Here is a 57671-nt window from a genome sequence, read left to right as displayed (position 1 = left end):
TTGTAGATACCTTGCACAATCGGCCTTTCTTTCTGTATTACGCGCCTTATGCTGTGCATACGCCAATTCATCCGGTAAAGGAGTTAAAGCCTAAATACGACGCAAAAGCTCCCTGGAACGGGCAGCAAAACAGTGCTTATGCCACCTTGGTTGAAAATCTGGATACCCAGATCGGAAGGTTGTTGCAAAAGCTCGCTGAGAAAGGTAGTCTTGAAAACACGTTTATTCTGTTTACTTCGGATAACGGAGGTGTTTTCAGAATAACCAAACAGTGGCCGCTCAGAGCCGGAAAAGGATCTTATTACGAGGGAGGAATACGCGTTCCGATGTTTGCCAGTTGGAAAGGAAAGATTGATGCAGGATCATCTGAAGTACCGGTTTCCAATCTTGATTTTTACCCCACCATTCTTGAAGTTGCCGGAATTGAAAAACCGGCAGATAAAATACTGGATGGTACAAGCTTGCTTCCTGTAATTTTTCATGGTACAGATCTCCAAAGAGAACTATTTTGGCATTTTCCGATTTACCTGGAAGGAGGGAATGACGAAACACAGGATCCGCTTTTCCGAACGCGACCCGGATCAGCGATCAGGGATGGCAAATGGAAACTGATCCAGTATTTCGAAAACAACGATCTGGAACTTTATAACCTGGAAAATGATATTCAGGAAAAGAACAACATGGCCGAAACCAACAAGGCAAAAGCTGAAGAATTATTACAGAAGCTAAATAGCTGGAGAGAGGCCGTTCAGGCACCCGTTCCTGATCAGTTAAATCCCAAATACCGTGAAAGGTGACTCGAACGAATTGTCGTCCGAGCCTGCATGTGGGATTTTAAGACGAGTATGGTCTAATTGACACCTTCCACAGTTACTAAATAGCGCCTGAAGCAACAAAACTGGCCGCTTATAGAACTACAAATCTTCACCGAAGTATAGATTATACGGTTGAGGAACAGGCTCAGCAGTTGGAGAGTCTTCTGAAATGTCACTGGAAAAAAGAATTACAAATATATCTGTTCCCGGTTTAGAAAATTCGAAAGTAACTATTTGGAAGTTTGGGAGCTGGTACTGGAATGATCGATTAACTTTCGCAAGCCGGTGATAATCCGGAATACATGGCTCACGATACCATTGTTGACGCTGATAAAGACGGGACAGATGACGCCAGGAAAGCTGGTAAAGGGTAGTATCCCACTAATCGGGATGACGGAAATTTAACGGGTAATAGCAGTCGCAAAAAATCATCAGGAATTCTTCCAAAAGATCATTAAGCAATGGTTCAAAATTTAATCCGACATATTACAAGTACTGTCTGATAGTCAGGTTGTATTTTGAAATTTGAAGGTAAAATATTCAAAATTTTTATCGGGGCTTTGTGTTAAAATCAGACAATTTAATCGATGTCATATAGGTAAAAAAAGGACAATAAAATAGCAAAAAGATACCAGTTGTGGTTTGTTTTAATCACGATTGTTTAATTTTGCATGTACTACTAAAAAAGGTTGTTTTTTTGTGATTTTGTTGTTGGAAATTTGTGTCAAAATATCTATGTGTTTTAATAAATTATTTCTTCTAATTCTTTGATAGTTCAGAACATTTTTATTCCTTTGTACCATCGTGCGTTCAGCACGATGTGTGTTTGGGGGTTAACATTAGTAAAAGGGCAGTTGTTGAACTGCCCTTTCTTCATTTATACAATTTCAATAATCAGCAGATAATTACTACCTTTTAAACCGAATTCACCTCTTGATCTGCAATATGAATTTTGTAACAATTAGCACCCTTCCCAAAAAAATAATATTTCCGGTATTATGCTGCCTTTTGCTTTTTTGTTCGTTTTCGGTAATTGCACAGTCAAGTAATTACTGGTCGCGCAACTTTAACGAAGAGTCGTCACTGCTTTCGGGTGCTGTTGTTGGCGGAGGTGCCGGGCCGGCGGCAATTTATTATAACCCTGCCGGTATTGGCGAAATCGACGAATCGAAATTAACCATTAATGCCAGTTTGTTCTCGCTCGAGCTTTTTAATGCTTCAAATGTATGGGGAGATGGCAAAGACCTGAATACGATGCGGATTATTGTGGTTCCCAGATTTATTTCTTACATGCTTCAACCTCAGCAAAACAAGAAATGGAATTTGGAAGTAGCCTTTTTAAGTAACGAAAATTTTAAAGTTGAAGATATCAACAATGTGGACGACTTAAAAGACGTGTTGGAAAATATTCCCGGAAAAGAACGTTACAATGCCAATTACCGGTACGACAATGATTTTAGCGACTACTGGGTTGGTGCAGGTGGTTCATACAAGATCAATCCCAATCTGATTCTCGGTACTAGTATGTTTGTTACAACACGCACATTAAGGTACTCATACATGGTGGACATTGAAGCCGGAACGCCTGTAAAGAATTTAAATTCGGACCCGAATTTTAAAACAGCCAAATTTACCAATATTGAATATCTGAAATTCAACAATTACAGGCTTTTGTGGAAATTCGGACTGCTCTACAAAACGGACAAAATGAGCTATGGTCTGAATATCACCACACCATCATTTAATGCTTATGCCGATGGAAAGCGTGTGATGCGTAAAAGGAGCCAGAGCAACATCACTAATCCTGAAACCGGAGAACCGGTAACCGATTACCTTATTTCTGATTTTGCTGAGGTAAAAGACATGCATGTAAACTATAAAAATCCGCTTTCGATAGCTGCAGGACTTAGCTGGCAAAACAACAACGACAAATCGCTGTTTTTAACTCTGGAGTATTTTTTCGGATTGGATCCCTATAAAATGGTAGAAGGGAATGAGAAATACGAAATAGCAAATGATAATCCGCTGCTGAAAGAAGCTTACAAAGAATGGCTGACCTATGTTTGGGGAGCAAAACCTGTTATTAACGGAGCCATCGGTTATCGGTGGATTGCAAAAGAAAATCTAACGGTAATGACCGGTTTCCGCACCGATTTCAATTACCGGAAAAATCTGAACTATTCGCCATACATTGAATCGAAAACCGTTAAGGGATTTACAATCGACCGGTACCACTTCACCGGTGGACTAACAGCACACGTGCTTGGTCAGGATCTGATGGCGGGTTTACAATATTCGTTCGGGATAGAAAAAAATCAGCAACAATTTATCAATCTAACTGATTATGTTGAGTTTGATCCCGAGACTGGCAGAGCTTTGCAGGGAAATCCAAAAAATAATGTCACATCATTGTCCAATTCTTTGAGTATTTATTTTGGCGCAACCTTTAATTTTGGAAAAAGTGAATGATTAATGCTTTCGGCAAAACAGTTTAACCTCATTCATTTGGTATTTTTGTTTGTATTAAATTTCAATAACTTATGAGAAAAAGTAGCATTCTTTATTTTATCATTTTTCTTTTAATTCCTGTATTTGGACTGGGAAATAACCTTAAAAAAGAGAAGCCGGATTCAATTAAGCGCTATAACGAAATTGGATTGGTCATTACCGATCTGGTTGACGCGAGTTATCAGTTTCGTTATGAGCGCAAGTTGAGTTCCCATTTTTCGGTAGGATTGGGTTCAGCTTTCAAGAGCGACCAGGGACTGGTTAAAATATCCGGTATCGATAAAGAACGACTAAAAACAGGCGACATCACCTATTCAGGGCTTAAGCTTATTCCTGATGTACGATACTACCTGAATAAAACCCAGCAGTTTGAACTGGACGGCTTTTATTTTGGTGCCTATATGAAATACTTTAATTTTCGTTCTGATCTCACCGGAACCTATATTACCAGAGAAGGTAAGGAATACGACCTTGATTTTGATGCACGGATAAATATTGTTTCAACTGGATTAATGCTTGGATACAAACTGGCAGTCAGTAAAAGGTTTAATATCGATTTTATGATACTTGGACCCGGAACAAGTAATCAGAGCTACAAACTTAAAAACAACAAACCCGTACCAGATGAATTTTACGACGACTTGAATGAGGCTCTCAAAAATTTCAGTTTGTACGATTTAGTAAACAGTGATTTTAAGTTTCGTGTGAGAGATGCCAAAACCAGTTTTACTACACTTTCTTTTCGTTACGGTCTCACAGTTGGATATACCTTTTAAGTCATTTTTTATTTCCTCTAAAATTCATAACTTATATCAGTTAAACTTAATGTGCTGTGTATAGTAAAAAATAGGCATTAAGAGATCACATTCAAAAGGCCGGTAGAAGTACCGGCCTGGTTTTTATAAGAATATGTGGTAATTGATGCAGTTTTAAGCTGGCACAAATTATGTATCTTTAAAAAGAGAACTCAATATTGGGAGATTATGATTTCCAACCTTCACTATTTCAGTAACAACTTCACTCAAACAACTACGTTATGAAACTTTCAATTCTTTCCATTTTATTACTTTTTTGTACAACGTTTCTTCATGCCAAAACCGATAATAAACTGGTTTGGCCACGCGAAATAAAATCGGGCAAATATGTGATCACTTTATACCAGCCACAGCTCGAAAGTCTCGATCAGAACATGCTGTCGGGAAGGATGGCACTGTCGGTAAAAGGGCAAAAAGAAGAACTGATTTTCGGAGCACTGTGGTTCGATGCCAAGTTACTGACTGACCTGGATAAGCGCACTGCCACACTCATCGATCTGCAAATTCCAATGGTTAAATTCCCCGATGTGGAAGATGAATCGAAACTGGAAGATCTGAAAAAGCTAATTATCAACGATCTCACTTCCGTTGAATACGTGCTGTCGCTCGATCACATTATTGCCGATCTTGAGGATGCGGAAAGTGCACAAGTACTTAGTGATGACCTGAATAACGATCCTCCAAAAATTTATTACCGCTCGTCGCCAACCGTACTGGTATTTATTGATGGTGAACCGGTCTTAAAAAAGGTTGAAAATTCGAACATGCAATATGTGCAAAATACGCCTTATCTGATTATTAAAAACAGTGGGACCTACTACATAAAGGGCGGTAATTACTGGTATACCAACAAACAATTGGTCGAAGACAACTGGAAAACCGCTATTTCGGTTCCAAAAGATGTGGAGAAGCTGGCCAGGCAAATGATTGAGGAAAGTGACGAGCCGGAAGTTGGTGAAAAGGACGAAACCATTCCGGATATTATTGTTTCCATGGTTCCGTCGGAGATCATTACTTCGGATGGCGAATTGCAGTACGACGCAATTAAAGGGACATCGCTCCTGTATGTCAAGAATTCGGAGAACGACATCATCATGGACATTAACTCGCAAAAACATTTTGTGTTGTTAAACGGTCGCTGGTTCAGTTCGAAAACACTTGCCGATGGCGATTGGGTTTTTGTTGCTCCTGAAGCTATTCCTGAAGATTTCGGTAAAATTCCTGAAGATGCCAGTATATCGTCGGTGTTAGTGAGTGTACCGGGCACCGAGGAAGCCAAAGAAGCCAAATACGAACAGCAGATGCCGCAAACGGCGGTAGTCGATCGTAAAACAGCAACGGCCAAAGTGGAATACGATGGCGATCCGCAATTTAAGTCGATTAGCGGAACCGGGGTTGAATATGCGATAAACACGGCGAGTACGGTTCTTCGTATAAAAGGAACATATTATTGTGTTGACGACGGAATCTGGTTCGAATCGAAAAGTGCGAAAGGCCCCTGGGCGGTTAGCGACAGCCGGCCTGAAGAAGTGAACGACATTCCGCCAAGCGAACCCGTTTACAACGTGAAATACGTTTACATCTACGATTCTACACCCGATGTAGTTTATGTAGGTTATACGCCCGGATATTGCCACTCGTACTGGTACCATGGAGTGCCTTATTACGGTACCGGTTATTACTACCGGCCATGGTACGGTTATTACTATTATCCGCGTCCCTGTACTTTTGGATTTGGCGTTCACTACAACCCATACACCGGTTGGGGATTTTCGGTAGGAGTGAGCTATGGTTGGTTTACTGCTTCGTTTTACGGACCCGGTTATGGTTACTGGGGGCCTGCGGGCTACCGACATGGCTATCGTCACGGTTACCATCATGGCTATCACCACGGCTACCGAAATGGTTATATGTCGGGCTATGGTGCCGGTTATGCACACGGAAGACACGATTCGCGAAATGTATACAACCGCCGTTCAACCGGAGTTCGTTCTACCAGCTCGGTACGTCGCGATGTACCTTCAACGGGCAACAGAAAGGTTTCTGCACGGCCATCGAACAGGCCAAACAACGTGTATACCGACCGCGATGGAAACATTCACCGAAGAGACAATAATGGTAACTGGACACAGGAAAATAAAAGGCCAAGTACACGGCCCGATCTGCCAAATAAATCGGCACAACCGTCAACCCGACCAGCTCAGCGACCATCTACGCAGCAGCCAACTACAAGGCCTACCCAACGTCCTTCTACGCAGCAACCTTCAGCGCGACCAACGCAAAGGCCATCAACTCAACCGGCACAACGTCCGTCAACTCGCCCGCAAGGATTGGAAAATCAGTACAATAATCGAAACAAAGGGACTACCAGGTACAACAATTATCAACGTAATTCAGCTCGACCGCCAATGAACAGAAGCCGTCCGACAGGCAGAACCAGGCGATAAATTTATTGACCTGGATGTTGGGATTTTACTAAGGCTCAATAATTTTTTTAGTGATAAGCTGGCGGGCAATCAGGTCGGCCAGTTTTTTTGCCTCTTCATCGATGGATTTGACATTCACGGATTTTGATTGAGCACGCCAAATAAGCTTTTCTGACTTTGCATCGTAAAGGTTGCACTCTAAATAGTAAGTAACCTCATCAACATAATGTCCATCGTTGTAAATGGTTCCCATCGAGTAATAATAATAATCGTAGTAAGTGCCGGCCATCGAATACGGAGTGCCGTAGTATGCCGGGCCGCCCATCATAAGAGACCGGTCGTTTACCCAACGTTCCTGTTGTGTTTTATCAAACATGGTGATGATCATAAAACCATCGAAATTTTGCTCGTTCACTTTATCCACAATAATCTTTCTAACCGCCTCCGGGGATTTATCCTTTGCAAACTCTTTGAATCTACCTGCAAATGGAAACACATCGTAGGTTGGCAGTGCATTAATATCGCGCTTTTTAAGCTGGTCAGTAACCGCCCGTTCAGTGATGTAGCGGTTCGATTGATCTTTAAAAAGCACCGCAACGCCAAGTCTGTCAAACTTTTGCGGGGTCATTTCTTTGTCCGACCAGGTTTTTGTGAGTTTTGTTGAACTGCACCCTGCAGCAACAATTATCGTAAGAAAAAGAAGTGTGGTTTTTAGAAATTTCATCTGTTTATAATTGTTTATTTTTTCGGTAACAGATGGAACTCGTCCCGAACACTCGGGACTCGTCTCATCCTATTATGTTTTACTTTTTGTGAGTTATTAAACACAATATTACAAAATTAATTTCCATAACAACCATTGCCCCGGGTTCTTAAGCGTTTTCATCGGATTTACGCTGTCATCGTATTAAAAAAGAAATACATCACGAGCTGGTAATACATAACTAGTGAAAAAATATTAAATTTATAGGTATGAGATGATTACATACGCGGAATTAAACAACTAACATTTTAAACTCATGAAGAAAGTCCTGTTTATTACATTGTGTTTATACTTTTTTGTCCCGGCTATCGCACAAATTTCCGATCCCGGTTATTTAATCGAACCGATAAACGAAACCATTGAGCAAACCAGTATATTCGATGATAACGAACCTTTTGATTTGACTCTTCAGTACGATATTACTTCATTCATTAAAAATAAATACAAGGGAGAATACCTCGATGCTGTACTTATTTTACATCTGAATGAAACCGATTCAATTGTAAAGAATATCAGGTTAAAGGCGCGAGGCAATTTCAGAAAGGGACACTGTTTCTTTCCGCCCATTTACCTGAATTTTAAAACCGATCCCATTCAAAACACCGATCTGGAAGGCATTAAAAAAATGAAGTTGGTCACGCATTGTTCCTCTTCAAAGGTTTATGAGTATTATATTTTGAAAGAGTACCTGGCTTACCGGGTTTATAACGAACTTTCGGAAAATAGTTTTCGGGTGAAACTGGTTAACATTAATTACGTCGATACGGGTAAAAAAGGCAGGAATTACCGGAAAGAAGGATTTTTGATCGAACCGCTGGAATTGCTGGTTAAACGAACGAACTCGGTGGAGGTGGATCCGAAGTTGGTAAGAGGTGGCGATGTGAAAGAACTGGATATGGACCGCGTAGCCATTTTTGAATATTTTATTGGTAACACGGACTGGCGGGTAAAAGGCGGCCATAATATGAAATACATAAAAAGTATGGAGGAGGTGACCAATAAGGTTATACCTGTACCGTACGATTTTGATTACTCAGGTTTTGTGAATGCGAGTTATGCCTTTCCCCAGGAATGGACCACGATAAAAAACGTTACCGAACGCGAATATTTGGGCTATTGCCGAAATAGTAACGAAAATCTCTTGCAGGTGATCGATGAGTTTGTGCAAAACAAAGAAGAAATTTATTCGCTTATCAACGGTTTTCAATTGCTGAGCGATAAAGAACGTAAGCAGTTGCAGCGTTTTACAAAGGGATTTTTCGATGAAGCTAAAAATCCAAAGGTATTGCTTGGAACCGTAAAAAATGAATGCAGAGGAATCGATTTTTAACACATAAATATTCAAAATGGATAGTTTAGTTATCTTACAAAATGCTACGTTTTCCGAATTCTGGCTCCGATTACTTGCCAACACAATTTCTTTATTCGTTATTATTCGTTTTATTTATTATCCCAACAATCACCGGGTGAAATACCTGTTTGTTTTTTCATTAATGGGAATGATGATCTTTCTGATTGCGTCCATTCTCGACCAGGTTAAAATTGAAATGGGATTCGCACTTGGGCTGTTTGCGGTATTTGCCATTATCCGCTTCCGTTCACCACAGATTGATTTAAAAGAATTGACTTACCTGTTTATCATCATCGGGTCGGCAATTATTAATGCACTTGTTGAATTTAATGTTGAAACCTGGTTTGGTTTGTTTGTAGCCAATTTCATCATTATCGGCTCTACACTGATCATGGAAGTATACAAACCCAAAAATTATGTGGTGAAGAAAATGCTTGTTTTCGCACCGTCAAACTACGCTGTGCTTAATAACAAAGATCTGTTGCGCGACGAGATTATCAGAGAAACCGGAATAAATGTGGTAAAAGTGGAGATTGAGAGAATCAATAAAGTGAAGGAAGAAGTCTCCGTATGGATCTTTTTTCATGAAATGGAGGAAGTGGATGAAAGCCTATTTGTAAGTGCTGAAGAAAATGAAAATATGACTGATCATTAAGAATTCGCAATTAACGACTTTTTAGTATGAATTATCAGTATATTAATTTGGTTGTCAGTTTTTTATAAAGTTTTGATTATTTTCGTTTCTTCGTTAATTTTACAACAGTTTAGTAGCTGAAAAATGAGTCGTCAAAAGCATAAAACAAATCTTCAGATCACCTATCGGTGTCTTTTTGAGTGCTGGCTCTTGTATGCCTAAACTGATTCTTTGTTATCCCCTCATTTATTTATCCGTATTACATATTAAAATCACTTAAATTTTGGTGCTATGTCGCTTACTGAAATTAAAACGAAAAGTAAACCCGAACGCCCTGCCGGTGCTGAAGGGAATTTTTATACACCTCACCCCAATGCTATTGGTCCCGGAATGAACGAGCGTATTCAGCGCTTACGTAAACTAAGTGTCGAAACACAGGAATCGCTGTCGATCGAACGGGCACTCATCTCTACCAAATTCTATAAAGAGAATTACGGGAAGTATTCAGAGCCGGTAATGCGGGCGCTGAATTTCCTCGAAATATGCAAACAGAAAGCCATTTATATTGGCGATGATGAACTGATTGTTGGTGAACGCGGACCGGCGCCGAAGTCGGTTCCCACCTTCCCTGAACTGACCTGCCACAGCGTGGAGGATTTTCATGTGTTGAATACGCGCGATCAGCAGCGATACACCATTTCGCAGGAAGATATTGATACCTACGAGCGCGAAGTTATTCCCTACTGGGAAGGCCGGACCATGCGCGAACGCATTTTCAGCCACGTGCCGAACGAGTGGAAAAGAGCCTACGAAGCCGGTGTTTTTACCGAATTTATGGAGCAGCGTGCTCCCGGTCACACAGCTCTCGACGGGACAATTTACCGAAAAGGAATGCTCGACTATAAAAAGGAAATTAGGGCGCACATCGATCGCCTCGATTTTCTGAACGATCCGGAAGCCACGGGAAAGCTGGAAGAACTAAAAGCGATGGATATTTCATGCGATGCCGTAATCGTTTTTGCTGAACGTCATGCAGATCTGGCCGATGAGATGGCAAAAACAGAAACCGATCCACAGCGCGTTGATGAGCTGAAACGCATTGCAGAAGTGTGTCGCTGGGTACCGGCCAATGCACCACGAAATGTGTGGGAAGCCATTCAAATGTACTGGTTTGTGCATCTTGGAACGGTTACCGAATTAAACGGCTGGGACGCGATGAATCCTGGGCATTTCGATCAGCACCTTACTCCGTTTTTCGAAAAAGAATTGGCAGAAGGAACCCTGACTCGGGAAACCGCAAAAGAATTGATTTCCTGTTTCTGGATAAAAGTAAACAACCACCCGGCGCCACCAAAAGTGGGAATTACTGCCCGCGAAAGCGGAACCTACAACGACTTTACCAACATCAACATTGGTGGGGTGAAACCCGATGGAAGCGATGGTGTTAGCGAAATGTCGTACATCATGCTCGAGGTGATTGAAGAGCTGCACATTCTGCAACCCGGTAACTCGGTGCACATTGCCAAGGTTACACCCGATAAATTTGTGAATGCCGCGGTACATCTCATCCGCCAGGGACACGGTTATCCTTCTGTTTTCAATCCCGACACCTACATACAGGAAATGGTTAACCAGGGAAAATCGCTGCAGGATGCCCGCGAAGGAGGCTGCAGTGGTTGTATCGAAGTGGGTGCTTTTGGTAAAGAAGCATACCTGCTGACCGGCTACCTCAATGTTCCTAAAATTCTCGAGATCACACTGAATAACGGAATCGATCCGCTGACCGGAAAAGTTGCCGGAATCGAAACCGGCGATCCGCGTACTTTCAATAGCTACGAAGAACTGTACGAAGCTTTTTTGAAGCAGTTGAACTTTGTGGTCGATCAGAAAATACGTGTCAGCAACTACATCGACCAGATGTTTGCCAAATATGCTCCTGCCCCCTTCCTGTCTGTAGTTATCGAAGATTGTATTTCGAAGGGAAAAGACTACTACAACGGCGGTCCACGTTACAACACCAATTACATTCAGTGTACCGGTTTGGGAACTGTTACCGACAGTCTTTCGGTGTTGAAGAAACATGTTTTCGAAGACAAAACTTTTAGCATGGAAACCTTGCTGGGAGCGATTGCCAAAAACTACGAAGGCGAAGAGGCCTTGCGTCAGCGCATCCTGAACCGTACCCCTTTCTTTGGAAACGACGATGAATATGCCGATTCGATTGCCGTGGGTGTTTACAACGATTTACTGGCTGCCATCGAAGGCAAACCCAATACAAAAGGCGAAGTCTTCCACCTGAATATGCTTTCAACCACCTGCCATGTGTATTTCGGGCTGGTACTGGGAGCCACACCCAACGGTCGTTTTTCAGGGAAATCAATTTCCGACGGAACGTCACCTTCGCATGGTTGCGATACACACGGGCCAACCAATGTGATCCGTTCGCTGGGTAAACTCGATCAAACCAAATCGGGCGGAACCTTGCTTAACCTGCGTTTTGTTCCCAGCCTGCTGAAACGCGAAAAAGACATGGAGAAACTCGGCCATCTTATCCGCAGTTATTTTACGCTGGGCGGCCACCATATCCAGTTCAATGTTGTAGATACCGCTACCTTGAAAGCAGCTCAAGCCTGTCCGGAAGATTACCGCGACCTGCTGGTGCGCATGGCCGGTTACAGCGATTATTTCAACGACATGAACGCCGACCTGCAGCAGGAAGTGATCGACAGAACTGAGAATGAAGTACTTTAAAATAGATTTGAGTACAAAGTATTGAGTAGTGAGAATCCTTTTTCAATTTCTCATTACTCAGTACTCAAAATCTCAATACTCAAAAATATGACTCCACTTATTTTCGATATAAAACGTTACGCCATCAGCGATGGCCCGGGAATTCGCATTGCCATTTATTTTAAAGGATGTCCGCTGCGTTGTGCCTGGTGCCACAATCCCGAAAGCCAGCTGCCACAGGTGCAAAAACTGTATACTGCCTCGAAATGTATTGGTGCAAAGGATTGTATCGAGGTTTGTCCCGAAGATGCGCTGGCCTTAACGCGCGACGGGATAGTAACCGATACCGATAAATGTACCCTATGTGGTTTGTGTGCCGATGCCTGCCCCACGAAAGCCATTGAAATGTCGGGTAAGTTATACGATGTGCCAGAAATAATGCAGATCATCGGGCGCGAACGGATTCATATCGATCTTTCGGGTGGTGGCGTTACCTTTTCGGGAGGCGAACCCTTGATGTTTCCCGGCTTTTTACTCGAGATGCTGAAAGCCTGCGGCGAAAAAGGCCTGCACCGTGCAGTGGATACCTGCGGCCATGCTTCATCCAAAACTTTGCTCGAAGTAGCCCAACACACCGACCTGTTTCTGTACGACCTGAAACTGATGGATCCCGCTCAGCATAAAAAATGGACCGGAAAAGACAACAGCCTGATTCTTGAAAACCTGCAGAAACTGGCAGAAACCGGTGCAGAGATCAATATCCGCATTCCCTTTATCGGCAACGTAAATACCTCGGAAGAAGAAGTTACAAAAATGGCAGAATTTATCGCTAGTTTGCCTTATAAACGACGCGATTTGGAAATCGCATCACCAGGGAAAACACCTCTGGTGAGTATTCTTCCTTACCACAATATTGCTGCTCATAAATACAACAAACTGGGTGCGGAATATGAAGAGTTTGAAATGGCCGAACCAACAGATGAGGAGATCGAATGGGCCATGCATATATTCCGTAATTACGGTATTGAAACGGAAGTGGGGGGATAGAATCACATGGAACAGTATTAAGCAAAAAGGGCACCCACGCTGGATGCCCTTTTTCGGAATAAGTATCACCTGTTTTATTCTACAACAGGATCAACCGGACTGTCCTCGTCCCCAGAGCTCGAACGCCCGGTGCGGGCGCTCAATGTATCGTCGTAATATTTTATGCGTTGGTTCAGTTCGCGGATAAATGTTTCGGTAACCGCTGTAGCCATTTCGAGGGTAACCTGTGCATTTATTCGTTTCACAATGTTTTGGTAAATGGGGTCGATTTCGTCGCGAGTGGCTTTAACGTCGCCGCTGTCTTTGGCGGCCAGTTCAACGTTGCGCGATTCAAGCAGCGCCTGAAAATCGATATTCTGTTGTTTCAATGCAGCCACCCAGGCGGTTATGCCCAGTGTAGCACAGTCGGCTGCATTTTTTGTTTTCTCCAGGTCCTCAATCAGGTTGGTAATGGCGGCACTTTCTTCGTTGTACGACATGTTCCGCACACTTCCGTATAAATCGAAAATACGCTTCACCGCCTTTGCTGCTTCAGCTTCTGCCTCTATCGGGCTCATCAACGATGCTTTTATACGTTCGTTCAGTGCGCTCCAGGTTCGGTCGCGTGTTACATCCAGAGCCGTAATCTGTTCGGTTTTTACGCTTCCCTGGTCAATCAGAAGCGTTGCATTCTCTTTAGCTAGCGCAGAGGTAAAAGCCGGGTAAACCGTGTCGAGTTGCAAAGCTGCCGAAGTAGCTTTTTTAATGCCGTTGTCAACATCAACCATAAACTGGTAATGTTCGTTGTTACGCATACGCGCGAGTGTAATGGGTCGGATAATCTCCATAATTCAAATGATTTAAAAGTTAATTTTACTAGAAGCAATTTCTGCGTTGGGTGTAGAAATATGCTTGTGGTTTTACATTAGTTTAAAATTAAAGAAACCACTAATCCATGTCAAGGTTAAAAAAAATGTTGCTGAACATAAGTTCGAGTTGCGCGCCCTGATGCTTTTGCATACACTCGATGTGCTGCCTTTTATCAGTGGCGGCTAAATGTTCAATTGCGAAACCCTGCCACCGATGCGCGGCAGAGCAATGTACCAGTTACAGACCATTGCCGCCGATGCACGGCAACCTTATGTTCACGTACGAAACCACCCCGCGGGTGCGTGGCAAGGCTTTGTAAGCCTTACAGACCTGTGCCGCCAGTGCGCGGCAATACTTTGCAAGTGTTACAAAGTGTTGCCTTTGGCCGGTGGCGGCCTCTCTTTATCAGTGAGTTAGGGTGTTTTTTGTTGTGGTGTTTTTTCTGAAATCCGCTGCTGGCGAGGAAACCGGGCTAAAGCCCCTGCACTATGTGGTATTCGCTAAGCCAAGGCTTAAGGCCGGGCTTAAGCATAGCATACTTAAGCGGGCTTTAGTCCTCAATACGATTTTGCCGATTTCTTTTCATTCAAGCAATATTGTTTTGTTTAACAGGAATACTATCTTTAAAACAGCAATAAAAACCAAAACCATTGAATACACACTTCAAAATAAAATATATACAATAAGTTGGGTTACCCACCCCAATTGGGCGTATAACCCAAATTGACAATAGCGAAATAACCCAAAGTTTTGGGTTCCACGTACGTTAACGCCAAGTTTGAATGACAGTATTTATGAAACATAAAATAAGATGATAAAACATTACACAAAATATTTCACTCAGATTTCCTTTTTGATAATTTACTCATTTTTGGTTCTGAGTTGCAATAATTCAAGCACATACAAAACCAATAAAATTGCTGACTATTCAAAACCGAACGAAAGTTTTGAAGTTTCACAAGGGCGTGTTGTTTTTGACACTTTGACCGCCAATATAAATACCCACAAAATTGTACAAGGTGACAAATATGTGTTTTCCTACGAAAGGACTGGACTAACAGTTAGTGACGGAGAAGATTGGGATTTAAAGTATAAAGAAACTCTTGTTTTTCAAGTAGACACAACATTGAAAAAATTCGACTTCTGTGATAGTGATTTAAAAAATATCGATTGTAAATATTATTGGATTTGCTATTCCAAAGAGATTAAAAAGGAAATTAGAAACATTAAAACAGGTTGTATTAGTGGACTTGTTTCAAATGATTCGATTCAAGTTGATATTGATGTAAATTCCGAATTTGGATTTGGAAGTTTCATGGAGAAAAATGATAAAAGAAAAATTAAAGATAGCTTCAAAATAGCTATGACCACAATTACTGATTAAATCTAAAAACCACATGGATTTTCCACTAAGAAAAGGAACGACATATATTTCAGTCATCTGTCAAAATTTAAGTTATCCACTTGATTTGTATTGTTCAAATATCAATTTAGTAGTAGGAAATGAGAAAATAATAGAAATGGATTTTAATTCAATTTTCAACGCTAAACAGCAAACAAATGAAAAAGACGACTTAAGTAAGTTGATTAATAATCTTGGAGAATCTTTTCAAATAAAATTCTCGGACAGGTTGATTACTGAAACAATGAAGAAAAGGGTTAAACAAAATGAGGAAATTTCAGTGAAACTAATAGCTGGGCAAACATTTGAGACAAAAATGAGAATTGTATATCAAAACAAAGAGGAATTTAACCTTGAAAAATAAAAACCAGGCGTTAACATAGTACAAATTGCAGGGCGGGGTTTGGTGGTACGCCAACTGCGGATTCTCGTTTCGCAGTTCCGTGTCCTTCGGACAGGAACGCTCTCCGAAATCCGCCCCGACAACATGTACCAACCGTTAGCAACCATGCTGAAAAAAAACCAAAATGACACTGAGTAAAAACTTTCTACATAAAGAACCCGATTTCATAAAATTATCAAGATTCAGGTTGATAGTTGGAGGAATCTTGGGACTTCTTTATTCAATTTCTTTTTACTCATTTCTTTACGTCATAAGAGAAACATTTAGAATTCTTTCTGTTACTGAAAAATATGATTTATGGGTTCTTACAGATAAAGAAGTAAATTTTTACAACCTATTCTTTGCATTCTTATCTGTTATCATTGGACAATCGGTTTGTTTTGTTTTTTGGTTTGACCAGCCTAAAAAAATATTTGGAATTCGAAATTTTAGAAAAACAGCAATCGTTCACGAGCAAAGATTTTTGAATTGGTATTTTTTAAGTTGGTTTTCAAAAATAGCAGTTGTATTCGGACTCTTTTTTGGATTTATATTTCATGGGAGTTGGCATGTATTCAGTCTTTTCCCTGACTACAATTTTGTGTTTATCCTTATTATCATCGTGTTGTTTTTTCAAACCTGGAATACTTTAAGGTTAACTTACATTCGCAAAAGTTTAAGATGGATTTTAATATCAATATTATTTGTTTCAACAATTTCATTTGGACTTTCAAAAATAAATCTAACAAATTATAATGCTATTAACGAAAGTATTCTCAGCAAGAATATTCAATACCATTACAAACTTGACCTTCCTATTTCTGATATTTTCGAAAGACCGGAAAAACTTTCCTTACTTGAAGATATTTATGTTGTTTGTTCAAAAGATGATGATTTAAACTCAAATCCAATAATTATAGCAGACAATAAAAAAATCTCGCTGGATAGTTTACCAAATAAAATCAATTATTGGCGGTCAGCGAGAGCCGAAATAGAAATTCCTTTTATGATTTATCGTTTATATATCAACGGTGGAATTAAAATGGATTTTATAAATAAGCTTAAAAAGGAATTGTCAAATTCTGGCGTTTCACGTATTTCTTATGCTGTTATCCCTTCAAATAGCAAATTTGACAACTGGTACTATCCTGAAGTTTCATTCCCTGCAAGAATTCCAGATTGGAATTCAGAAATTATTAAAGTCTCTGAGATAGAACAAGAAATAAATAAAATACCTAACATCATAGAAATAAAACAAAGCAGGAAGGGAATAATTTCAATTAATGATTTGTTGGTGGACAACGAAAATTTAAAAACAACTTTGAAACAATTAATTGCACACGACCCTAATTATTTAATCAAATATTATTTAAATGACAGTATAAATTTTTCAAGCTACTTTAAGGTATTATCAGAATCAACAAAGGCAGTTCACGAATTGAGAAATGAATATTCACAAAGAAGATTTTCTCAAAAATACAGTTGGCTTAATAGTCAAGACCAGAATGAGATAAGAGAAAAATTTCCTATCAGGATAATTGAATTTACAGAAGAAAATATGAGTAAAAATTTAAATAAATAAAAGCACAGGTTGCTAACAAAGGTACATATTGCAGGGCGGGGTTTGGTGGTACGCCAACTGCCCCCGAGCACTCGGGGTCGCATCGCAGTTCCGTGTCCTTCGGACAGGAACGCTCTCCGAAATCCGCCCCGACAACATGTACCAACCGTTGTGTAGCATTTAAACTGAGTGAGGCGATTGTACCTTAAAGCAGAATTATGAAAAGACTAGCATACTTGATTGTAATTTTTATTTTATCCTGTGGTTATCAAAAACCGTCAAACGGAGAAAAATATAGAGCACAGGACGGGATAGAAATAAATCCTAATATTATTTCTGAAATATCAAGATTAAGTACTAAAAAACCTGAAAAAAATTCAGTGATTAGATATAAACCATCAGAAACAATACCAGGCGCATTTGAAACATACGATTCAATCGTTGGCGGAACTAAATTCAAATATGTTTCTGAAAAATTGGCATATGAGATAATCGATAAATATTTTCAAAACGTAAAGGATTCAAAAAATTATTTGTACCTGACGAACCTTGATTTTGACGGCAACTATAATTCATATTACGACATTGTAATTGCGCCCGTAACTGACCAGTGGGAACTTATTAAATTCGTTGGCACAGAACCTGTTAATTATGATTTAACAACTAAAGATGTAATCAATTGGTTTAAAGAGCGACAAAAAGAATTTGATTTTGAAATAATTGTAGCTGATCTTGATAGAATTGAAGCAAAAATAGAAACAGAACCAAAGTCATATAAAAAATTGGGAAAAGAAATTTACAAATTCTGTCCTGACGTAATTGACCAAGGACACTCAGACATGGGAGAATTAATTGAGTTTCTTAAATCTTCAAAAAGAATGTGGTTTTGGTGGGATTAAAAATAAAAACGCTACACAACACAGTACATATTGCAGGTCGGGGTTCGGTGGTACGCCAACTGCGCCCCGAGGCTTCGGGGTCGTTTCGCAGTTCCGTGTCCGTCAGCTGACGGACAGGAACGCTCTCTCCCGAGTACTCGGGACCCCGACAACATGTACCAACCGTTAGCGGTTATTTTGAAAAAACATGAAACAATCAATTAGACATATCGACAATAATGGTTTTTGGAAAGGATTTTATACAGTTACTCTTTTCCTTGGATTGACATTATTGTACTTAGAGACTTTGCTTTATCGAAAGACTCTTATTGATATTAGCATTTTGGCAATTATTGTTGTAGTTGCTGGCATTGTAACCTTTACATTGACTAAAAAACATTATAAATCAACTTATAATTTGAGAGGAAATTTTCTCCCATTTATACAAAGCATTTTATCCATGGGATTTATTGTAAGTTATTTATTCTTGGCTGCAAACTATTATCTATCCGACAATGATATAACAGAACATAAATTGACAATTAAATCGAAAAGTTCGCTACCTGGTTATAGAATTACAAGTAAACGACAACCGACTGTAAAGATTGATTATGCCGATTTTGAAAAAGAACTTGTTTTTTACACTTCAGATAAGGAGCTTGTCGAAAATGCCAAAGGAATAATATTAGAAATACGAAAAGGAGCATTAGGATTTGATATAATTGATAATTACAAAATTATACGTGATAAGAATTAAAAAACAACCGCAAACACAGTACATATTGCAGGGCGGGGTTCGGTGGTACGCCAACTGCCCCCGAGCACTCGGGGTCGTTTCGCAGTTCCGTGTCCGTCAGCTGACGGACGGGATGTAATCGGGGTGCAATCTGCAAGAATTATAATATCGAATATCAGCCTGCAAAAAGTTACGCCAGCAAGTATAGAGTAATCACGGGCGGATAATCGTATCCAGTCATGATTTCTTCGATTTTTTTTGTTAAATTTAGACTACGTTTAAGTATCTCAAAATAAATTCTTTTGGCTCTCAATCTTTGCGGGTGCAAACACAGAAAATGATGACTTCAGGGATTGTTCGTTTTATGTTAGACTACTGCTCAAGGAAACCGGTATCAGGGTGGGACTCGACTTTGCTGTTGGGCACGACGATTGGGGCGTATATTTTAGAATAGGAGAAGCTTTTTAGTATAAAAACCATTAAATTAAAAGTACTATGAAAAACAGAATTTTATCGATTTTCCTGGCAGCCGCTTTATTTACGGCATGCAGCGACGACGACAAAGGAACGGGAACGCTAAAAGTTCATTTAACTGATGCTCCGGCAACTTATGATGCTGTACTTATCGATTTGCAGGGCTTAAAAATTAATGCTTCAAGCGACAGCACTACTGAAAGTGGCTGGCAAAACTTAACGCTCGACACCATGGGGCAAATCGATTTGTTAATGCTTACCAATGGAAATTCCATCCTGCTTACCGAGGACGAAATTCCTGAAGGGCGGATCAACCAAATGCGCATGATACTGGGTTCGAATAACGAGATTGTTGTTGATGGCGATACGCTTGACCTGGAAACTCCTTCGGCTCAGCAGTCGGGCCTGAAGTTTAATATTCATGCCGATATTGTTGACGGGGAGACCTATTCGATGACCCTGGATTTTGACGCCGAAAAATCGGTCATCAATAAGGGAAACGGAACTTATTCCTTAAAACCGGTTATAAAAGTTATTACAGAATAAAATTGAAAGCTTATCCAAACACTTGCAGGAGAATTAAGGGCTGAAGCTCGATTTTAGATACAAATTTATTAACCCCGGCATTAATGCCGGGGTTATGCATGATCATATACTGCGGGGCTTTAGCCCTTAATAACATACAGTAAGCTAACTTTCATCATCTTTGTATAGCGTAATCTTAAATCACACTGTCCATGCAGCTGTTTTAAACTCAATGCTTTATATTTGATAGACAAAATCTGTTAATCCATGAAATGGCTTAAATACCCGCTACTTGCAATGTTGATCACTCTTCCGGGCTTTTTGTTTGCGCAGGAAGATTCACTCCGGATAGATGAAAAAGTTACTCCATACGACCTGCTTTCAAGCTACTATTCCAGTAATTTTCATCCTTTTCAGAAAGGTAATTTCTATGTGGGGCTGGCGTTTTCGATCACCGATAAAAAGCTGACCAATACAAATTATCTGATTCAGCAGGTAGTGGATGGAGAGCGGCTCGATTACGATATCCTGCTTAAAGGCGGTTATTATACGGGCGACTATGGGATGGTGATTCTTAATGTGAATTATTATCAGGATCATTTTGAAGGAACGATTTTTCAGGATCCGGATACGGCACAGTCGAAAACATTAAAACGGGGATTTGCCATACGCCCCGGCTTTCGATCATCGGTACCGTTGACCCGTACCGAACGCCTGAGTTTTTTCACCGAAATTGGATTCTCGCTGGGGGGAAGCAGTGCACTAACCCGAAACACTAAAAACATCGATGAGGTGCAAAAGATCTATAAAAACGAATTCGATTTTGGCGTGGGATTGAGTCCTGGAATCACCTTTTTTGCGATGGAGAATTTTGCTTTCGAAGTGCAGTTGAACAATGTGCTGGGGTATAAACTGAATGTGGCCAAAAGCAGTACCGACGACGGACCTGAATCGAAACAGGTGCGGCAGAATGTTGATTTCAACATCAACTTGCTTTCGCTGGAATTGGGGCTGGCCTACTACTTCGGAACCAATAAGAACACAAAAAGAAGCAACTGATGAAGAAAATAGCCTGCATATTAGCGATTGTTTTGTTGTTTGCCTGTGTTAAGGAAGATCACTTTGGCTTATCGCCCTATGGAAACATCAAGAAATTTCTGGTGAGTAACCAGGCGGGTAATGCAATTATCAATGCCGACAATTTGCTGGTGACCGTTGAGATTCCTGGCGGAGTTGAGTTAACGAAGCTGGTCGTTCAGGAAATATTGCTTTCATCGTTTGCTACTGCCAACGTTGCGGCAGGCGATGTAATCGACCTCAGCGATGATGCCACGATAACTGTTACTTCAGAAGATGGCAGCATACATGTTTGGACCGTCAAATCCTATGTGGCTTCGGCCACTCCCCAGCTTGCCAACGGCGATTTGAATGCCTGGTACAAAACCAGTTCGGGCTATTACGAACCCGGTGTCGATGCGGCTTCCACCATTTGGGGTACCGGAAATCCCGGCACACAAATTCTGGGCAAGACGGCAACCACGCCTTATGATTTGGGAGAAGGTAACAAAGCGGCACGCCTGCTAACCTACGACCTCGGATTGGCAGGTATTCCGTTAAAAACACCCATTGCCGCCGGATCATTATTCACCGGTTATTTCGATTCCGATAAACTGGATCCAACAGACCCGGAAGCTGCTGTTATTTTTGGTACACCTTTTACCGGGCGACCCGAAAAGATACGCTTTAAATATTCCTATGTGCCGGGGCCTGTAAATAAAGATCGTAATGGAAACGTATTGGATTACGACGACAATTGCGATATTTACGCCTTACTGGAAGTCCGCCTGGGCGGAACGGTGCAGCGATTGGGGACTGCCTGGTTTCGCAGCGATGCCAACCAACCCGAGTTGGTGACCAAAGAAATGGAAGTGGCATATGGTCCGCTTGATAATTCCTACCCTGATTACATGCGCGGCGAAGATGTGGATTTTGTCCCGGCAGATTCGGCGGCTTACATGTTACCAACACATATTTCTTTTGTGGCTTCATCGAGCTATGCAGGCGCTGTTTTTGCAGGCGCCGTTGGCAGCGAACTCATCATCGACGATGTGGAAATGGTTTATGAGGAGGAGTAAAAAGGTAATCATAATCAAAAAAAGAAAACAATTTAGTTCAATTATACCCTCTTTCCTGTCTCTCCCTTGTCAAATCTAGTCTTTATACACATCTTTATGGGATTCTGGTTCATTTTCGTCCGGAACTTCTGTTAAGCTTTGATCAGCCTTCTTCGCCGGACGACTTACTTCATGCTATTTTTACCCAGGGCGACGTAATTTTCTGAATTACTATGCCCTGGGCTACAATATGACTCACTTTCAGTGCTGGCATTGCAGGGAAAAAGCCCCGAGGGGGCGATCCGTCAGCTGACGGACAGCCCGGTGCGCATCGCCGGGTTATGTAACAGACAACGACTCGTCTGGCGATGAAAGTTGATTTGTGATTGTTCGTGGTCCCGGACGAAATTGTATAGACCATCGTTTATTCGCCCTTTCCCCAGGTCAGCACAATTATAATTCCTGTTATTCCTGTTATCACGGCATATGCCAGCGCATCAACAACAATTGCCCATACATTCAGCAGGATGTTGGTCATGGAGTAAATTCCCAGATCGGTAGTGAGTGCATACAAAACTCCGAAAAGAGCACCGATTTTTACACCATCAGTCCATGTTTTTGCCTGTCCCCATTTTAAAAATAAGGTTTGCAATAAGGCAAAAACCAGGTTCGAAAGAATTAATGCCCACCATATCATTTCATTGTCGGGCAAGTAGACATCCGTGTTGTAGTTGTTTGCTGAAAAGTCCATCAGCAGGATGCCCCAAAAAAGCCAGCCCAGAATGAAAAAGGCACAGGCACCAAAGATTGTCCCTCTTAGTAGTTTCATTTTAGTTTTTTTTATGGATAGCTGATTGCAGGTACGTAAAAAGATGGATTTTAGATACTATTGCATCAGTTTGAATCGACTTTAGATTAAAATGAATCAGGATGAGCTTTGATCTCTCAATCCTGCCGGAAACCATACTCTTTGGCTTGACCCAAATAGTATGCAGAAAGCTCAAGGCTGCTTTTTATCTGCACCTTTCATCTTCACCCAGGCTAAGTTCGCGCGAGTGATCTCCTCAATTCTTCGGAGCTTCTCGAGCTCTCTAAGCCCAGGTTTCGATTCCAGGCTTGATAAAAAAAGGCCAACTCTCGGATGAGCTTCCCAATAAAATTTACTGAAAGCAGCCCGCTCCTTCCGCCTACAGGAAAATGCGCCTGCCTGCCGGTAGGTAGGTTTGCTGACTTTTTTTGCTGTAGAAAAAAGTCAGTCGCAGCGAAGCGAGAAAAGTATTTCGTTCTTGTTGAGTTGTTCTGTACCCGGCTAAACATTCAACTTTTTGCATTTTAAAATCTCGGCCCATTGAAAAATTGTATTTTTATCGATTCAGAAAAATAACTATGAAGACGAAAATACTTTTAAGCCTGGTTTTAATAACCGCGGCATTGTTTAGTGGTGTTGCACAGGAAGAAAACAAGGATAAACTGCTGGAAACCTTTCATGCCATTTCGAGCAACGAAATTATGGGGTATGTTGAAGAACTGAGTTCAGATAAATATGAAGGCCGTTTATCCGGCTCGCCTGAGTATATGGAAGCCGCCAAATGGTGTGCCTCGAAATTTGAAGAATGGGGAATTTCACCTGCCAATCAGGGTAGCTATTTTCAATACTTCCCAAATGAATATTCTGATGTTCTTGAACTGGGCGAGGTGATTTATACCAACAAGGGGCAAGCCACAAAATTAAAATTTCCGGAGGAATATTTACCGGGTTCGAATTCCGACAGTGGCACCCTCGAAGCCGAACTGGTTTATGTCGGTCACGGAATTACAGCGCCCGAACTGGGTTACGACGATTATAAAAATGTAGATGTGAAGGGTAAGATCATTATTCTTGAAACCGGCACGCCGTATACCAAAAACGATCCTGAGCTGGGAAAATGGACACCTTATGCCTACCACCGTTACAAGTTCAAAAATGCGGTGAAACATGGCGCAGCGGGTATGATTTACGCCAGCAAAATTGCCAATCCGAACACGGTTCACCTCGACGGCTTTATTTATGCCCATGTGGAGCCGAAAATTGTGGAACAGATTTTTGCCGATGCAGGGAAAGATTATTCGGCTGTGAAGGAACAATTGAAAAATATTGAAGCTCCTTCGTTTGAATTACCTGCCGGGCAGAAGATCAAGATCAGCGCCAAAACCTTGTACCATCCCGATGCGCAAGCCTGCAATGTGGTTGGAATGATTGAAGGATCGGATCCGGAATTAAAAGATGAGGTGATTATTGTTGGCGGCCACCTCGACGGACAGGGGCAAATGGGTGGTGTGATGTTCCCGAGCGCACTGGATAATGCATCGGGTGTTGCCGATATTCTGGCAGCTGCCAAAGCATTTGCTCAGTCGGAAGTAAAACCTAAGCGTTCGATTTTGTTTATATTGATAGGCGGTGAAGAATGTGGTTTATACGGTTCGAAACAGTATGCCGATCATCCGCTTTTCCCGGTTGAAAAAACACGTTTGATGATCAACCTCGATATGGTGGGCAACGGAACCGGATTCTTTTTGACAGGCGGAAATACCTATACTGATCTGTTCAGACATTTTGAATCGGCTAACAATCACTTTATCCACCGTGGTTTGCAAACCAACGCAGTAACAAAAAATTACGGCCGCCCGCGCTCCGATGCATCCAATTTCGAAAACGTAGGAATCCCAACTTTTGGGCTTTGGACCAGAAATTCGGTGTTCCCGGTGTATTACCACGATCCGCGCGACAAAACCGATGTGCTGACGCCCGAAATTATGGAAGATGCAGCCAAACTTTTGTATCTGGGAATCATGGGGGTGGCCAACGACGAAACGCTATAAGCAATCTTCGTCAACTTTTTTAAGACGTGCCTTGTTAACCTTGTAGAACTTCTAAATGTCCATCGTTTATGGAATCGAAAAAAGAACGCTACAAAAGATCACTGCTCGACCTGGCCAACAGCGATGCGCTGGTGCCTGGCATTTACAACTACTGTGATCGCTGGTGCGAACGTTGTACAATGACCCAGAAATGCCTCACATATCTGCACGAACAGGAAATGAAAGAAGGTTCCAATGGGCAAAGTGCAGATGAGGATAATGAAAGTTTCTGGGAGCACATTCGGCTGGCATGGGAGGTGGCTATGGAAATGATTGAGGAAGATGCGGAGAAGATGGGAGTTGATCTTAGTGATGTTGCTGATTTTGAGTTGCCGGAACACATTGAAGCACCGCTTGAAGTTCAGGCCAAAACATACGGCGAGAAAATGCACGACTTTTTGGAACAAAACCGTGAGTTTATGGCTGAAAAAGCAGAACAGCTGGTCATGATCAACGACGAAGCATCGATCATAAAATACAAAGACGCGCTGGAAGTCATCCAGTGGTATTACTTTTTTATTGGCGCCAAAGTTCACCGGGCGCACCTCGATCTGGAAGAGCGCCGGAACGATCCGGAAGACGAGTACAATGTGTATTCCGATAACCTGGGTTCGGCAAAAATTGCTATAATTGCCATCCAGCGATCAATGGACGCGCTGTCAGTTTTTTATAACGATTTCAAGGAAAAAGAAGACGATATTTTAAAGTTTCTGGTTGAATTATCCTCCATAAAAAAACAGTTGCTGCAAACATTTCCGGGAGTGATGGATTTTAAACGTCCGGGTTTTGATGATTAAAACTTAAGCAGACTTTGCAGGCTGGAACTTCTCTGCTATTTTCACGTCAGAAAAATTTATTCATGCATTACGAAGGCAATATTCGAAAAATGAAAACCGAGCTCGATAAGCCGGTAAAATATACTTTGCCCATGGGCGAGGAGTTGGTTGATATGAATGCGTTGATCGGGAAAACGATTAAATTCGGTTTTAGTGGTCAGATCAACTGCGTCTCCTGCGGAAAACAAACTAAAACCTCTTTCGGACAGGGATTTTGTTACAACTGCCTTCAAACGGCGCCCGAAGCCAGTGAATCGATCATGCGGCCCGAGTTGTCGAAATCGCATCTGGGAATTGCGCGCGATATGGAGTGGGCCGAAAAACACGACCTGATCGACCATTTCGTTTACCTTGCAGTTTCGAGTGAATTAAAAGTTGGTGTTACCCGAAATCACCAGATCCCGACCCGCTGGATCGACCAGGGAGCCAGCTTTGCCATAAAACTGGCTAAAGCACCCAACCGGCACATTGCAGGTATTATTGAAGTATTTCTGAAAGATCATTTTACCGACAAAACCAACTGGCGGGCCATGCTTAAAAACGAGGTTCTAAGCGATTTCGACCTGGCTACGGAAAAGCAGAAAGTGGTGGATTTGTTGCCGGCCGAACTCAGAAAATACGTTGAGCCTTCGGATGAAGTAACCGAAATTGTCTATCCGGTAGAAAAATACCCGAATGCTATTAAGAGTATCGGTTTCGATAAGCTACCCGAAATAGAAGGAGAATTGGCCGGTATTAAAGGACAGTACCTGATTTTTGATGACAGCCGGGTGCTGAATATGCGAAAGCACAATGGCTATTACCTTCAGCTGCAATTTTAGGAATTGAAAGATGCCTTCAGTCCGTGTTTCATCTGAGTCAGATGGCATTCTTTATTCGTATTAATTTCTCCGTGTAGTGATGTAGTTCATTAGTTCAACCAATGAATCACGTGCTTCCGAGGGTGGAAATTCCTCGATGGCACTTACCGCTTTGTTTTTAAACTCATTCATACGGGCTTCGGCGTATTCGAGGCCGCCACGCGCGATCACCAGCTGAATCAGTTCTTTAACCACTTTGGTGTTTTTGTTCCGGTGTTTCACCAGGCGAAGAATGCGTTTGCGTTCGCTCCGGTCGGCCGAATTCAAAACATGCAACAGCGGCAAAGTAATTTTCTTTTCCTTGATATCGTTGCCAATCGGTTTGCCGATAATGCCTTTGGCCTGGTAATCAAAAATATCATCCTTAATCTGGAATGCGATTCCAACATCCTGTCCGATCCGGTACATTTTCTCCACCAGCTCTTCATCGTCGGTAGTCGATGCCGTTCCGATGGCCATGCTGGTAGCAATTAACGAAGCCGTTTTTTTGCGGATGATCTCAAAATAAGTTTCATCGTCGATGTCCAGTTTTCGGCTTTTTTTCATTTGCAGGATTTCGCCCTCGCTCATGTCCTGAACAGCCCGCGAAATCAAATGCAGGAAGTTGTATTTTTTATTTTCAAGCTGAAGGAGCAAGCCTTTTGCCAGGATATAGTCGCCAACCAAAACGGCCAGTTTATTTTTCCACAGGGCTTTTACTGAAAACGAACCGCGGCGTTCGTACGATTCATCTACCACGTCGTCGTGGACAAGTGTTGCGGTGTGCAACAGTTCAACCGAGCAGGCAGCCAGTTTGGTATATTCGTTGGAATCGCCGTGCAATTTGGCCGATAAAAAAACAAACATTGGCCGCAACTGCTTTCCTTTGGTGCGGTACAAAAAGTTCAGGATGGTGGCCAATAAAGGCACATCGCTTTGCAGCGACTTTTTAAAGTACGGTTCAAAGTCTTTTAAATCCTGATCAATTGGTTTTTTTATCTTGCTAATTGTGGACATTTACCGGAATACTCCTTTCTTCTTGACTGAGCGAACATAAAACATTTTCGGCTAAAAAAAGCCATTTCATAAAAAATCTTTAACAGTAGCAGGGATTAAAATGTTTGAGAGCTTGTTTAATTTGATGTCCTCAAATATTTATATATTTGCATTTTTAAAAGCTGAAGAATGGTAGAATTCAAGGAGTTAAATGTAGAGCGTTTGGAAATTGCAGCCAACATGTTAAAAGCAATGGCTCATCCTATGCGTATTGCTATTTTGAAACATCTGGAAGGTGGCAAAAAGCTGACTGTTACAGAGATTCATGAACACCTCAAAATTGAACAGTCTACTACTTCGCATCATCTTGGTATTCTGAAAGATAAGGGCGTACTCTGCTCACAGCGTGAAGGTAAGAATACGTTTTACTACCTGAAATATGAAATTCTTAGCCAGATCGTTGATTGTCTGGAAACCTGTACTTGCGAGTAAGCTTTTTTTGCACTTATTTTTAATCCCCGCAAACTCTGTTTTACCTGTTATCTTGATGCGGTATTAAACTACCATGCTTTCTGTAATTCGAGCTTAGGTTTTGAATAAAATCACTTCCGGTCATTCAGATCTAATTATTTTCCTGCCGGAGGCCTTCATCTTTGTCATAAAACAAAGACGAAGCAGAAAATTCTAGGCTGCTTTTTATCTTCACCTATCATCTTCATTTTAGCTAAGTTCGGCCGGGTGATTTCCTCGCACACTCGGAACTTCCCGGTCTCACTAAGCTAAAATTTTGATTCAAGGATTGATAAAAAGAGGCCAACTCTCGAAAGAAATCTTCAAGACAAAGGTTAATGTATGCATCTCGTTCCTTCCGCCTACAGGAAAATGCGTTAAGAAATTTTGGGAACGTAGCGCCCGCCTGAACGACACGGTCGGGCAGGTTAAAAAAGAAAAGCTGTTTGACACTGACCGAGAGTAGCGAGTGTCAGTGGAGTTATTTTCTTTTAGCGGAGTTCTCGAAATTTTAGCAATTTTCATGTCAGCGGCGGCATTTTTGCTGACTTTTTTTGCTGCAGAAAAAAGTCAGTCGCAGCGAAGCGAGAAAAATGGATTTATCTTTCAGGATGGATCGTTAAGCCTCGTGAAATGAAAACTTATCCTATCACGAAAGAATAAACTTGAATTGCGGGAAGCCCGTACTTTTGGTTATTTTTACACAAAATTCGAAATATGGATCTTGTTTTTGCAACAAACAATCAACATAAATTAAAAGAGCTGCAGGCCATTTTGGGTAACGAATTCCGCCTGTTAAGTTTAAAAGACATTGGCTGCGATGAGGACATTCCCGAAGAACAGCCAACGCTCGAGGGCAACGCCAGCCAGAAATCATTCTATATTTTTGATAAGTACGGTTACAACTGTTTTGCCGACGATACCGGCCTCGAAATTGAAGCATTGAATGGCGAACCGGGTGTGTATTCGGCGCGTTATGCGGGAGAGGAGAAAAGTGCCGAAGCCAATATGAAAAAAGTGTTGGAAAAAATGGCCAAAATAAATCAGCGGAATGCTCGTTTTAGGACTGTGATCTCGCTGATAATAAATGGAGAAGAAAAACTTTTCGAAGGCATTGTGAATGGCGAGATTCTGACAGAAAAAAGGGGAAACTCAGGTTTTGGTTACGATCCTGTTTTTTTGCCGGAAGGAAAGGAACAATCGTTTGCCGAGATGGATCTGGCCGAAAAAAACAAGATCAGCCATCGCGGACGTGCAGTTCAAAAATTGGTTGAGTACCTGAAAACTATTGATTAAATGAAGCTTATGAGAAGTTTTATCACGCTGTTGTTTAGCTTTTTACTGGTCTTTCAATCGTTCGCTCAACGTGAAGCAGGTTCGTGGAAAGACTATCTTTCGTATTCCAACGGTTTGAAAGTGGCCGATTCGGGAAGCGAAATCTTTTGTGCCACCGAAGGCGGACTTTTCTATTTCGATACTGAAGACAACAGTGTGAACAAAGTCAGTAATTTGTCCGACTTTGGCATTGAAACCATGGCTTACAGCCGTGATAATGATTTACTGGTGCTGGCCTATTCCAACAGCAACATCGACATTATTCGTGGCGGATATGTTCAGAATCTTTCCGACATAAAACGGAAAAACATGACTGCCGACAAAACGATCCATAATATCAGTTTTAAGGGTAGTGAAGCTTTTATATCCTGTGGATTTGGGATTGTTGTATTAAACCTCGACAGGAACGAAGTAAAAGACACTTACATTATTGGCGACGATGGTTTGCCACTGGCTGTTTACGATGTTGACTTTTACAACAACCGCATTTATGCAGCTACCGAAGAAGGCATTTTATGGGCTCCCGAAAGTGGAGCGAATTTGCTGGACTATGCAAGCTGGATAAAAGATGAAAGTATTCCGCATTCAGGAGAGCGTTTTTCGCAGTTGGTGGTACACCAGGGAGTCCTGATCGCCAATTATTCCAACGGTTCATCAGCGAACGATTTGGCTTATATGCTAAATAACGAAACCTGGTCGTCCTATTTTGCAGGGTTGAGCAATGTCATCGAAATGGAGTCGAATGGAAATTTCCTTACCATGACCGCCGATCATGAAATAGCTTTGTTCGAGAACAACCACACAATGCTTGGTAAAATTAATCGCTACGAACTGGATGGTTCGCAAATTACTTATATCTATTCACAAAGTGCTTTGGTTGATGATATTGGTCAGATATGGATAGCAGACAGAAATAATGCTCTTATTCGCTATGACGGAAACTCGTTTGAATCCATCTTTCCGAACGGACCGATTGATAATGAGACTTTTGATCTGGCAATTGGCAGCTCAACTTTGTTTGTAGCTCCCGGAGGAAGAAACGATGCCTGGAATAACAGTTTTACTGCGCCTTATATCAAACGGGTTTCAACGGAAGGCTGGACCAATTTAACAAAAACTGAAATACCGCAATTAACCGGATTCCATGATATTGTATGTATTGCAATCGATCCGTCCGACGATTCACATTTTTATGCAGGTAGCTGGGGTGGCGGACTACTTGAATTTAGAAACGATGAACTGATTAACAGGTATACCAACCTGAATAGTCCGTTACAAACTGCTTTGCCTGATCAGCCAAATGCACCATACGTTAGAATTGGAGGGCTTGATTTTGATTCGAATGGAAACCTTTGGATCAGTAACTTTGCAGTCTCAGGAAATAATCTGCATGCCTTAAGTCCATCCGGCGATTGGGCATCGTTTTCAATGCCTCAGGTATTGGGTAAGCCGCTTGGTAAGTTGTTGGTAAACAAAAATAACGATAAATGGGTGCTGGTGCCCCGGGGTAATGATGCCTATGTTGTAGATGCGACCGGGAGTACAAAAAAACGACTTCTGGTAACGACTTATTTTAGTAACGGGAGCGACGAATATTTCACAAGAATGAGCGATGTTTATTCGATTGCTGAAGATAAAGAGGGTGTAATATGGATTGGAACTTCACAAGGCGTGGCTGTTTACAGTAATCCTTCACGAATTTGGGATACTGAGAATTTTTATGCCACACAGCCCGGTCTCGACCTGAATGACGGTATTTATCATCCGCTGCTTTCGACAGAAACTGTTACCGCAATAGCCGTTGACGGGGCCAACCGAAAATGGCTCGGAACGAGTAGCTCGGGAGTCTACCTCGTGTCAGAGTCAGGTGAGGCAGAAGTGCTGCATTTTACAGCAGAAAACAGTCCCTTGTTATCAAACACAATCAAAGCGATTGCAATTGACGAGGAAAGCGGTGAGGTATATTTTGGCACCGACAAAGGATTAATCTCATATCAGGGTGATGCTATTGGAGGGAAGGACGATTACAGCGGTGTTTATGTGTATCCGAATCCGGTGCGCGAAACCTACGAAGGACCGGTGACCATTACCGGATTGATCTCTGAAACCGACTTAAAGATTACCGATATCGCCGGAAATCTCGTATACAAAACTACTTCGCTAGGCGGACAGGCTGTTTGGGACGGAAGAAACTTAAACGGAAACCGCGTGAAAACCGGTGTGTACCTGGTGTTCTGTAACGATAAACGTGGTGAAGAGACTAAGATTGCAAAGCTTTTGTTTATCCATTAAGGACTGAAGGAATGAGGGACTGAGGCAATGAGGGATTGAAGGATTGATTCGGAGAATGCCTGAATGCAGAAATGCTCTAATGCGTAAATAAAAATTATACGAATAATGAACTCCGTTGCCAATTGCCTACTGTTTTTGCCTACTTTAAACTCTGAACTTTAAACTCTAAACTAAAGTATGCTCGCTGCAACCGAAGGTATAGTTCTGCATCACATTAAATACGGCGAAAGCAGTGTTATTGCCACTATTTTTACAAAGGAATTCGGACGGCAGAGTTTCATTGTTAATGCTTCGCGCAGCCGAAAAGCCAAAAACAAAGCCGGTTTACTTCAGCCCTTGTATTTGCTCGATTTGGAAGTGTATCAGAAACAAAGCCGCGAGATTCAGCGGATAAAGGAATTTAAAAGCCTGAACGCCTATCAGAACATTCCTTTCGATATTGCTAAATCAACTCAGGCCATTTTTCTGGCCGAGATGCTTTACAAAACCATCCACGAACAGGAGAGTTATCCGGAGCTGTATGAATTTATTAAAAGCGCCTTGCTGTATTTCGATCTGATGGAAGAAGGCTGGCAGAATTTTCACCTGTATTTTTTGTTTCGTTTAACTGAATATTTTGGCTTTTTGCCCGATACGCAAAAGGTAGGTTTCGAGTCGTGGTTCGATATGAAAAAAGGAGCAATAGTGCCTTTCGAACCGTCGCATCCCTTGTTCGCCAACAAAGATGTTACTAAATATTTAGTAGAACTATCAGTCTTTAAAATTAGTGAGTTAGAGGCATTCAAAGTGTCGAGAAGTATGCGCGATTCGCTCTTGCAAACGCTGGTTGATTATTACCAACTTCATTTCGAGAATTTAGGTGAAGTAAAATCGCTGAATGTATTGCGCGAGGTATTTCATTGATTCGGATTCATAGCTCCTCGAATATTAATCTGATTAAGTGTTTTTATTTCCAGGCTCAAAATTTCAATATTAAAGGCGTTTGTTTGTCGCTCATTCACGCTGCCCCATCTTCTCAGGAATCAACAACAAAGAAATGTATCAATAGTGAGTGGTTGTCTTATTTCTCCAACTAAAATTGGTTGATGTTGTACCGTTATTCTTTTGGACGCACAGTGTAAAAAAACATTTAAATCATCACCGTCCGAAGTCGGAAAATCGTTTTCCACAACATTTCGAGGTAAATTTACAAGAGTCAACTTTTGATGATGGAAAGAAGCAAACAGGAGGAAATATTCAATTTACTTGCCGCAGCCGGGAATGCAATTGTTGAGGTGTATAACAGCGACAATTTCGACGCTGAGCTGAAAAAGGATAATTCGCCGGTAACCCGTGCTGATAAGGCGTCGAGCCGGATCATCAACCGGGGACTGAATAGCTTGTTTCCTGAGGTTCCTGTTTTGGATGAGGAGACTTCCATTCCGGACTATGAAGTTCGCAGCAAATGGAAAAAGTATTTTCTCGTCGATCCGCTGGATGGAACAAAAGAATTTATAAAGCAAAATGGTGAGTTTTGTATCAATCTGGCACTTATTGAAGGTACCTCTCCGGTAATGGGTTGGATTTTTCAACCGCTTACCGAAACCGGTTGGTTTTGTAAAAAAGGCGAGGGAATTGTTGAGTTCAGCCAAGGAAAAATAAAGCCACTTAAAAAGCCGGAAGTAAAAAGAGATGTTATTCGAATTGCAGCCAGCCGTTCGTTTTTCAAGCCACGAGAGGCGGAGTTGATCGAAAAAATGAAACGCCATTATGCGGTTGAGATTCTGCACTGCGGGAGCTCAAAAAAACAGGTTCAGATGGTGAAAGGCAATGCTGATATGTACCTGAAAGCCGGTCCTTGCTCGGAGTGGGATACCGCTCCCGGACAATTGATGGTGGAAGAGTTTGGCGGGGCAGTCCTACGGCACGATACTTTTGAAACCCTTCGGTACAATCGCAAAGATTTACTCAATCCGCATTTCGTAATGCTTAACGAACGATTGAATATTCCAGGCTTTATCGCTTTTTTGAAAGGCCTTATCCGTGAATAAACAAAATAAAGACTTGTAGTTCAAAAATGATAATGGAACTAACGTTCTCCTCCTTGACAGGAGGAGTGGGTTTTTGTGAGGAAGGAGCAGAAAGTCGAGGTGGTTGAAGAGTTGTAATAGAGAAAGCGCCACCCCGTCAGCGAAATCAGGATTCAATTTTAAAACCAAATTTCGTGTCGCTGACACCCCTCCTCAGGAAGGAGGGGAATTGTTCGTGATTTGAAACTTTATTTTGTGTTTAGCAGGCTCCAAATATCTTTAATATTTATTTGCTACTCTTATTTTGTCCATTTAGTTATAAGGTATTAACTTACTTCGAAAAAGAATGATGCGAAAAAGATTACCACTTTTAATTGTTCTAGTACTGGCTGCCCTGGTTTTTACAGGCTGCGCCACACAGTCGTTCGAAAACATTGGAAATCCACCCGGATTCTTAAAAGGGCTACTTCACGGATTTATTTTATTGTTCAGTTTTATTGCCAGTTTGTTCACAGATTACGAGATCTACGCCTTCCCGAATGCAGGTGGTTGGTACAATTTTGGCTACTTGTTGGGAGTTATGCTATTTTTTGGCGGAGGTGGAGCCAAAGCGAGGTGCTAAGCGTGATAATGGGCTGTCGATAAATTTCGAGTTGCAAACAACATCATGTGCAAAACTTGCGTTCTTTTCGAAAGCAGTGCGCAGGCTTTCTGCGTATATTCGCTGAGTTCAATGATAGAAAATTAAAAGAGATGAAAAGGATAACACTTTTATTCGCAGCCTTTATTTTGGTATTTTCAGCGTGTAAAACCATTAAGCAACCTGCTCAGTCGGAATACACGACCGACAATACAGCTCCAACTAAAGTTTTTACAGTGCCCGGTTCTGAAACAACAACTGCGGTTGAAAAACCTGCCCCACCGGTTGTTGACGAGAAACCGATTGCCATTCGTAAAGAACAGGTTTCGTTTACCGATCAGCAGGATAAAGTAAAAAACGAAGGAAACACTTATTTTGTAATACTTGGTTCTTTCAGCCAGTTGGAAAACGCAAAGAATTACCGCACTACTTTACTGAATGAAGGTTTTACACCCATCATTCTGCACAGTGAAACGGGTTATTACCGCGTTTGTGTAAACTCTTACAAGAACGAAACAGAAGCTCGTAGCAGGGTCGCACAGATCAGACAGGCTTTTGAAAAATATTCCGATGTTTGGCTATTAATTAAGGAATAATTCTAACGAATTACTTGAATTTTTGGCGCCGCGTTTTGCGGCGTTTTTTGTTTGGCGAAATTTGTTGGTAAATCCGGTACGGATTCGATTGTAGTAACTCAATCGATATCACTCCCAAATGGAACTCTGTAAGAGTTCGATAGCGAATAACCCTGCCAAAAATCCTATTATCCAACCCATACAGGGGTGTTGTACATATCCTGCATTTCATTTTACTAAAAGCCAACGAATACTGCGTTGTTCAAATCTCGACAATACATGAAATGAAAATTCAATTACAGGTAATCCACCTGCAACAGAACTAAAGTCCAGGTAGCGAATTGAATATCCCCAGGCTTAAGCCTGGAGTTAATGAAAGCCGGGTATTTCAGGGGCTTTAGCCCACAATGGAATTTTATCCGACGCGAATGAAAACATTAAAAAACTATAAAATCAAACACTGACCGGCTCAGTGCGTTATTATAGGTACGATAATTAAAAATCAATGCTAATTTTGTAATCCGTTTAGAAACAGGATACCTATTAAAAACAACGCAATACATGGCAATGGATGAAAAACAACTCTTACTCGATCAGCGCTATTTGAAAATGGCTGATATCTGGGCACAGAATTCTTATTGTAAACGCCGACAGGTTGGAGCCTTGATCGTAAAGGATAAAATGATCATTTCGGATGGTTACAATGGCACTCCTTCGGGTTTTGAAAATGTTTGCGAGGACGAGAATAATGTGACCAAACCTTATGTTTTGCATGCCGAAGCAAACGCCATTACCAAGGTGGCTAAATCGGGTAACAGTAGCGATGGAGCTACATTGTATGTTACCTCGTCGCCGTGTATGGAGTGTTCGAAGCTCATCATCCAGGCCGGAATTAAACGCGTTATTTTCACAGAGAATTACCGCATTGAAGACGGGATTAACCTGCTAAAACGAGCAGGTATAGATGTAAGCCAGGTGGATATTTAATTTGAAAAGAAAGCCATGAACAAGAAAACAGTTATACTTATTCCGATTCTTATTGCCCTTTCGGTTGCTACCGGAATACTGATCGGGAATATGTTAAAAAAGAATGCCAGTCCGGTATTCACCGGGATGAATTTCTCGCACCCCAATAAAATAGCAACCATCCTTGATCTTGTGGATCAGGGTTATGTCGACAAGATAAATACCAGTGATATTATTGAAGAGACCATTCCCGAGATCCTGAAAAATCTCGATCCGCATACCACTTATATTCCTGCCCGCGACATGCAGGAAGTTCAGGAAGAAATGCAGGGGAACTTTTCCGGCATAGGTGTTCAGTTTTCGGTTATGGACGACACGGTGAGGGTGGTAGAAGTAATTTCAGGTGGCCCGTCGAGTAAGGTGGGCATACTGCCGGGCGACCGGATTGTTACTGTTAATGATTCAGTTATTGCAGGAGTAGATGTTGAAAGCAACACAGTGCTTTCTTTGCTCCGTGGAGAAAAAAACACAAAAGTAAATGTTGGAGTAATCCGAAAAGGATACGATGGTGAACTGGATTTTGAGATCACTCGCGGCGATATTCCGATTTACAGCGTCGATGTTGCTTATATGATCGACAATGAAACCGGGTTCATCAAAATCAGTCGTTTTGCCAATACTACTTACGACGAGTTTATGGAAGGCATGGAAAAGCTTCAGGCTGCAGGTGCTCAGAAGGTAATTATCGATTTGCGTAATAATCCCGGGGGCTCTTTGGTTGGTGTGCTGCAAATGGTGGATGAGTTTCTGCCGGCCGGCGAACCGATTTTGTATACCGAAGGATCGCATCAGGCCAGGAAAACGTACAATGCATCATCGCGAACCAGTTTTGGTGACATTGGTGTGTATGTCATGATCGATGAATTCTCGGCATCGGCAAGCGAGATCTTTGCCGGAGCCATGCAGGATAACGACCGCGGAATTGTTATTGGTCGTCGTTCGTTTGGTAAAGGACTGGTTCAGGAGCAAATTCCTTTGATGGATGGCTCGGCCCTGCGTCTTACTGTAGCCCGTTTTTACACGCCCAGCGGACGTTGTATTCAGAGCTCGTACGAAGACGGAAACGAAGAGTATTACAACCACATTTACGAACGTTTTCATAACATGGAACAGCTGGTAGCCGACAGCATTCATTTTGTCGATTCGCTAAGGTACGAAACGAAAGGCGGCCGCGTGGTTTATGGCGGCGGCGGCATTATGCCCGACTTTTTCGTTCCGGTTGATACCACCGGAAATTCAGAGTATTTCAATAAGATCTACCGCCGTGGTTTGATTTATACCTACGCATACTCTTATGCTGATCAGCACCGTGACGAGTTGTCGGCATTTACCACCGGCGACGAGATCAATCGCTATCTGGATACGCAAAACGCCATGGACGATTTTATGGCTTATGCCGAGGAAAAAGGAGTGAAAAAAGATGCTGCCGGATTGAAAGAGTCAGGTGAACTTATAAATACGCAATTAAAGGCTTACATTGCCCGAAATATCATCGGGGAGGAAGGTTTTTACCCGATCATCAAAAACATCGATAAAACATTGCTGCGGGCCATCGATATTTCACGACAGAATCTGTTGGTGCAGAATATTGTGGCTACCGATTCGGTTGTAAACGTGCCACGATAAGGGTAAAATAAAAATCGGTATCACTTTTTTTGTTCCGAAAAGCAAGAAATTGTTTTTGCTGAACGACGGTAAAATGGTTTTCAGCCAGTAAATGTTGAATGTAATTCAGGCTGTGCTTGTAGGTTAATACACCCGATTCTGTTTCCTTTTCCCAGACACCTGTTTCTATTTCTATCAACTTTTCGGTATTTCCGGCTTCTTCAAAAGTAAAGGCGAACACAGCATTGGGCTTCAGCAAACGTTTTACTTCGTTAAAAAGCGGTTCTATGGGATTTATAAGATGGAATACTCCGTTTGAAATGATGGCGTCGAATTTGTTTTCAAGCGGATAGGGAACTTGCTCAAGATCGTGACAGATCAATCGATCGCCAATGTTTTTGTTGCGGCACTGTTTCAGCATCTTCTCCGAACCATCAATTCCGGTAATCGCATGCCCGGCTTCGGAAAAGCGGCGTGCACTTTCGCCGGTGCCAATTCCAAGATCTAATAGTTGTGAAGGAGTGCTTAATTCAGCGTCAAGCAGTTCGAATAAAACCTGTGGTCCGGTCCAGTTATTCTGAAGTACTGACGCATCGTAATCAGCTGCAAAATCATCGGCCAGTTGAAGGTTTTTACCCGGCATTATTTCGAGATATCCAACATGCGTTTGATCGGCACCTGTGCTTTTTCAATTACATCCATTGGCAAACTCACTTCCGGTTGTTCGTGTTTCAGGCACACATAAAGCTTTTGCAAGCTGTTTAATTTCATGTACGAGCAGTCGTTGCAGGCACAGGTTGAATCGTTCGATGGCGCAGGAATAAACGTCTTATCGGGGCAAGCCTTGGTCATTTGGTGCAGGATGCCGCTTTCGGTTGCTACAATGAACTTTTTGGCTTCGCTCTTCTGTACATAATTCAAAAGAGCAGTAGTAGAGCCAATGTGTTTGGCCAGCAAAAGCACCGGCTTTTCGCATTCCGGGTGAGCAATAAATTCTGCATCGGGGTACTGATCCATCAGTTCCACGATCTTTTCTACTGAATATTGTTCGTGAACCATACAGGCGCCGTCCCAAAGTACCATACTTCGGCCGGTGATGCTGTTGATGTAATTCCCCAGGTTTTTATCAGGGGCGAAGATCAGTTTCTGATCTTTCGGAAAGCTTTCAACGATTTTAGCTGCATTGGCCGAAGTGCAAACAATGTCGGACATCGTTTTCAATGCTGCTGTTGCATTGATATAAGTTACCACTTTGTGGTCGGGATATTGTGCCTTAAAGGCAGCAAATTTATCTGCAGGAGCTGATTCAGCCAACGAACAGCTGGCTTTCAGATCGGGGAGGATCACCTTTTTATTCGGATTGATGATTTTGGCTGTTTCGGCCATAAAGTGTACGCCGACGAATACGATCATCTCGGCATCGGTTTCGGCAGCTGCCTGAGCCAGTCCCAAACTGTCGCCTACATAATCGGCAATGTCCTGCAGCGGTCCGTCAACATAAAAGTGGCTAAGAATGACTGCGTTCTTCTCCTTTTTCAGCCGCTTAATTTCTTCTGCCAACTTCACTGAAGGATCGATGGTTTCATCGATAAATCCCTTCTCTTCCAACATTTGATCTATTTGTAGCTGTTCCATCTCTTTCCTGAATTTCCCTGATAAACAGGGCGCAAAATTATAAATTCCTTTAAAAAAAACAGCAGCTACATGTAAATGTTTGGTTTTGAAGCATAAAAAAAGCCGCACAAGGCGGCTTTCGTATCTACTCCATTAAGTTATAATGTACGAATATTAATTACTTACATGGCTGAAATAAAAACCATGAGAAAGCTGAGGTGATCCATTATAGGAACCCTTTGCTGCAATCATGGTTAGTGTATCACCCACTTTAATGCCCTTGTCGGATAACAGATATTTTCTATCGTCGCCGGTTGCACCCCAACCCGGATAACAACCATATGCGTATATTTCACCACTATCGTCTTGCAAATAAAGGTTACCGTAAGTTTCACTGGTAATCGATGTAATTTTACCTGTTACCATAAAGTAGGTGTTGGCATCGTCAGGTTTAGCCAGCACTTCTGCAATAGTAGCAGGAGTCACAGGAATAACTTCTTCCAAAACAGAGCCACTTACCTGAGGAGATCCATTATATGCTGCACGTTTCCCAACAATTGTGATAATGTCGCCTTCTTTTACGCCTGCGTCGGCAAAATCCTGAATTTTATATACATATGTTTCTCCAGAGAAATCGCTCAGGTATAATTTGCCCGATGAAGCATCGGAAAGACTTGCTACAACACCTGTCAAACGATATGAAGTGTTGCTAACATCAGCTGCAAGGAATTCTGCAATACTTACTTCTAAAATCGCTCCCGCCTGGCTCAGCGAAGTTTGTGCGCTATAGTTTTTAGTTCCGTCGGTAGTCTTGAAGGTGAGTGTAGTCTCACGATCTCCACCAGAATTAGCTTCGGCTTTGAATGTCACAACAGTATTAGTACCTGCTGACTGGATAGAAGAAATTGATAACCAGGATGCGGCATCATCAGGAATTTCAACAGAAACACCTTGTCCTTTGCAGGTAAGGTAAGCTGTAAATTCACCGCCTTCAAGAGGTAGCGCTGCGTTTGCTACCGAATCAACTTTCACCAGCGATTTATTGATGCTGATAACTGTTACATTTACCAACTCTACAGTTCCATTGTAAGTAGTTTTTGGTCCCTGAACAGTAATTTCATCACCTACCTCAAGTCCCCAACTTAAAAAGTTTTTCTCTCCACCTTTTGAATCAAGAGTACCATAGATATAAATAGAACCAGTTTCATCTTCCAAATACCAGTTACCGTAAGTTGTATTAGCTATTGCTGTACAAACTCCGGTTACCTGATAGGTCTTGCTGTCAGGTCCGGCAATTACGTCAGCACATGTGGCAGATGAAATTGTTGCCAAACCCTGGATGATATTTATGCGCTGAGTTTCGTTTTCGGTTTTAATTAAAACTTCTGCCGTACGACCATCTAAGGCTGATTCTGCCGAAAATGTAAGCGTTGATTCACCGGCACCGCCAGATGTTGAGGAAATAGTCAACCAAGTGGTAGTATTCTCGATTGTCCAGCTTTCTTTAGCTGTTACAGTAATGGCTGTAGAACCGCCATCTACAGGGATGGACACGTAAGATGACGATACCTGAATTCCATCAAGCAATGTCATTGTTTCTTCATCGGTACAGCTTGTCATTAAGGCAAGTAGTGCAATGAAAAATGGAAATATGTTTTTTAATTTCATAATTGTCAGTGCTTTTAAATTAATTGAAAATATACTTGATACCGATTAATGCATACCAGGTTTGACCCAACGAGTAGTTTGGTGTAAAAGTTTTGGTATCACCATGGATTGAAGCAGGTGTAGAGAATGTAGCCACACCGTCAGCATCAACACCTTCGTATTTGAGGATACGAGCTTCTGAGCCAATTTCCGGGTTCAAATGTTTACTTACACCCCAGCTGGAGTTGAACAGGTTCATCACGTTTTTGATATCAAGGCTAAGTTGCAGTTTGTGTTGGCTATTGCCTGCTTTAACAGCAAAATCATGTTTGTAACCCAAGTCCACGCGATGTACCCACGGAGAGTAAACGCTATAGGCTTCAGCATATTTGCCTTGTTGATCCTTCAAATAATCATCGGAATGCACATAGTCCATAAAACGAGTTTGATCGTCTGCTGAAACAAAGCGGAACTCATTTTTGGCCACTTCATCGTCAGTTGGAACATAAATTGCATCGTAGTTGTAACCGTCACTGTTGATGTCGTTAACCGTCATGTATGAATAGTTATATCCACCGCGCCATCCTTCATAGATAATACTAAAGTGGTTGCCACCTTTGTCGTGGGCAGTAAGCGATGCAACAAGACGATCGGGTGTAGTGTATTGCGAATTGTGCAATTTGATGTTGTTAGGACCTTCTACTGTTGGAACGTATGTAAATGCTGATTCAGCATTCGATCCCGGCATTCCGGTTACATCTTTAGCAACTGTATGCGTATAAGCAGCCATCAGGCTGATCCAATCTGCTGGTCTGGCATTAAGTGTGATGTTGCCCGACCAACCATAGCCCCGGTCTGTATTTTCCAATACAAAGGCTTTTGTGGCGGTACGATAACCGGCAGGATAAATCGGACGATTGTCAACACCGTTGAATCGGGCGAAACCACCTACATTTGGAATACTCCAGTCAGAAATTGAAACACCGTTGATTGTTTTATTGTAAATTCCTTCTACCGTTACAGAGAATGGGAAAGATGTTTTGAATGCGTAATCAACAGCAAGTGACGATTTCCATACTTGAGGCATTTTGAAGTTTGGATCAACAGCTGCAATGGCAGAAGGAACAGTTCCGTCTTCAGGAGAAATAGTTGAAGGATATCCCAATGATATTAACTTATCGTAAAGCGCAGCAATATTAGCATTTCCGTTAGCATCAGTTACAAGACCACCGGCAAATTCATCCATTGTGAAACCATTATTCCCAGCATTTCTTGCATTTATTTGTGCCTGGTATTGAACCATACCGCCATTGGTTGGCATGTTGGTGAAGAATACAAGTGGTAAGTTACCAGAGAAAAGACCGGTACCTCCACGAACTTTCAAGCTCTTATCGCCAAATGTATCCCATACAAAACCTATGCGGGGAGAGAATATGATATTTGCATCAGGCCATTTTCCTGTATCGATATTACGACCGTTATAATCGATGGCAGCGATAGCATTGTTTGTGATCAGGTCGCTATTGTTGAAGAAAAGCCCATCAATACGAAGTCCATACGAAAGTTTGAAATTTTCAGTAAGGCTCCAATCATCTTGCCCGTAAACACCAATTTTGTTTGTTCTTATGCGAGCTGCAGGATTGCTCTCACCGTCGTAACCATAAGTTAAGTTTACAATTTCAGGTGTTCCTTCGTTCAGGAAGTCATCAAGACTTGTGTAGCGATAGTATCCGGTACCATTACGCATATACGAGTTATCAGCCATTTTATACTCGAAAGCAACACCGCCAACAATTTTATGATTACCTAAATAATAGGTCATTTCATCTTTAATGTTCACTACGTTATTGTGAACGCCATTGTTCCAGGTAAATAGCTCGTAACCCAATGAGAGGTAGGCCTGTCCGTCCTTCAAAATGTCGATAAAAGGAAATTCGTTAGAATTTGTTCCGCGAATATCGTCAAGTTTAGAGTAGGTTGCCAGGAATTGGTTAGAGATGTTATCCGATAAACGACTGTTTAAGTCAAAAGAGAATGAATGAACAAGGTTGTCCATCGAATACATTGAGTTGGCATATGACATTGAAGCTTTTGACATCCTTGCTTCTGACATACGTGTACCAGCATCCATTGAAGAAGCATTGGGAGATCTCCATGAAGCATTCTTGGTGTAGTTGTAACGTAGCGCTAAACGATGCTTGTCTGTGATGTTCCAATCCAAACGAGCAAGCAATTTTTTGTTGCTTTCATCTGCAGGGAAACTTGTAAAAGATCCCGTTTCATATCCATATTTATTTTTTACAAAATCAGAAACTGTCTGAAGATCGCTTTCTGTTGTGCGGGAGATAAAATTGTCCGGATCAGCAACACCATCAGTTGAAGCTCTCCAACGATTGGCAATTGTTGGTGTTTCCGACATTTCAGCGTTAACGAAGAAGAACAGTTTGTTCTCGATAATCGGACCACCTAAAGTGAAACCGTAGGTTGTATTACGGTCTTTTTCACGTGCTCCTGCAATTAGTTGACCATCAACAGCATCACCGCGCATGTTTTCATTTTTGTGATAAACGTAAGCGCTACCTGTGAATGTATTTGTACCCGATTTTGTAATAGCGTTTACACCACCACCAATAAAGTTAGTTTGACGAACATCGTATGGCGCGATTACAACCTGTAATTCTTCGATAGCTTCAATAGAAATTGGATTGCCACCACCAGGAAGCGCATCACTCAAACCGAAGTTATTGTTGAAATTAGCTCCATCCACAGTAAAGTTAGCCGTACGGCCATCCGTGCCGGCAAAGCTCATCCCATTTCCACCATAAGGTGAAAGGCGGGTAATGTCTGAAATGCTGCGATTCACTGTGGGCAAATTAGCTATCTGGTCGTTTGTGATATTGGTCACTGCTCCCGTTTTCTCATTAGAGAACTTTGTGCGGGTGGCCGAAACAATAACTTCATCTAACGATAATGTTTCTTCCGAGAGTACAACATTCATTACATAGTTTTCACCTAAACTCAAAGTAATGTTGTTTTGCGTGTATGCACCATAGCCAATGAAAGTAACTTTAACAGTGTAAGGCCCTCCTACACGCATACCGTTTAGGAAGAATCGGCCCTCCAGGTTGGTTACAGTACCATAAGTTGTTCCTGAAGGTGTGTGTGTAGCAATCACCGTTGCACCGATTACAGCTCCATCAGCATCAGAAACACGTCCACCCATACTGGAAGTGGTTACCTGTGCTTGAACTTGTGATATGATAATTGTAATAAACAATATCACACCTACAAAAATTCTAATTCTTTTCATAAAACTTTTGATTTGGATTAATATAAATTTGAGAATAAATATTTTGCTATAAGGTATTGCATGTTTGAATTTGAAGTACGCCAATGGTGCTGGCAGAGTTTTCCAATTGTGTATTTGCTTTTTTCATAGAACCATTCTTTTTGAATAAAGAATAAATATTGAATTTCAATGTAATTCCGTAATAAAAGTTATCCCGGTTTGAAGTAGCATTTTGGTAGTTAACACCCTTGTGGTGTGTAATAAGTATCTAAACCAAATCTCAAAAGGATACATGTGCTTCATTTTTATTATCCCGATCTTTAGTCCATAAATCTCTGGCAAAAGAAAGTTTTCTTTTTCTATTTTATATTAACAGGAAGTTAAATTATATGTTAATATAATATCCCCAGCTCATCCTTAATTCATCAACTAAAATTCATATTAAACAAAGGGATAAGCAAATAAAAAGTAGCTTAGTTGTTAAACAAATGATCAGAGTTGTTAACAGCTTATCAAGAGATTATAAACATTAGTGGCAGAGCTTTTCGCCGTTTTGAAGGTGTCATTATAATTATATTGTTAAACAAAATTTTGATTAGCCCCTTCATTCATAAAAAATAATAATCTAACGAAATGATGTTAACGTTCAGTAGCAGAGGCAAATGAAGTTTATTCATTGCACATTTCTAATAAAAATATGGTACTATGTGTTGCATGGTACTAATAAAAAGATATATATTTGTAATGCAAACAACGATGTAAAGCTTGGTAATATTTTAAAAAAAGTTCTTTACGGTTGTAACGAAGGCAAAAAGGAATCGTCCTAATAGTACAAAAGCACTGAAAATAGATTCAGCGAAAACAAGAAGCAAAACAGAAACAAAAACAAGAAACAATGAAACGAGCATTCAGAAAAATTCAAAGCCATGAAAACAATTTTGATTGCAAGTTACATCCAGTACAACAGAAAGCTAAAATTTAAACAAGATGAAAACAAAAAACAATGTTCAAAAAGCAGTTCTGAGATTTGCCGCAGTAGTTATTAGTTTTGTATTGATAAGCTACACGGTGAGCGCACAGGATTTCTGGAAACGATTTCTTGAAAACAGCAGCTTCGGACACATTGCTATGGCAATGGTCGATAGTGGCGAAGCCACGGAAGCATCGGCAGAAAATGCCGCTGGTGTTGAGTTCTTTTATGAAACCGAAATGGAAACTCGCCTCGAAATGGAGTCCTGGATGACAAGTGAGTCGAATTTTGCGGTTTCGGCCTTTCATGTAGAAGAATTAAGCGACAAGTCAATGGAGCTGGAATACTGGATGTTAGATCAAAACTTATTTCAAACATCTGTTGAAACTGAATCGGCACTTCAGCTTGAAGAGTGGATGGTTTCGACTGATGTTTGGAATATTTAACAGAACGGGGAGAAAACAGGAAAATCAACTAAAGAGGGACAGATAATGAAGATTGAAAACACAAAAGCTCAAATGCGTAAGGGGGTATTGGAATATTGTATTCTGCTTGTTTTGGATGGCAAGCCACTCTACGCCAGCGACATCATTGAATCGTTAAAAGCCGCAAAAATGATTGTTGTTGAAGGTACCTTGTATCCGCTTTTAACTCGTCTGAAAAACGACGGATTACTGGCTTATCGATGGGAAGAATCTACCCAGGGGCCGCCGCGGAAGTACTATGAACTGACCGATACCGGAAGGACTTTTCTTGGCGAACTGGAAGGTTCATGGACCGAATTGGTGATGGCAGTCGATAAAATAAAATCCAATAAAGCATAAGCAAAACCCGAAAATTTCAAACAATAATCAAGATGAAGAAGACATTCACAATTAATATAAGTGGTACAGTTTTTCACATTGAGGAAGATGCGTACGACATACTTCAGAAGTATTTGATCAACCTGAAAAGTCATTTTGGAAACGATGATGAAGGAAAGGAGATTTTGTCTGATATAGAAGCGCGGATTGCCGAAATATTCAGCTCAAAAACCAGCGAAGATAAAAAAGTAATTACGGTTGAATGGGTGGACGAAGTGGTTAAGACCATGGGAACTCCTGAGGATTTTGCCGAAGAAGGAGGCGAAGAAGAAGAAAGTATCGCTGCGGAAGCTAAGCGCAAACGTCGTTTATACCGCGATCCTGACCATCGTGTGTTGGGTGGCGTTTGTGGTGGTTTGGGCGCTTATTTCGGAATGGATCCGGTGGTTCTGCGTATCATTTTTGCAATATTATTTTTTGTTACTTTCCCGGCAGGACCTATTGCATACATTATCTTATGGATTGCAGTTCCAAAAGCAATAAATACTGCGCAGCGCCTTGAAATGCGGGGGCAGGAAGCTACGGTAAAAAACATCGAAAAATCGATAAAGGAAGAAGTAAAGGAAGTAAAAGAGAGTTACAAAAAATTTAAGGAGTCGGATACCTACTCTAAGGGAAAAAAATCGATGAAAGGAGCCGGTGATGTTGCTTTTAATATCGTGAAAGTAATCCTTAAGATTTTTGTGATCATTTTTGGTGTGATCCTGCTTCTGTCAGGTTTCTTCGGATTACTCGGGCTTATTTCTTCGATGGTTATTGGTCATTCATTTGTTTCAGGCTTGCCAATGATTTGGAGCCCGGAAGTATATATGCCTGATTTCCTGAATTATTTTGTTGAGCCCGGAACTGTTACGCTTGGTCTAGTGCTTGTAGGTATTCTGATTGGAATTCCTTTGCTGGCCATGCTGTTTGCAGGAACTAAGCTGGTGTTTCGTTTTAAATCGAACAATGCAGCCATTGTTTTGAGTATGATCGGAGTGTGGTTTGTTTCGCTCATTGTTCTCTTATCGATTTCAGCAGCGCAGGTGAAACACTTTAAAGATCGCTCTTCGGTAACCTCGACCAAAGTGATTGATTGTGATTCGTGCGAAACACTTTATTTAAATATTGCTGAGAATAAATACGAAGACTACGCCGAGCTCGATTGGGACATCGAAGGTTTTAGTGTGTATATGGTAGATGGCGACGAGGTATTTGTCGGCGAACCTGAGTTGGATGTAGTTCGTTCTAATTCTGATGAGTTTACAGTAGCCGTTAAAGGAGTATCGCGTGGCAAGTCGAGAGATGAAGCCAAAGAATACAGCCAGGATATTGTATACAACTTTACCGTTAATGATTCAACAATTGTTTTCGATCCTTATTTCTTTTTAGGCGAAACCGATAAGTGGCGTAACCAGGAAGTGTATATAACGGTAAAAGTTCCCGAGGGAAAATCCATTTATTTGGGAGAAGGAATGCAGAAGATCATTCACGACATTGAAAATACCTCGAATACCTGGGATCGTGATATGGTTGGGAAATATTGGGAAATGAAGCCGGAAGGCCTGACCTTAAAAGAAGCCAACTAATTACTTAAGATCATTCGAATGCCATAATGCGGAGACACAAAGTTTGATTTGAATGTAATCTTTTTTAAAGCTTTGCGTCTTCGTATTATTCATTCATATTTTTAAACTTTTTCTCATGAAAACAATAACAACACTTTTTTTTGCGCTCGGGCTATTGTTGTCGAGCCTCCTTGCAATGTCGCAAAGTAAAGCCGATAAGATTTATGATGCTTTTGATAATAAAGATGGTGTTACCAGTTTTACGTTCACGAAAGACATGACCGATGCTTTTAACATCGATCTTGGTGATGACGGTGAAGAAAAGAAAGTGTCCGGCGATTTACAGAAAATCAGGTTCCTGTCCTATAATCCTGAGAAAGGAGATATGTCGGGAGAAGCGTTTTTGAAAAAGGCGGTTTCGATGCTTCCTTCGCAGTATAAAAAATACGAAGATGAAGAAGACGATTCAAATGCTGAAATTTGGTTACTCGGAAAAGGTAAAAAGTATAAAGAGTGTCATGTTTTTCTTCATAATGATAATTCGTCAGGAAACAGTTTCCTTGTTTCGTTCTATGGCGATTTTACGGTTAACGATCTGGAGGGCTTAAAAGCTACCGGAAAAGGTTTTTCAAAATAGCTTGGCAGGAGCCTAAAAATTTCTCAATAAAACCCCTCTTTTATAAATAATTTCGAAAGTAAAACCCCATGTGTCCCATTATGGCAAAATATCCCGTATGTGGAATTTGCCGTTAGGGGTGCTGTCTCAAATTACTTATTTTCATATCGATTTTAAATTGCTATACTGGAGGTTGATAATTGTGTGACTTGCTGGTTAACAGGATTATATTTATTAGGACTGGTTCTAAATAGGGTATGGTCGTCAACAAAATTTGTGCACGTTTGTCAATTAGGTATTTGGTCGTTTTGAGCAATGTCTCATTTTGATTTTTAGTGTGAGCGGCTTGATACGATAATGCATAGTTAAAGGATGAGAATGAAAACGATGTGATTGTAAAACAAGTTTTGGGACAAATTTGAATTGCGCAAAAGATAAGATAAAGTTAAGTTGTGTTGTTTTGACCAATGTTTGGTCGTGGGATACCATAAAGGGTCAACGGTTCCACGCATGGAATCATGTCTGGTATAGTGTCGTACGCTCATTTAAATTCAATTGGCTTATCCTGTTGGCACTGATATTTATGGGGACTCTTGCTTTTGCTCCATTTTCGGCAAAGGCGGCAGCAGCTAAAGCTCCGGGAGGGAGTTCCACAATTATTAGCACTTATACTACCTGGACAAACAATATTCCCAGTTTTGGTCCCAAGGATACACTTATAATAAACGATACTTTAATTATAAATTCCGACTTTACCTTTTCTGGTGCCGTTTTTACCATTAACATGGGTGCTGTTTGCATCATTTATGGCGATCTAATAATTAAAAACAAAATTGACCTTAGCATTGGTGCACATCTTCTTATTGCAGGTGATCTTAACACAACGGGTTCACAGTTTACTGCGCAGGTAGACACAACTGCTGCAATTTACATACTTGGAACGGTTTCAACCGACATTGCCGGGTTGCAGTGTGGTGATCCCGCATCTTATATTCCTCATTCCGGAGATACATGTAATTACGGGGATATTATTTCCATGGAAGACAATGAGAATGATAGCACTGGTGTTTATGATCTCTTTGTTTCAGGGGATGTGAATAAAGGAGTAACCCCGGTTTATTCAGAATTGTGTGGAGGAGAAACGGTTACAATTTCTGCAATAAATGAAACAGCTGATGCTTATCAGTGGTGCGACTCCAGCGGGGTTGAAATCCCGGGTGAGACGAATTTTCAATTCAATGTATCACAGCCGGGTGAGTATTTTGTCAAAATTATTGAAGGAACAACTACGATTATATCGCACAGGGCAAAGGTTGCTGGTGCTTCTGCATTTGCAGTAATAACTGGAAATAATGGTCCTGTGTGTTCGGGGGATAACGTAATTTTTAACCTCTCCGGAACTTCGGAAGCCATTATTTTTTATTCGCTCAATGGTGTTCAGGATTCAACGGTCTTGTGGGGGGGGGCAGTTGATATACTTATTGCCGGCGCTTTAACGAATCAGGTACTAACATTGGATTCAATTATTACTGAAAGCTGTAACAGTGCTTTGGTTGGAATTAGTGATATGGCATCAGTTGAAGATACCATAAAACCAATATTTTTAAGTTGCCCAGTGGATATGTTGGTCGATAGCGACGATTCTCTATGTGGTGCAGAAGTTAATTACACAATCCCTACTGCCTCTGATAATTGTATAGTTGAAAGCATCACATTAATTGAAGGCTATTCTCCCGGTGATACTTTTCCGCTTGGTAACACTTTAGTTAGCTACGAAGTGTCGGATGCTGCAGGAAATAAAGATACCTGCAGTTTTTATGTTTTGGTTTCAGATATAAATCCTCCGGTTTTTAGAACTGGAATTCGTGATACTGTTACTTTTGACAATACTCCCGGAGAATGTGGATGGGTAATTAATCCTGGCAGTTTGCCTCAGCCAACTGCGATCGATTATTGTTCGACCGTAACGATTACTCGAACATCACAAGACACTAGTTGGACAGTTTTTCCGATTGGTATTACTCCCATAAGTTTTCAGGCAAAGGATTTGTCTGGTAATTCCATAACTGATACAATTTTTTTGCAGGTTGTTGATTCAGAGCTCCCAACCATTGATACTTGTCCCGATGCAGTTTTTTCCACTCCATTTGATACAATCATTAATGTCTTTTCATTGGTGCCCATCGAAGTAAATGACAATTGTCCCGGAGTTTCAAAAAGTTCCAATCCAATTACAGTTGATTTGTCCGTAATTGATGTCGTTCCGGTAACGACAATAGCTTATGATGCTAGTGGAAACACTGAGTCATGTAGTTATTTCATTACTGTGCAGGATTATACTCCAATTGAAACAGAACCTGATTTAGATACCGTGTGTACCGGGTCAACCATCGCATATGCATATAATGATATATGGGGGAGTAAATCAAAATGGATAGTAACCGGACCGGATGCTACAATCTCTGATCCGAATTCGCAAGCAACAGATATTACGTTTAATGCACCTGGAACATACGTTATTAAGGCCAAGATTCAGGAAAGTGGTCAGCCTGCTTTTTATATAGATTACATGACGGTTATAGATACAGATGGATCAACAATTGCCGATGTTTCGATCAGTGTCTCACCGTCAGCTTCAGTATGCGACAGTACAGAAGTAACTTTTAGTGCGACCCCCGTTAATGGAGGAACGAATCCTGCTTATCAATGGATGATTAATGGAGTAACAGTGCCGGGCGAAACCTCCTCCGTATTTGTTAGCTCGGCCTTGAACGATGGAGATGTTATTTCGTGTGAAATGATAAGTAGTTTGATTTGTGTGAGTAATAGTCCCGATACTTCAAATACAATCACCATAAATAGTTATCCAATCCCCTCAATAACATTAGAATCGAATATCGCAGAAACGTGTTATGCAGAAGGAAATGGCAGCTTGAGTTATACTGCGATCAGTGGTGGTGCAAACCGCTATAGTATTGATTATGTTGACAATGATATACCAGATGTAACAAACGTTGCTCTTTCGGGAGGCAGTATTTTGCTTGTTTTTCCTTCGGATAAAAATCCTGGATCTTATAGTGCAACACTTACAGTAGATAATAGTGTTACTGGATGTGTTAGCGGTGCATATAATATTTCAATCGTAATTAGCGAATTACCATCTACCGGAGAAATAATACCCGATTAATTAAAACACAACTATAAAAACTAAAAAATGAAAAAGATTTATACTTACTTAATCGCGACAGCAGCACTGATGATAATTAGTGCAGCAGCAATGGCACAAGGTGGTCAGAATCCACTTGTAGGCTCAACGCATTATTACAAAGTAGTTCCCGGCAAATCGGGGAATACGTTTCAATGGTCGGTTACCGGGGGAGTAGCAGGAACTGATTATACAATAAATTCGGCCTCTACAACTACCGATTCCTTAAATATTACCTGGTTGACGAAGGTGGGGAATCCGCATAAAATAATTTTTCAGGAAACTGATGCTACAACAAACTGTATAACAACCAAAGAGCTTACCCTGAATGTAGTTGATAATACATTTGATGTGAGTATTGCTTCTCCCGATGATGAGTGTAACAGCGCAACTGATACCACAGATGCCAACAATAATTTTACAACAACTGATTTTAGCGTAAGCATGGTCAGTGGTAGTACCACATGGAATCCGAATTGGGAAATTACATTTAACGTAGCTTCTGGTAATATTGCTTCAACAATTGATGATGTTTCGTCTACTTCAGGTACATTAACAGATAATGGAGGCGGATCTTTCACGTTAACTGGGATTACTTCAGCATCTGGAGAAGGAGCTGCAACCATTTCTGTAAGAGTTGCAGGTAGTGCATTTGATGAATTAAGTGCCGTTGTGGAAATTACCGAAGCAAAAGAACTTGATTACAATACTCCCGACAAGGATACCAACGATTGGACCGCAACAGGAATCATTAATCCCATACCAAATACCTCAAGCATTATAACAGATTAAAAAACTGTCAAGAATTTAATAATCTCACTAAAAACAATCATTATGAAAAAGTTGATTTTACTTTTTTTTGCGGTCGTAACGACCGCGATGAGCGCGAATGTTTTTGCGCAAAGCACCGGAACGAAACCGGCTCCGGGGGCAACACAAACTTATTTTATTACTCCGGGAAGTGAAACAAGTTCTATCTCCTGGACGATTACAAAAGCAACCTTGACTGATACAACCGATGCCGGATCAATTTCTGTAATTCAGTCTGATTCTATTAGTATTGCATGGGCTGATACTGTTTCGGTTGGTGATTGGTACTATGTTCATGTAACCGAGGAGGACGCTTTAGGCTGTACCAACAATAAAATTCTTCCTGTTCAGATTACTCAAAGTCCGTTCTTCCTGACGCTGTCTGGTGCAACTGATCAATGTTACGATGGCGCCGTCACTGCTTCAATCGACATTTCGGATCCGAGTGTTATAACTTATGTTCACGGAACAGCCACCATTCAGTTTACTGTTAGTCCAACAGGCTTAAGTGATTCATATTCCGGATACTCATTCGATGCAGGTATCGATTACAATTCGTATGGTGGTACAATGTCCGAAACTCTTGCGGTTACTTCAGGAAATGGATCGGTTTCAGGAACGAAAATTACAGTAACGGATAACAATCCTGTAACCTTCACATTCGAGGTCAACAATGCGACCGAATTCACAAACGGTTCTGCGTTAGATGCACAGGATTATACAGCAACTGTTACCATCTTGAATGGCGAAGCATCGAACGGTGTAGACGACAACGGAACTGGTGGTTACACTGGCGACACCAATGTAGCCAGACCAAATACCAGCGGTATAGGTACAAACTAATATTTAACCGGATTGAACGAAATTGTTCTTCGACAAATTTGATTGAGGAAAGAATGTAGTGCATTCAGAAATTATGTTCAAATAAAATATATTAGTTGAAAATAAAGGCATTTTTCATAATGATCATAGCTCTTCTGGCTGCCCTAAGCGGGGCAGCTCAGGAGGCTTTTGTCGTGTACGAAGGTGCCGAAAAGAGCTTTTTTGTTGAAGATCATCCTGGAAGTGAATATTCCTGGAGTGTTCTCATTGATCTTAATCCCGACACAGAAGCTGATACAGCGGACTATGATTTTACTACAAATGTTAACCGGAACGAAGTAACAGTTCTATGGAAAACAGCAGGAATGTATTACCTGAATGTTAGCGAAACAGACATAACCGGTTGTACAAACCGAAAAGTGATGGTTGTTAATGTAATGCCAAATAACCGTAACATTTCCTTTACTAATTTGGTAAGTAGCGACTGCTATAGTTTAACTGATAATTCTTTTGTTCTGCCAGTAATATTACTTGATGAAACCGGGCTGCCACTCCCCGGCACTGATTATCCGGTACTGGTGGAATTTCAGGTGAACGAAAATTCATTTGAACAGCAAGTAGCGTACGACAATCAACAAATCAACATCGACTCAAATTGGTTCAATGTTAGTCCCGATCAGGAATCTATGGTACCGGTCCGATTAAAATCGGCAAAAGATATCAAAGGAATAAATATACCCGTTTCAAGTGGTGGCAGCGAACATATACGGAGTATTCATGCTTTGCCGGTCTTGCAATTCGATAATCCAAGTACTTCGGAAAAAGAACAAGATGTAGGAACCTACACGGTTTCAATGATAAGAGGTAACAGCGAGAATGCCGTTTACAGTTGGTTTGTCGATCCACCTGAAGGTAGTAGCACCGATTTAAGTACGATTGACACATCAACTGCTGATATTTACTGGGATGGTCCATCGGGAATATACACCGTGAAAGTCGTTGTTACCGATGGAAATGCCTGTATTAGTGATACAGTTCGACAGACAGTTGAAGTAAATACAGATCCGGAACCGATTCAGGTTTATGCGGGACCTGACACAACAATCGGAAGTTGTAATTCCTACTTCTTCGATAAGGTTACCCCTGTTGATGAAACGTATACCTATTCGTGGGAGCCGGCTGAATATTTAAGCGATCCTACTGTTCCAAGCCCGACTTTCACCGCAGGTGCAACTACAAGCTATGTGTTAACTGTCAGTAATTCGGCAGGAAACAGTGCACGCGACACTGTTGTTATTAGTGTAGTGGAAATTACCGCCAATGCAGGCGAAGATCTAATGATTCCGGAAGGATCCACCGTTTTACTGGATGGATCGGCAAGTGAAGGGCAAAATATTTCCTACCAGTGGACAACAGAAAATGGAAATATTGATGAAGGTGCTACCACTGCGTTCCCCATCGTGAGTCAAGCCGGAACCTACTACCTGGAGGTTAGCGATAAATTTGGATGTACCGCGCTTGATTCGGTTGTAGTAAGCAGGGTGATTTATGCGCCAATTGCTAACAATGATTATGATACTACTGATTTCCAGAGTACGGTAGCGATCGATGTTTTGGCCAACGATGAATTTACCGGCAGCGAACCTGACATCAATACCCTGGAAATTGTGCAATACCCGCTAAACGGAAATGCAAGTGTGAATTATGCCAATGGAACCATCGACTACACCCCCGGCAATAATTTTGTTGGCAGCGATCTTTTTGAATACAGAATCTGTAATGTGGATCAACTCTGCGATGAGGCACAAGTGTATGTGTATATATCGCGCGAAGATTTTTTAATCCCGGAGGCCTTTACGCCAAATGGCGACAACATCAACGATTTCTTCGAAATCAAAGGAATACAATATTACCCGGGTAACTCCATTACAATAATTAACCGCTGGGGCAAAAAAGTATACGAGGCTAAAAACTACAGTATTAACACCAACCCGGTATTCTGGGATGGCAAATCGAATGTAGGTGGAGGAAATGGTGACCTGCCAACCGGAACTTACTTTTATGTAATTGATTTAGGAAACGGAGATAAAAAGATTGGGGGATCAGTGTATCTCGACAGATAATGAGAGCAAGTAAATACATATTGATTTTCACGGGCCTGTTATTGATGCTGCTTTTCAATAACAGAAAAGCCATGGCTCAGCAAGATCCGCTTTATACCCAGTACATGGATAACCTGCTGGTGATAAATCCAGGTTATGCCGGCTCCAAAAATATTGGAAATGCCATGGTGGTTGCCCGCAGCCAGTGGGTGTCGTTCGACGGTGCTCCGGCTACTCGATCTTTTGCCTTTAACTCGCCGGTGGAAGGGAAAAATATTGGTGTTGGCATTTCGCTCTTATCCGACCGAATTGGCCCCATAAAACAGACCGGATTTTATGTTGATTATTCCTATTTTCTGCAGGTTTCTGAAGACTTTAAGTTGGGCATGGGACTAAAAGGAGGAGTAAGCTTTTACCGCGCCAACCTTACCGATCTGATTACGATTGATCCGGGCGATCCGATTCTGGACAACGATATTTACGAGAATTTTTTGCCCAACGTGGGAGTAGGCTTTTATTTGTTTTCCGACAATACCTACCTCGGGTTATCAGCACCGCGGCTTATTGAAAATAAAATCACCCGTGAAGATGTAAGTACCGACTATGTAAACAAACAGGAAATGCACCTGTACTTTGTTGGTGGTCATCAGTTTGAATTGAGTCCGGATTTTCAACTCAAAACAAGTGGAATGATGAAGTGGGTAAAAAGTGCTCCGCTTTCGTTTGACTTAACTGCTCTGTTCGGTTTCAGAGAGAAATTCTGGATTGGCGCCATGTACCGCTTCGATGCAGCTTACGGTGCCATAGCGCAGTTTAAGCCTTTGCCTGAATTAACAATTGGATATTCCTACGACATTACAATCGGCGATTTAAGTGGATTCCAAAACGGATCGCATGAAGTTATGCTCAGCTACAATTTCAACTTATTCCCCGGCCGTTCAAGCAGTTCAACAGCCTCAAAATAAATCATTCGGTATTTGAGTTTATTGTTTTGTTCCCAACTTATTCAATAATAATCTTCTGTGTTTTTATGGTATTATCAAGCACAACCCGTACTAAATATATTCCTGAAACGTAGTCTTGAACAGGAATTTGTGTTTGTTTATCTCCGATTTTACTTTGTTGATAAATAAGTTTTCCCTGCAGATTATACAGCTGAATCTCACTCATGTCTTCATCTGCAGAAATAGTAATAAACGAACTGGCCGGATTTGGATAAACCCGAAGTTCAGCATTTGTTTGTTCAAGTCTTTCAACGTCGGTAATGTCGTTCGAAACCTCAAACTTTTGGGTGGAATACAGACGGTATTCTCCGGGTTGCAGATTAAGGATCTGATCGGTAGTTGTGAATTCAACCGAGTCGCGGCTAAAAAATTCGTACCATTTACCGGTTTCCGGGAAACTGATTGTTGGCGAAGTGGCTTGTATATCGAAATTACCCACTGCCAACACATAATCTCCGTCGTTACTTAAAGTGTACGATTTTACAGCTTCGCTTAAATTGTAAGTAAAACTTTCCGGGGTGAACTCTTCATATTTCTGTTTGAGTTCATTCAATTTTGCCATTACGTTAAAGAGAGCAAGCCGGTCGGTATTATTCAGGTAGTGCCAGTACGGTGGTTTTGGATAGGTGCGGCAATCATTGCTAATGCTGCCATCTTCACAGCGGTTGATCGAAAGATCATATCCGCGTTCGCCAAATTGCCAGATCATTTTCGGGCCGGGCAGGGGAAGGTGGAACAGCGAGTTCAATTCAATGCGTTTTAGTGCTGTTTTTTGGTTTTTAATGTTGTAATCGCCCGAACTCAATCCGCTATTTTTAATGTCGTACATTATTCGTTCTTCGTCGTGGCTTTCAGGATACGAAACTAGGTTTGGTTCGTTCCATCCACGTTCGCTGTAGATGGTCCAGCTAAGGTCAGAGTTGCTCACATTTCCCATGGCCGCCTGCAGGTAACTGCCGTGCATATTTCCCCAAAGCATAATGCCGTGGTTGGCCAGTTCGGTTTCTTCCGAGTTATCAGTGAGGTGTTCCAGGATAACCAGGTTATCCGAATCGCGCTTCCATATTTCATCAGCCATGCGTTCGAGAATGGCGATACGCGATGCGTCGTAAGCCCAGCCATCGCCCGATTTCTGTGTGAATCCTTTGGTAAAATCGAAGCGGAAACCATCCACTTTGTATTCGTTGATCCAAAAGCTGTTTATGCTGTCAACGAGCTCTTTTACCACATCCGCTTCGTGGTTAAAATCGTAACCCCACGAATAAGTTGTATTTGGCGACTCAACATTGTACCATGGATTTTCGGGTAAAATTGTCCAGTTGTCCATGTACATTTGCACAAACGGACTTTGTCCGTAACTATGGTTCAACACCATATCAAGAACCACGGCAATTCCGCGTTGGTGGCATTCGTCGATCAATTCTTTTAGCTTGTTTTTCGGGCCATAAGCTTTATCGGGCGCAAAATAAAACGATGGATTGTAACCCCAGCTATTGTTTCCCTCAAACTCGTTAACCGGCATCAATTCCAGCACATTTACTCGCAGGTCTTCCAGGTAATCCAATTGGTCGATCACTCCCTGGAAACTTTGTTCGGTGGTAAAATCACGCA

General features: G+C 41.4%; 46 protein-coding genes (2 of these 46 running past the window's edge). 37 read left to right on the top strand and 9 right to left on the bottom strand.

Annotated elements, in window-relative coordinates:
* The 4 genes from HFD85_RS14280 to HFD85_RS14265 form a co-directional block, all read left to right on the top strand.
* On the top strand, positions 1-797 hold the 3' portion of the coding sequence (locus tag HFD85_RS14280) for a sulfatase (RefSeq protein WP_167611116.1). Its footprint begins 598 nt before the window's first position; 797 of the gene's 1395 nt are visible here — the last part of the coding sequence; its start codon lies off the left edge, out of view; its stop codon occupies positions 795-797.
* A gap of 963 nt (positions 798-1760) precedes the next feature.
* Positions 1761-3284, top strand: coding sequence for a hypothetical protein (locus HFD85_RS14275; RefSeq protein WP_167611113.1), 1524 nt, complete (start codon positions 1761-1763; stop codon positions 3282-3284).
* A gap of 71 nt (positions 3285-3355) precedes the next feature.
* A complete protein-coding gene (locus tag HFD85_RS14270) occupies positions 3356-4099 on the top strand; it encodes a DUF3575 domain-containing protein (protein WP_167611110.1) in 744 nt (247 codons plus the stop codon).
* A gap of 260 nt (positions 4100-4359) precedes the next feature.
* On the top strand, positions 4360-6585 hold the full coding sequence (locus HFD85_RS14265; protein ID WP_167611107.1) for a hypothetical protein: 2226 nt from the start codon (positions 4360-4362) through the stop codon (positions 6583-6585).
* Positions 6586-6613: 28 nt separating this feature from the next.
* Here HFD85_RS14265 and HFD85_RS14260 read toward each other — a convergent pair whose 3' ends face one another.
* Positions 6614-7288 (bottom strand): hypothetical protein, encoded by a 675-nt coding sequence (locus tag HFD85_RS14260; RefSeq protein ID WP_167611104.1) that lies wholly within the window; start codon positions 7286-7288, stop codon positions 6614-6616.
* A gap of 295 nt (positions 7289-7583) precedes the next feature.
* Between HFD85_RS14260 and HFD85_RS14255 the strand changes: the two genes are divergently transcribed.
* The 4 genes from HFD85_RS14255 to HFD85_RS14240 all read left to right on the top strand — a co-directional run bounded on the left by HFD85_RS14255 (position 7584) and on the right by HFD85_RS14240 (position 13089).
* The gene (locus HFD85_RS14255; protein ID WP_167611101.1) at positions 7584-8657 is read left to right on the top strand and encodes a hypothetical protein; all 1074 of its coding nucleotides are present in this window, start codon (positions 7584-7586) and stop codon (positions 8655-8657) included.
* 16 nt (positions 8658-8673) lie between these two features.
* Positions 8674-9333, top strand: coding sequence for a DUF4956 domain-containing protein (locus tag HFD85_RS14250; RefSeq protein WP_167611098.1), 660 nt, complete (start codon positions 8674-8676; stop codon positions 9331-9333).
* Positions 9334-9603: 270 nt separating this feature from the next.
* The gene (hypD, locus tag HFD85_RS14245) at positions 9604-12063 is read left to right on the top strand and encodes a trans-4-hydroxy-L-proline dehydratase (RefSeq protein WP_240925051.1); all 2460 of its coding nucleotides are present in this window, start codon (positions 9604-9606) and stop codon (positions 12061-12063) included.
* An 87-nt stretch (positions 12064-12150) separates the two neighbouring features.
* Positions 12151-13089 (top strand): glycyl-radical enzyme activating protein, encoded by a 939-nt coding sequence (locus HFD85_RS14240; protein WP_167611095.1) that lies wholly within the window; start codon positions 12151-12153, stop codon positions 13087-13089.
* Between the two features lie 74 nt (positions 13090-13163).
* On the opposite strand, the gene HFD85_RS14235 is transcribed toward HFD85_RS14240, so the two are convergent.
* Positions 13164-13916: a DUF6261 family protein gene (locus HFD85_RS14235; protein WP_167611091.1), complete on the bottom strand. Its 753-nt coding sequence runs from the start codon at positions 13914-13916 to the stop codon at positions 13164-13166.
* Positions 13917-14749: 833 nt separating this feature from the next.
* On the opposite strand from HFD85_RS14235, the gene HFD85_RS14230 reads away from it, so the two are divergent.
* The 8 genes from HFD85_RS14230 (at position 14750) to HFD85_RS14195 (ending at position 22031) form a co-directional block, all read left to right on the top strand.
* Complete coding sequence (locus HFD85_RS14230) at positions 14750-15322, top strand: hypothetical protein (RefSeq protein WP_167611088.1); 573 nt, start codon at positions 14750-14752, stop codon at positions 15320-15322.
* A gap of 13 nt (positions 15323-15335) precedes the next feature.
* Positions 15336-15704 (top strand): hypothetical protein, encoded by a 369-nt coding sequence (locus HFD85_RS14225; RefSeq protein WP_167611085.1) that lies wholly within the window; start codon positions 15336-15338, stop codon positions 15702-15704.
* 163 nt (positions 15705-15867) lie between these two features.
* A complete protein-coding gene (locus HFD85_RS14220; protein ID WP_167611082.1) occupies positions 15868-17304 on the top strand; it encodes a hypothetical protein in 1437 nt (478 codons plus the stop codon).
* Positions 17305-17501: 197 nt separating this feature from the next.
* Positions 17502-18182 carry a DUF4253 domain-containing protein gene (locus HFD85_RS14215; RefSeq protein ID WP_167611079.1) on the top strand — a complete coding sequence of 227 codons (681 nt, stop codon included), beginning with the start codon at positions 17502-17504 and terminating at the stop codon, positions 18180-18182.
* A gap of 187 nt (positions 18183-18369) precedes the next feature.
* Positions 18370-18918, top strand: a complete 549-nt coding sequence (locus tag HFD85_RS14210) for a hypothetical protein (protein ID WP_167611076.1) — start codon at positions 18370-18372, stop codon at positions 18916-18918.
* A gap of 474 nt (positions 18919-19392) precedes the next feature.
* Positions 19393-19917: a DUF4382 domain-containing protein gene (locus HFD85_RS14205; RefSeq protein WP_167611073.1), complete on the top strand. Its 525-nt coding sequence runs from the start codon at positions 19393-19395 to the stop codon at positions 19915-19917.
* Positions 19918-20163: 246 nt separating this feature from the next.
* Entirely contained in the window at positions 20164-20955 is a 792-nt protein-coding gene (locus HFD85_RS14200; protein WP_167611070.1) for a hypothetical protein, read from the top strand.
* The gene (locus tag HFD85_RS14195; RefSeq protein ID WP_167611067.1) at positions 20955-22031 is read left to right on the top strand and encodes a PCMD domain-containing protein; all 1077 of its coding nucleotides are present in this window, start codon (positions 20955-20957) and stop codon (positions 22029-22031) included. Before HFD85_RS14200 ends, HFD85_RS14195 begins: the two co-directional genes overlap by 1 nt.
* Positions 22032-22434: 403 nt before the next feature.
* Here the strand turns inward: HFD85_RS14195 and HFD85_RS14190 are convergent, their stop codons facing one another.
* Positions 22435-22839 (bottom strand): hypothetical protein, encoded by a 405-nt coding sequence (locus tag HFD85_RS14190; RefSeq protein ID WP_167611064.1) that lies wholly within the window; start codon positions 22837-22839, stop codon positions 22435-22437.
* Between the two features lie 557 nt (positions 22840-23396).
* Between HFD85_RS14190 and HFD85_RS14185 the strand changes: the two genes are divergently transcribed.
* From HFD85_RS14185 to HFD85_RS14175, 3 genes are all read left to right on the top strand, one after another.
* Positions 23397-24869 carry a M28 family peptidase gene (locus HFD85_RS14185; protein WP_167611061.1) on the top strand — a complete coding sequence of 491 codons (1473 nt, stop codon included), beginning with the start codon at positions 23397-23399 and terminating at the stop codon, positions 24867-24869.
* 68 nt (positions 24870-24937) lie between these two features.
* Positions 24938-25705 (top strand): hypothetical protein, encoded by a 768-nt coding sequence (locus tag HFD85_RS14180; protein ID WP_167611059.1) that lies wholly within the window; start codon positions 24938-24940, stop codon positions 25703-25705.
* Between the two features lie 62 nt (positions 25706-25767).
* Positions 25768-26565, top strand: coding sequence for a DUF2797 domain-containing protein (locus HFD85_RS14175; RefSeq protein WP_167611056.1), 798 nt, complete (start codon positions 25768-25770; stop codon positions 26563-26565).
* A gap of 60 nt (positions 26566-26625) precedes the next feature.
* On the opposite strand, the gene HFD85_RS14170 is transcribed toward HFD85_RS14175, so the two are convergent.
* Complete coding sequence (locus tag HFD85_RS14170; RefSeq protein WP_167611053.1) at positions 26626-27600, bottom strand: polyprenyl synthetase family protein; 975 nt, start codon at positions 27598-27600, stop codon at positions 26626-26628.
* A 168-nt stretch (positions 27601-27768) separates the two neighbouring features.
* Here HFD85_RS14170 and HFD85_RS14165 point away from each other — a divergent pair, with 168 nt between their 5' ends.
* The 9 genes from HFD85_RS14165 (at position 27769) to HFD85_RS14125 (ending at position 37592) form a co-directional block, all read left to right on the top strand.
* On the top strand, positions 27769-28071 hold the full coding sequence (locus HFD85_RS14165; protein ID WP_167611050.1) for an ArsR/SmtB family transcription factor: 303 nt from the start codon (positions 27769-27771) through the stop codon (positions 28069-28071).
* A gap of 735 nt (positions 28072-28806) precedes the next feature.
* Complete coding sequence (locus HFD85_RS14160; protein ID WP_167611047.1) at positions 28807-29385, top strand: non-canonical purine NTP diphosphatase; 579 nt, start codon at positions 28807-28809, stop codon at positions 29383-29385.
* A gap of 9 nt (positions 29386-29394) precedes the next feature.
* Positions 29395-31716 carry a type IX secretion system anionic LPS delivery protein PorZ gene (gene porZ, locus HFD85_RS14155; protein WP_167611044.1) on the top strand — a complete coding sequence of 774 codons (2322 nt, stop codon included), beginning with the start codon at positions 29395-29397 and terminating at the stop codon, positions 31714-31716.
* Positions 31717-31893: 177 nt separating this feature from the next.
* On the top strand, positions 31894-32619 hold the full coding sequence (gene recO, locus HFD85_RS14150) for a DNA repair protein RecO (protein WP_167611040.1): 726 nt from the start codon (positions 31894-31896) through the stop codon (positions 32617-32619).
* A 305-nt stretch (positions 32620-32924) separates the two neighbouring features.
* Complete coding sequence (locus HFD85_RS14145) at positions 32925-33746, top strand: 3'(2'),5'-bisphosphate nucleotidase CysQ family protein (RefSeq protein WP_167611037.1); 822 nt, start codon at positions 32925-32927, stop codon at positions 33744-33746.
* 325 nt (positions 33747-34071) lie between these two features.
* Positions 34072-34347 (top strand): hypothetical protein, encoded by a 276-nt coding sequence (locus HFD85_RS14140; RefSeq protein ID WP_167611034.1) that lies wholly within the window; start codon positions 34072-34074, stop codon positions 34345-34347.
* A 131-nt stretch (positions 34348-34478) separates the two neighbouring features.
* The gene (locus HFD85_RS14135) at positions 34479-34961 is read left to right on the top strand and encodes an SPOR domain-containing protein (protein ID WP_167611031.1); all 483 of its coding nucleotides are present in this window, start codon (positions 34479-34481) and stop codon (positions 34959-34961) included.
* A gap of 540 nt (positions 34962-35501) precedes the next feature.
* Positions 35502-35927 carry a deoxycytidylate deaminase gene (locus HFD85_RS14130; RefSeq protein ID WP_167611028.1) on the top strand — a complete coding sequence of 142 codons (426 nt, stop codon included), beginning with the start codon at positions 35502-35504 and terminating at the stop codon, positions 35925-35927.
* A 15-nt stretch (positions 35928-35942) separates the two neighbouring features.
* Positions 35943-37592, top strand: coding sequence for a S41 family peptidase (locus HFD85_RS14125; RefSeq protein ID WP_167611024.1), 1650 nt, complete (start codon positions 35943-35945; stop codon positions 37590-37592).
* Here HFD85_RS14125 and HFD85_RS14120 read toward each other — a convergent pair.
* From HFD85_RS14120 to HFD85_RS14105, 4 genes are all read right to left on the bottom strand, one after another.
* The gene (locus HFD85_RS14120; protein WP_167611021.1) at positions 37561-38214 is read right to left on the bottom strand and encodes a class I SAM-dependent DNA methyltransferase; all 654 of its coding nucleotides are present in this window, start codon (positions 38212-38214) and stop codon (positions 37561-37563) included. The two genes, HFD85_RS14125 and HFD85_RS14120, sit on opposite strands and share 32 nt — an antisense overlap.
* Positions 38214-39206 carry a quinolinate synthase NadA gene (gene nadA, locus HFD85_RS14115; protein ID WP_167611018.1) on the bottom strand — a complete coding sequence of 331 codons (993 nt, stop codon included), beginning with the start codon at positions 39204-39206 and terminating at the stop codon, positions 38214-38216. Before nadA ends, HFD85_RS14120 begins: the two co-directional genes overlap by 1 nt.
* 153 nt (positions 39207-39359) lie before the next feature.
* Positions 39360-40853, bottom strand: coding sequence for a BACON domain-containing protein (locus HFD85_RS14110; protein WP_167611014.1), 1494 nt, complete (start codon positions 40851-40853; stop codon positions 39360-39362).
* Positions 40854-40872: 19 nt separating this feature from the next.
* Positions 40873-44142, bottom strand: a complete 3270-nt coding sequence (locus HFD85_RS14105) for a TonB-dependent receptor (protein WP_167611011.1) — start codon at positions 44140-44142, stop codon at positions 40873-40875.
* A 966-nt stretch (positions 44143-45108) separates the two neighbouring features.
* Between HFD85_RS14105 and HFD85_RS14100 the strand changes: the two genes are divergently transcribed.
* From HFD85_RS14100 to HFD85_RS14060, 9 genes are all read left to right on the top strand, one after another.
* A complete protein-coding gene (locus tag HFD85_RS14100) occupies positions 45109-45537 on the top strand; it encodes a hypothetical protein (RefSeq protein ID WP_167611007.1) in 429 nt (142 codons plus the stop codon).
* A gap of 45 nt (positions 45538-45582) precedes the next feature.
* Positions 45583-45915, top strand: a complete 333-nt coding sequence (locus HFD85_RS14095) for a PadR family transcriptional regulator (RefSeq protein ID WP_167611004.1) — start codon at positions 45583-45585, stop codon at positions 45913-45915.
* A gap of 32 nt (positions 45916-45947) precedes the next feature.
* Complete coding sequence (locus tag HFD85_RS14090) at positions 45948-47522, top strand: PspC domain-containing protein (RefSeq protein ID WP_167611001.1); 1575 nt, start codon at positions 45948-45950, stop codon at positions 47520-47522.
* Between the two features lie 115 nt (positions 47523-47637).
* A complete protein-coding gene (locus HFD85_RS14085) occupies positions 47638-48138 on the top strand; it encodes a DUF4252 domain-containing protein (RefSeq protein WP_167610998.1) in 501 nt (166 codons plus the stop codon).
* Between the two features lie 547 nt (positions 48139-48685).
* Positions 48686-51304 carry an HYR domain-containing protein gene (locus HFD85_RS14080; RefSeq protein WP_167610995.1) on the top strand — a complete coding sequence of 873 codons (2619 nt, stop codon included), beginning with the start codon at positions 48686-48688 and terminating at the stop codon, positions 51302-51304.
* A gap of 27 nt (positions 51305-51331) precedes the next feature.
* Complete coding sequence (locus tag HFD85_RS14075; RefSeq protein ID WP_167610992.1) at positions 51332-52114, top strand: hypothetical protein; 783 nt, start codon at positions 51332-51334, stop codon at positions 52112-52114.
* A gap of 42 nt (positions 52115-52156) precedes the next feature.
* The gene (locus tag HFD85_RS14070) at positions 52157-52975 is read left to right on the top strand and encodes a hypothetical protein (RefSeq protein WP_167610989.1); all 819 of its coding nucleotides are present in this window, start codon (positions 52157-52159) and stop codon (positions 52973-52975) included.
* A gap of 119 nt (positions 52976-53094) precedes the next feature.
* The gene (locus HFD85_RS14065) at positions 53095-55077 is read left to right on the top strand and encodes a T9SS type B sorting domain-containing protein (protein WP_167610986.1); all 1983 of its coding nucleotides are present in this window, start codon (positions 53095-53097) and stop codon (positions 55075-55077) included.
* The gene (locus HFD85_RS14060; RefSeq protein WP_167610983.1) at positions 55077-56021 is read left to right on the top strand and encodes a PorP/SprF family type IX secretion system membrane protein; all 945 of its coding nucleotides are present in this window, start codon (positions 55077-55079) and stop codon (positions 56019-56021) included. Before HFD85_RS14065 ends, HFD85_RS14060 begins: the two co-directional genes overlap by 1 nt.
* 37 nt (positions 56022-56058) lie before the next feature.
* On the opposite strand, the gene HFD85_RS14055 is transcribed toward HFD85_RS14060, so the two are convergent.
* A protein-coding gene (locus HFD85_RS14055; protein WP_167610980.1) for an alpha-amylase family glycosyl hydrolase crosses the window boundary here: on the bottom strand, positions 56059-57671 show its 3' portion. Its footprint extends 1123 nt past the window's final position; the window shows 1613 of its 2736 coding nt (coding positions 1124-2736); its start codon lies beyond the right edge, outside the window; it ends in the stop codon at positions 56059-56061.

The sequence above is a fragment of the Maribellus sediminis genome (assembly GCF_011799805.1).
In the GTDB taxonomy this organism is placed as follows: Bacteria; Bacteroidota; Bacteroidia; order Bacteroidales; family Prolixibacteraceae; genus Draconibacterium; species Draconibacterium sediminis_A.
Note: the sequence above shows the minus strand (reverse complement) of the source record. Positions and strands in the feature narration are given on the sequence as shown.

Excerpts from the sequence above, each read along its gene's own strand:
- HFD85_RS14275 (WP_167611113.1), top strand. The coding sequence starts at position 1,761 with ATGAATTTTGTAACAATTAGCACCCTTCCCAAAAAAATAATATTTCCG.
- HFD85_RS14270 (WP_167611110.1), top strand. The coding sequence starts at position 3,356 with ATGAGAAAAAGTAGCATTCTTTATTTTATCATTTTTCTTTTAATTCCT.
- HFD85_RS14265 (WP_167611107.1), top strand. The coding sequence starts at position 4,360 with ATGAAACTTTCAATTCTTTCCATTTTATTACTTTTTTGTACAACGTTT.
- HFD85_RS14260 (WP_167611104.1), bottom strand. The coding sequence starts at position 7,288 with ATGAAATTTCTAAAAACCACACTTCTTTTTCTTACGATAATTGTTGCT.
- HFD85_RS14255 (WP_167611101.1), top strand. The coding sequence starts at position 7,584 with ATGAAGAAAGTCCTGTTTATTACATTGTGTTTATACTTTTTTGTCCCG.
- HFD85_RS14250 (WP_167611098.1), top strand. The coding sequence starts at position 8,674 with ATGGATAGTTTAGTTATCTTACAAAATGCTACGTTTTCCGAATTCTGG.
- hypD (WP_240925051.1), top strand. The coding sequence starts at position 9,604 with ATGTCGCTTACTGAAATTAAAACGAAAAGTAAACCCGAACGCCCTGCC.
- HFD85_RS14240 (WP_167611095.1), top strand. The coding sequence starts at position 12,151 with ATGACTCCACTTATTTTCGATATAAAACGTTACGCCATCAGCGATGGC.
- HFD85_RS14235 (WP_167611091.1), bottom strand. The coding sequence starts at position 13,916 with ATGGAGATTATCCGACCCATTACACTCGCGCGTATGCGTAACAACGAA.
- HFD85_RS14230 (WP_167611088.1), top strand. The coding sequence starts at position 14,750 with ATGATAAAACATTACACAAAATATTTCACTCAGATTTCCTTTTTGATA.
- HFD85_RS14225 (WP_167611085.1), top strand. The coding sequence starts at position 15,336 with ATGGATTTTCCACTAAGAAAAGGAACGACATATATTTCAGTCATCTGT.
- HFD85_RS14220 (WP_167611082.1), top strand. The coding sequence starts at position 15,868 with ATGACACTGAGTAAAAACTTTCTACATAAAGAACCCGATTTCATAAAA.
- HFD85_RS14215 (WP_167611079.1), top strand. The coding sequence starts at position 17,502 with ATGAAAAGACTAGCATACTTGATTGTAATTTTTATTTTATCCTGTGGT.
- HFD85_RS14210 (WP_167611076.1), top strand. The coding sequence starts at position 18,370 with ATGAAACAATCAATTAGACATATCGACAATAATGGTTTTTGGAAAGGA.
- HFD85_RS14205 (WP_167611073.1), top strand. The coding sequence starts at position 19,393 with ATGAAAAACAGAATTTTATCGATTTTCCTGGCAGCCGCTTTATTTACG.
- HFD85_RS14200 (WP_167611070.1), top strand. The coding sequence starts at position 20,164 with ATGAAATGGCTTAAATACCCGCTACTTGCAATGTTGATCACTCTTCCG.
- HFD85_RS14195 (WP_167611067.1), top strand. The coding sequence starts at position 20,955 with ATGAAGAAAATAGCCTGCATATTAGCGATTGTTTTGTTGTTTGCCTGT.
- HFD85_RS14190 (WP_167611064.1), bottom strand. The coding sequence starts at position 22,839 with ATGAAACTACTAAGAGGGACAATCTTTGGTGCCTGTGCCTTTTTCATT.
- HFD85_RS14185 (WP_167611061.1), top strand. The coding sequence starts at position 23,397 with ATGAAGACGAAAATACTTTTAAGCCTGGTTTTAATAACCGCGGCATTG.
- HFD85_RS14180 (WP_167611059.1), top strand. The coding sequence starts at position 24,938 with ATGGAATCGAAAAAAGAACGCTACAAAAGATCACTGCTCGACCTGGCC.
- HFD85_RS14175 (WP_167611056.1), top strand. The coding sequence starts at position 25,768 with ATGCATTACGAAGGCAATATTCGAAAAATGAAAACCGAGCTCGATAAG.
- HFD85_RS14170 (WP_167611053.1), bottom strand. The coding sequence starts at position 27,600 with ATGTCCACAATTAGCAAGATAAAAAAACCAATTGATCAGGATTTAAAA.
- HFD85_RS14165 (WP_167611050.1), top strand. The coding sequence starts at position 27,769 with ATGGTAGAATTCAAGGAGTTAAATGTAGAGCGTTTGGAAATTGCAGCC.
- HFD85_RS14160 (WP_167611047.1), top strand. The coding sequence starts at position 28,807 with ATGGATCTTGTTTTTGCAACAAACAATCAACATAAATTAAAAGAGCTG.
- porZ (WP_167611044.1), top strand. The coding sequence starts at position 29,395 with ATGAGAAGTTTTATCACGCTGTTGTTTAGCTTTTTACTGGTCTTTCAA.
- recO (WP_167611040.1), top strand. The coding sequence starts at position 31,894 with ATGCTCGCTGCAACCGAAGGTATAGTTCTGCATCACATTAAATACGGC.
- HFD85_RS14145 (WP_167611037.1), top strand. The coding sequence starts at position 32,925 with ATGGAAAGAAGCAAACAGGAGGAAATATTCAATTTACTTGCCGCAGCC.
- HFD85_RS14140 (WP_167611034.1), top strand. The coding sequence starts at position 34,072 with ATGATGCGAAAAAGATTACCACTTTTAATTGTTCTAGTACTGGCTGCC.
- HFD85_RS14135 (WP_167611031.1), top strand. The coding sequence starts at position 34,479 with ATGAAAAGGATAACACTTTTATTCGCAGCCTTTATTTTGGTATTTTCA.
- HFD85_RS14130 (WP_167611028.1), top strand. The coding sequence starts at position 35,502 with ATGGCAATGGATGAAAAACAACTCTTACTCGATCAGCGCTATTTGAAA.
- HFD85_RS14125 (WP_167611024.1), top strand. The coding sequence starts at position 35,943 with ATGAACAAGAAAACAGTTATACTTATTCCGATTCTTATTGCCCTTTCG.
- HFD85_RS14120 (WP_167611021.1), bottom strand. The coding sequence starts at position 38,214 with ATGCCGGGTAAAAACCTTCAACTGGCCGATGATTTTGCAGCTGATTAC.
- nadA (WP_167611018.1), bottom strand. The coding sequence starts at position 39,206 with ATGGAACAGCTACAAATAGATCAAATGTTGGAAGAGAAGGGATTTATC.
- HFD85_RS14110 (WP_167611014.1), bottom strand. The coding sequence starts at position 40,853 with ATGAAATTAAAAAACATATTTCCATTTTTCATTGCACTACTTGCCTTA.
- HFD85_RS14105 (WP_167611011.1), bottom strand. The coding sequence starts at position 44,142 with ATGAAAAGAATTAGAATTTTTGTAGGTGTGATATTGTTTATTACAATT.
- HFD85_RS14100 (WP_167611007.1), top strand. The coding sequence starts at position 45,109 with ATGAAAACAAAAAACAATGTTCAAAAAGCAGTTCTGAGATTTGCCGCA.
- HFD85_RS14095 (WP_167611004.1), top strand. The coding sequence starts at position 45,583 with ATGAAGATTGAAAACACAAAAGCTCAAATGCGTAAGGGGGTATTGGAA.
- HFD85_RS14090 (WP_167611001.1), top strand. The coding sequence starts at position 45,948 with ATGAAGAAGACATTCACAATTAATATAAGTGGTACAGTTTTTCACATT.
- HFD85_RS14085 (WP_167610998.1), top strand. The coding sequence starts at position 47,638 with ATGAAAACAATAACAACACTTTTTTTTGCGCTCGGGCTATTGTTGTCG.
- HFD85_RS14075 (WP_167610992.1), top strand. The coding sequence starts at position 51,332 with ATGAAAAAGATTTATACTTACTTAATCGCGACAGCAGCACTGATGATA.
- HFD85_RS14070 (WP_167610989.1), top strand. The coding sequence starts at position 52,157 with ATGAAAAAGTTGATTTTACTTTTTTTTGCGGTCGTAACGACCGCGATG.
- HFD85_RS14065 (WP_167610986.1), top strand. The coding sequence starts at position 53,095 with ATGATCATAGCTCTTCTGGCTGCCCTAAGCGGGGCAGCTCAGGAGGCT.
- HFD85_RS14060 (WP_167610983.1), top strand. The coding sequence starts at position 55,077 with ATGAGAGCAAGTAAATACATATTGATTTTCACGGGCCTGTTATTGATG.